The sequence below is a fragment of the Bradyrhizobium macuxiense genome, assembly GCF_001542415.1.
GTDB classification, from domain to species: domain Bacteria; phylum Pseudomonadota; class Alphaproteobacteria; order Rhizobiales; family Xanthobacteraceae; genus Bradyrhizobium; species Bradyrhizobium macuxiense.
In genome coordinates this window covers 220,712-276,840 of record NZ_LNCU01000040.1, presented here as the reverse complement: position 1 = coordinate 276,840, position 56,129 = coordinate 220,712, and the positions used below count along the sequence as shown (strand labels likewise).

Below are 56,129 nucleotides of genomic sequence, written 5' to 3'. Positions count from 1 at the left end.
CCGCCGCGCCTGGCAGCCTGCCGCGCTCGCGGTTTTCGCGTTCGGCCTGCTGCTGCCGCTCAGCGAAATGATCCGCCTGCACCCGTATCAATACGCGCACTTCAACCACATCGCCGGTACGGTGCGGACCGCCGACAACTACTTCATGCTGGACTATTGGGGCCTGGCACTGAAGCAGGCCTCCGACGGACTGCGCGAGCAGCTGGTCGAGCGGCAGGAAGTCCCGCCGCAAGACCGCAAGTGGAAGGTCGCGGTCTGCGGACCGCAGCGGCCGGCGCAGGTCGCGCTCGGTCCCGACTTCACGATCGGCTGGGACAGCAACGCCGCTGACTTCGCGATGACGCTCGGCGAGTTCTACTGCAAGGGCTTGGCTGCCCCGGTGATGCTCGAGATCAAGCGCGACGACGTCGTGTTCGCCCGCGTCTACGACATCCGTGGCCGCAGCATCTCGAGCCTGCTCTCGATCCCCGCGCCATAGGGCGCGACGCCTCCGCAGCAGATTCATCGCGCCCTGGCGCGGTGTCGGAGCATGATCGTTTCCGATCATGCCTAGCCTTCACATGGCAGCATGACTGTCACGCCGGAGCGCGGCCTTGCTGCGGTCGGGCGGCAACGCTAGGCTCCCAACAACAGCGCAATGGAGCAATGGACTATGTCGCCAGCGGAAGCGCGCCTGAAGGAAGTGCCGTCGGATATGAGCGCGGCGGAATGGGAGCAGCGGATCAACCTCGCCGCCTGCTATCGCCTGGTTGCCCTCTATGGCTGGGACGACCTGGTCGACACGCACATCTCCGCGCGGGTGCCGGGCCCGGACCATCACTTCCTGATCAACCCCTACGGCCTGATGTTCGACGAGATCACCGCGTCGAGCCTGGTCAAGGTCGACCTCGATGGCAATCAGCTCTCCAAGAGCGACTACAGCATCAACCCGGCCGGCTTCACCATCCATTCGGCGATCCACGAGGTACGCGAGGACGCCGGCTGCGTGCTCCATCTGCACACGATCGACGGGACCGCGGTGTCGAGCAACCCGGACGGACTGCTGCCGCTGAACCAGACCGCGCAGCTCGTCACCCACGATCTCGCCTATCACGACTATGAAGGCATCGCGCTCGATCACGATGAACGCCCACGCCTGCAGCGCGACCTCGGCACCAAGAACCACATGCTGCTGCGCAATCACGGCACGCTGACGGTCGGCCGTTCGGTCGCCTCGGCCTTCGAGCGCATGTACCATCTGGAGCGTGCCTGCTCGATGCAGGTGGCGACCCGCGCGCTCGGCCCGATCACCTATCCGGTCGAGCAGGAGGCGATCGACAAGAACACACAGTTGCTGTCCAACCCGGATCGCGCCGAGCTCCGCTCGACGCAGCTCGTCTGGCCACCGCTGTTGCGCAAGCTCGACCGGGTCAATCCCGGCTACCGTAGTTGAATTTTCACAAACTGCGCGTAGATTAGGGTCAACACCCTCTGCACGACCTGAATCAAAACGCCGCCCAATTCCGGGCGGCGTTTTCACGTTCGGCAAGGGTCGCGGGCTTCGCGCCTCACTTGGCGTCGGCGAAGGCCGCGAGGATGCGGGCCCAGGAGCGGATGCCCTTATGGAAGCTCTTGAGGTCGTACTTCTCGTTCGGCGAATGGATGTTGTCGTCGTCGAGCCCGAAGCCGACCAGCACGCTGTCGAGGCCGAGCGTGCGCTTGAAGTCCGCCACGATCGGGATCGAGGCGCCGGAGCCGATCAGGAGCGCTTCCTTGCCCCATTCGTCGGTGAGCGCGCGCCTGGCGGCTGCCAGCGGCTTCATGTTCCAGTCGAGCGCGATAGCGGGTGCGCTGGAGTGGTCCGTGAACTCCGCCTTGCAGTCCGCCGGCACTCGCGCCTTGACGTAGTCGCGGAACGCCTGCCGGATCTTCTCCGGGTCCTGTCCCTCGACCAGGCGGAACGAGATTTTCGCCGACGCCTCCGCCGCGATCACCGTCTTCGAACCTTCGCCGGTGTACCCGCCGATGATGCCGTTGATGTCGCAGGTCGGCCGCGAGGACACCTGCTCGATCAGCAGCCTGTCCTTTTCACCGGCCGGCAGCGACAACCCGATCGGCTTGAGGAAGCTTTCCGGCGTCAGATTGAGCTTCGTCCACTGTGCCAGGATATCCGGCGGCAGATCCTTCACGCCGTCGTAGAATCCGGGAATGGTGATGTGGCCGTTCTCGTCGTGCAGGCCGCCGAGGATGCGGGTCAGCACGCGGATCGGATTCTGCGCACCGCCGCCGAACACGCCGGAATGCAGGTCGCGATTGGCAGCCTTGATCTTGACCTCGTCATAGACCAGGCCGCGCAGCGAGGTCGTGATCGCCGGCGTGTTCGGATCCCACATGCCGGTGTCGCAGACCAGCGCGAAGTCTGCCTTCAGCTCGGCCTTGTTCGCCTCCAGGAACGGCACGAAATTCTTCGAGCCGACCTCCTCCTCGCCCTCGATGATGACGGTGATGTCGACCGGCAGCGATCCCGTCACCGTCTTCCAGGCGCGGCACGCCTCGACGAAGGTCATCAGCTGGCCCTTGTCGTCCTCGGCGCCGCGCGCAACGATGATCTTGCGACCGTCGGCGTGGTCGGTGACCACGGGCTCGAACGGCGGACGATGCCAGAGATTCAGGGGATCGACCGGCTGCACGTCGTAATGGCCGTAGAACAGCACATGCGGGCGTCCGTCGGTGCTGCCGTTGAGCTTGCCGACCACGGCCGGATGGCCCGCGGTTGGCCGCACCTCGGTTTTGAAACCGAGGGTTGCAAGGTCCGCGGCGAGATGATCGGCGGCCGCCTTGCAGTCCTTGGCAAAGGCCGGGTCGGCCGAGATCGATTTGATTCTCAGAAGCATGAACAGCCGCTCGAGACTGTTGTCGAAATCGGCATCGATGCGGTCGAGGACCGGCTGCAGCTTGGCGTTGGACATCGCGGACATCCTGTTGGTGAAGATAGCATCGGGTTGTAGCCCGCCGGCCGGCCAAGGCAAAGCGCCGGCTCTCTTCGACCGCGCGAGCGCGAGGTGTTACCTCCGCAGCAATCCGCCGAGCGCACCGCGCACGATCGCGCGGCCGATCGACCCGCCGACGGAGCCGCCAACCGACTTGCCGAGATCGGCGACCACGCCACCGACCACCTTGTCGGTCACCGAGCGCGTGACATTGCGCGCAATCACCTGCCCGGTCGACAGCCGGCCGCGCTTGACGTTGGTGCCGAAGATCGCGCCTGCAATCGCACCGATCTGACCGAGGATGCCGCCGCCGTCACCGCCTTCCGCCGGCGCCGCCGTCCCGGCGAGACGCTTCTGGATGATCTCGTAAGCGGATTCTTCGTCGATCGCGGTGTCGTATTTTCCCTTCACCGGGCTCGCATCCATGATCGCCTTGCGCTCCTCGGGCGTGATCGGTCCGATCCGCGCCGATGGCGGCCGGACCAGGATGCGCTCGACCATCGACGGCGTGCCGCCGCCTTCGAGGAACGACACCAGCGCCTCGCCCTTGCCGAGCTCCATGATCACGCGTGCTGTGTCGAGCTTCGGATTGGGCCGGAAGGTCTGCGCTGCCGCGGCAACGGCCTTCTGGTCGCGCGGCGTGAAGGCGCGCAACGCATGCTGCACGCGGTTGCCGAGCTGCGCCAGCACCTTGTCGGGCACATCGATCGGATTCTGCGTGACGAAATAGACGCCGACGCCCTTGGAGCGGATCAGACGCACCACCTGCTCGATCTTGTCCATCAGCGCCTTCGGCGCATCGTTGAACAACAGGTGCGCCTCGTCGAAGAAGAACACCAGCTTCGGCTTTGGCAGGTCGCCGGCCTCCGGCAATTCCTCGAACAATTCCGAAAGCATCCAGAGCAGGAACGTGGCGTAAAGTCGCGGGCTCTGCATCAGCTTGTCGGCGACGAGGATATTGACCATGCCGCGACCGTCGCGGTCGGTCCTCATGAAATCCTTCAGCGTGAGTGCCGGCTCACCGAAGAACTTCGTGCCGCCCTGGTTCTCGAGCACCAGGAGCTGGCGTTGAATGGTCCCGACCGTCGCCTTGGAGACGTTGCCGTAGCTTTGCGCGGCCTTGCGGAGCGGCGCCAGCGGATCTTCCTCATCGTCGCCCGCCTTCCTGCTCCCGTCGGGAGCGATCGCATCGAGCAAGGCGCGCAGATCCTTCATGTCGATCAGCGCAAGGCCGTTCTCGTCGGCGACGCGGAAGGCGACGTTGAGCACGCCTTCCTGCACGTCGTTGAGGTCGAGCATTCGCGACAGCAGCAGCGGGCCCATTTCGGTGACGGTGGCGCGCACCGGATGACCCTGCTCGCCAAACACGTCCCAGAAGATGGTCGAGAACTGATCCGGCTGGAAGGTCAGCCCCATCTCCTTGGCGCGCTTGACAATGAAGTCCTTGGCCTCGCCGACTTCGGAGATGCCGGAAAGATCACCCTTGATATCGGCGGCAAAGACCGGAACACCGGCGCGCGCAAAACCTTCAGCCATGACCTGTAGCGAGACGGTCTTGCCGGTTCCCGTCGCACCGGTCACAAGACCGTGTCGGTTGGCCAGCGCGAGCGTCAGCCACGCTGTCTCCTCACCCTTGCCGATGAAAATCTTCTCGTCGGTATCGGCCAGCTTGTTGTCGGACGTCGCCATCGCTTCATCTCTTCGCGCAGATTAGATCGGCTCGATTGTCGAGCCCGCAGCAATCATATTGCATCTTAGCGGTCGAATAAAACCATCTGCACGCGCAGACGTATAAAGTCACCCCGAGGTTCCTCATACTTTCTTCCGTGCCGGGTGAAGAAAGGGATTGCGCATTGCGACAAGATAGCGTGAATCCGGCGCTCACTCTTGCAGCGGTGCAACACTCACGACGCGATCGAAAAAGAAAACGAACTGAAATGCGCGGATCGCTTGTATTTCGTGGCACGGACGCTCAAGATAAATTCTTAAGAGCTATCCGGCAAAAGCCGGATGAGGCGGGGCAAGATGGACGAACTGGTTGGACAGCTGGCCACAAAGGCCGGCATCGATGGCGCTGTCGCTGAAAAAACCATCGGCATCGTTCTGGGTTTCCTCCGTAACGAGGGACCTTCCGACAAAGTCCAGGCTCTCATCGACCAAATCCCCGGCGCCGAAGCGGCAATCGCCGCCTCCAGCAACAGCGGTGGTCTATCGCGGTTGATGGGCGGCGGAATGATGGCCGCCGGCACCCGACTGATGGCGCTTGGTTTGACCGTGAACGAGATTCAGAAGATCGCGCGCGAACTTTTTGTGTTCGGCCGCGACAAAATCGGAGCGGATCAAATGGGCGAGATCATCTCGGGGACGCCGGGCCTTAGCCAGTTTGCCTGAAGCACACCTTGACGCCCTATCTCTGACGCCCTTGCGCATACGCTCTCTTCTACCTGCATACGAGTATCATGACATACCCCCTCTCCGAGATCGAAGGCCTGTCGGCCTATTGCGCAACCAAACTGAAATCACAAGGTATCCGCACGACCGAAGCGCTGCTTGAAGCCGCCCGCACCGTCAAGGGACGCAAGGCGCTCTCCGCCAAAACCGGGATCAGCGAGCAGCAATTGCTCGAATGGGCCAACATCTCCGACTACATGCGGATTCCCGGCATGGGCAAGGCGAAGGTCGGCCTGATGCGCGCCGCCGGCGTCACCACTGTGCGTGAGCTTGCGCACCGCAATCCGTCGCGGCTGTCGCAGAGCATGAAGGACGCCAATATCAAGCGGAAGCTCGTCCGCGTCATGCCTTCAGAGAAATCGGTCGAACTGCTCATCGAGCAAGCACGCAAGCTGCCTCCCAAGATCACCTATTAGCCTGCCTAAAGGCTCTGCGCCGCTATCGGCTGCGGCCTCGCGTCGGCATGCCTTGACTTGCCGGCGCCGGCAGCGCAAAGCCACCGCATGATGGCAACCAGGCCCATATCATCAGCCGCAGCCGGCGCCGCCGGCCGCGCGCTGCTGCCGGCATTGCTGTCCAAGCCTTATCCGGCGGTGATGGGCATATTGAACGTGACGCCGGATTCATTCTCCGACGGCGGGCAGTTCATCGCGCCCGAACAGGCGCTGGCGCAGGCCCGCAAGCTGGTCGCGGACGGCGCCGACATCATCGACATCGGCGCCGAGTCGACCCGCCCCTATGGCTCCCAGCAACCCGTCTCGGCGGACGCCGAGATGAACCGGCTGGAGCCGGTGCTGGCCGACGTGGTCGCGCTCGGCGTCCCGGTCTCGATCGACAGCATGAAATCGGAGGTTGTGGCCTGGGCGCTAGACCGGGGTGCCGCGATCGCCAATGACGTCTGGGGCCTGCAGCGCGATAGCGGCATGGCGCCGCTCGTCGCCGCGCGCGGCGTACCCGTGATCGTCATGCATAATCGCGAGCGTGCCGATCCGGCGATCGACATCATGCAGGACATCGCGGCCTTTTTTGCCCGTTCGCTCGACATTGCGACAAAGGCCGGCATTTCGTCCGACAAGGTCGTGCTCGACCCCGGCATCGGCTTCGGCAAGACGCAGGAGCAGAGCATGAGGGTGCTGGCGCGGCTCTCCGAGCTCGACGCGTTCGGCCTGCCCGTGCTGATCGGCGCGTCGCGCAAGCGCTTCATCAGCACGGTCGTGCCGTCGGAGCCGCGTGAGCGCATCGGCGGCTCGATCGCGGCGCATCTGATCGCCGCGCAGAACGGCGCGCGCATCATCCGTGCGCACGACGTTGTGGAAACCGTTCAGGCGCTGCGGGTGGCTGCAGCAATCAGGAAACAGCAATGACCGATACGATCTTCATCACCGGGATCGTCATCCATGCCCGTCATGGCGTGATGGAACATGAGACCGAAGTTGGACAGCGCTTCGTCATCGACCTCGAACTCTATACCGATCTTTCGGAGTCCTCGCGCACCGACCGCCTCTCCGACACCGTCTCCTATTCCAACGTGGTGGCGACCGCGACGTCGGCGTTCAAGAACACCAATTACAAGCTGCTGGAGCGCGCCGCCGGCGCAGTGGCCGACGACATCCTCAGCACGTTCCCGCGCATCAGGGCCGTGAAGGTCACGGTCCACAAGCCGCACGCCCCGATCGCCGCGATCTTCGAGGATGTCGGCGTGGTACTGACACGCTCGAGGCATCCACCGTCCCATGCCTAGCGTCCTGATCGCACTCGGCGGCAATGTCGGCGACGTCCGCACGACGTTCCGCAAGGCCATCGCCAACATCTGCGGGATGGCGCAAGCCGCCTTGCTGGCGCGCTCGGCGGACTATTCGACGCCCCCTTGGGGTGAGGAGCAGCAGCAAAGCTTCACCAATGCCTGCATCGAGATCGAGACCAGCCTCGACCCGCATGCGCTATTGTTCACGCTGCACAAGATCGAGACGAGGTTCGGCCGCGACCGCGCCAATGAGCGGCGCTGGGGCCCGCGCACCCTCGACCTCGACATGGTCGCCTATGACGATATCAAGCTCGACAAGCCGGAACTGACGCTGCCTCACCCGCGCCTGTTCGAGCGCGCCTTCGTGCTGGTGCCGCTGGCCGAGATCGTTCCAGACCGCGTCATTGCCGGGCGCCGGGTCGCTGACGCGCTGGCCGGGGTTTCGACCGACGGTATTTTCCGCCTGCCGGACCTCGATTGAGGCCCAAAAAACCTCAAACAACTGTTTGGCTTGGCCGCCCGCCCGTGGCAATTTCCGGCCAAATCAGGTGGCCCCGTCGCGGGGCCGGCGAAGGACATTTTGGGCGGATGACGACCACGACTGACGATTTGCGGCTGGCAGCGGATTTTCCACCGGCGACCTACGAGGACTGGCGCAAGCTGGTCGACGGCGTGCTGAAGGGCGCCCCGTTCGAGAAGCTGGTCGGCAAGACCTATGACGGGTTGAAGATCGATCCGATCTACCGGCGCGCGACCAACACCGGCCCGATCGCCGCCCGCGCCGCCGCGGCCCCCTGGCAGGTCCTGCAGCGGGTCGACCATCCCGACGCCGCGCAGGCCAATGCGCAGGCCCTGCACGATCTCGAGAACGGGGCGACCGGGCTCGAATTCGAATTCGCCGGCGGACCCGGCACGCGCGGCTTCGGCCTTGCCGATGCCAGCAAGGAGACACTGGCCAGGGTGTGCGACGGCATCCATCTTGATGCCGGCATCATGATCGCGCTCAACCCGGTGATCGGGCGTGAGAACGCCGGCGAAACATTCGCCGACATGATCGAGGCCCGCAAGATCGATCCCGCCAAGCTCGACCTGCACTTCAACTATCAGGCGCTCAGCACGGTCGCGGTGCGCGGCGCCGCGGCTGCCGCCTGGGCCGACTACGAGAAGCCATTCGGCAAAGTGGTGAACGGGCTGATCAAGCGCGGCTTCAAGGGACCGTTCGTGCTCGCCGATGGCCGGCCGGTGCACGATACCGGCGGGTCGGACGTGCAGGAGCTCGCCTTCACGCTTGCGGTGGCGCTCGCCTATATGCGCATGCTGGAAGCCGCGGGCATCGAGCTCGACGCCGCGCGCGCGGCCATCTCGTTCCGGCTCAGCGCCGACGCCGACCAGTTCCTGACGCTGGCGAAATTCCGCGCGCTCAGGCTCCTGTGGGCGCGGGTCGAACAGGCCTGCGGCCTCGCACCGAAGCCGATCTTCGTCAATGCGCAGACCGCATGGCGCATGCTGACCCAGCGCGACGCCAATGTGAACATGCTGCGCGCGACGATGGCGACATTCGCCGCCGGCCTCGGCGGCGCCAATGCGATCACCGTGCTGCCGCACACCCTGGCGCTCGGTTTGCCCGACGATTTCGCCCGGCGCGTGGCGCGCAACACCCAACTCGTGCTGCTGGAAGAATCCAACCTCGCAAAGGTCTCCGATCCTGCGGCAGGCTCCGGCGGCATCGAGACGCTGACCTCGCAGCTGTGCGACGCGGCATGGGCGCTGTTCCAGGAGATCGAAAAGGCCGGCGGCATCTTCGCAGCACTTGAGCAAGGCCTGATCCAGCACAAAGTCGCGGCAACGCGGAGCCTGCGCGAAACCAATGTGGCAAAACGCCGCGACGTGCTGACCGGCGCCAGCGAGTTCCCGAACCTGCATGAACCGGACATCGCGGTGCTGGACGTGAAGCCTGCGGCGCCAGTCATCCCGGCCGATGCGACGATCAGGTTCGACGCATTGGCGCCGATGCGCCTCGCCGAACCGTTCGAGGCCCTGCGCGACAGGTCGGATGCGGCGCTGAAGGCGAAGGGTACGCGGCCAAAAATCTTCCTCGCCAATCTCGGCACGCCTGCGGATTTCACCGCGCGTGCCACCTTTGCCAAGAGCTTCTTCGAGACCGGCGGCATCGAAGCGATCGACAGCGAGGGCTTTGCCGATGCAGCGGCACTGGCCACCGCCTTCAAGGCCTCCGGTGCGGCGATGGCCTGCATCTGCTCCTCGGACAAGGTCTATGCCATCAGTGCGGCTGATGCCGGCAGGGCCCTTCACGGCGCCGGAGCGAAGCATATCTATCTGGCAGGGCGCCCCGGCGGCCAGGAAGCGGCGTTGCGGGCGGCCGGCATCGGTGAGTTCGTCTTCGCCGGCGGCGATGCGCTGGCGACATTGCGCGACGCCTATCGGCGGATGGAGCAGACATGACGGCCGAGACATCGACGAAACCTGTTCTGACCGGTGGCTGCCAGTGCGGCGCCGTTCGCTTCGCCGTGTCGTCGGCGCCAACCCGGATCAGCATCTGCCACTGCCGGATGTGTCAAAAAGCCTCCGGCGCGCCGTTCGCCTCCTTCGCGGACATCGATCGCAACGATTTCACTTGGACCCGCGGCAAGCCCGCCGCGTTCAAGTCGTCCTCGATCGCCGAGCGCGACTTCTGCGCCGCCTGCGGCACGCCGTTGAGCTTCCGTCGCATCGACGGGCCACGGATCGAGATCATGACCGGCGCCTTCGACCGGCCGGACCGGGTGGTGCCGACACAGCAATTTGGAACCGAGTCCCGGCTCGGCTGGGTGGTCGGCATTGCCAATCTGCCGAGCCAGACCACGATGCAGAATTACGGCCCGGAGAAGATGGCAACGATCACCAGCCATCAGCATCCGGACCATGACTAGCCAGTTTGAGGAATCCAAGGAATGACCCGCATTCCCAATTTCGCTGATGTCGCCTTCCAGTCCGTCGCTACAGCGGAGCAAGCTGCGAGCGCGGAGCCGTGGCTGACGCCGGAAGGCATTCCGGTCAAATCGATCTACAGCGAAGCTGATCTCGAAGGCATCGACTTCCTCGAGACATGGCCCGGGATCGCGCCCTATCTGCGCGGCCCCTACCCGACCATGTATGTCAATCAGCCTTGGACCATCCGGCAATATGCCGGCTTCTCCACGGCGGAGGATTCCAACGCCTTCTACCGTCGCAACCTCGCGGCGGGACAGAAGGGCCTGTCGGTCGCGTTCGATCTCGCCACCCACCGCGGCTATGACTCGGATCATCCGCGCGTCTCCGGCGACGTCGGCATGGCCGGTGTCGCGATCGATTCCATCTACGACATGCGCACGTTGTTCGCCGGCATCCCGCTCGACCAGATGAGCGTGTCGATGACCATGAACGGCGCGGTGCTGCCGATCCTCGCGCTGTTCGTCGCGGCCGCCGAGGAGCAGGGCGTGCCGCCGGAAAAACTGTCGGGCACCATTCAGAACGACATTCTGAAAGAGTTCATGGTGCGCAACACCTACATCTATCCGCCGGTGCCCTCGATGCGGATCATCTCCGACATCTTCGCCTACACCTCGCAGAAGATGCCGAAATACAATTCGATCTCGATCTCCGGCTACCACATGCAGGAGGCCGGCGCGACGCAGGACCTCGAGCTCGCCTATACGTTGGCCGACGGCGTCGAATATCTGCGCGCCGGTCTTGCCGCAGGCCTCGACGTCGACCGCTTCGCACCGCGGCTGTCGTTCTTCTGGGCGATCGGCATGAACTTCTTCATGGAAGTCGCCAAGATGCGCGCTGCGCGGCTGTTGTGGGCCAAGCTGCTCAAGCCGTTCAACCCGAAGGATCCGCGCTCGCTGTCGCTGCGCACGCATTGCCAGACCTCGGGCTGGTCGCTGACGGCGCAGGATGTCTTCAACAACGTGATGCGCACCACGATCGAGGCGATGGCGGCGACGCAGGGCCACACCCAGTCGCTGCACACCAACGCGCTCGACGAGGCGCTGGCGCTGCCGACCGATTTCTCGGCGCGCATCGCCCGCAACACGCAACTGTTCCTGCAGCAGGAGAGCGGCACCAACCGCATCATCGATCCCTGGGGCGGCTCCTATTACGTTGAGCGGCTGACCCGCGATCTCGCAGCGAAGGCCTGGGATCATATCCAGGAGGTCGAGGCGCTCGGCGGCATGGCCAAGGCGATCGAGGCCGGCGTGCCGAAGCTGCGCATCGAGGAGGCCTCGGCCAAGACCCAGGCGCGCATCGATGCCGGCCGCCAGGCCGTGATCGGCGTCAACAAGTTCAAGCCGGAGAACGAGAAGCCGATCGACGTGCTGAAGGTCGAGAACTCCACGGTGCGACGGCTGCAGATCGACAAGCTCGGCCGCTTGAAGAAGGAGCGCAACCAGAAGGACGTCGACGCGACGCTGGCTGCGCTGACCCGTTCGGCGGGCGAAGGCAACGGCAATTTGCTGGCGCTCGCGATCGACGCGGCGCGCGCGAAGGCCACCGTCGGCGAGATTTCAGACGCGATGGAAAAGGTGTTCGGCCGGCACCGCGCCGAGATCAAGTCGATCACCGGCGTCTACAAGCGAGAGGCAGCGGCCATGTCCAACAAGGTCGAAAAGGTGCAGGCCCTGATCGATGCGTTCGAGGAGGCCGAAGGCCGCCGTCCCCGGATCCTGGTGGCAAAGATCGGCCAGGACGGTCACGACCGCGGCCAGAAGGTGATCGCATCGGCCTTCGCCGATGTCGGCTTCGACGTCGATATCGGGCCGCTGTTCGCAACCGCTGAGGAAGCCGCCCGCCAGGCGGTCGAGAACGACGTGCACATTCTCGGCGTTTCCTCGCTCGCTGCCGCCCACCTCACCGCGGTGCCGGAGCTGAAAGCCGCGCTGAAGAAGCACGGCCGCGAGGACATCATGATCATCATCGGCGGCGTGGTGCCGCCGCAGGATTACGATGCGCTGTACAAGGCCGGCGCCGAGGCGATCTACCCACCGGGCACGGTGATCTCGGATGCCGCGGAGGAGTTGATCCACAAGCTCAACGCAAGGCTCGGCCACAGCGAGGCGGCCGAGTAGCTCTGCCGCTTTCTTCCTCTTCCCGTTCGAAGGGAGCTCTCCATGCGCGCCGTTCGCTTCACGACGCCTGCTCGCATCATATGTCTTGCCGGGCTGCTGGCCTGCCTCGGCCTCCCCGCGCTGGCCGACGATCCCAAGCCCGACGCCTCGATCAAGAACAAGAGCGTCGAGGCCAATATCTATCTCGACGACAAGATCAAGGCGGATGCGGCGCTCGCCGCCGATTGCCTCGCCGAAGGCAAGAAGTGGATCGACAAGAATGCCGCTGAGGCGGCCTCCGACCGCAAGCAGGAGCCCGAGCTCTTCAAAGACCGCGGCGGCTATTCATTCGGGCGCAATTATTCGGTGCGCTCGATCGTCGACGGCCGCTATGTCAGTGTACTGCGGGATGATTACATGGACACCCATGGCGCGCATCCGAACTCCGACGTCAACACCGTCCTGTGGGATGCGACTGAGACGAAGCGCATCAGCATCCGCCCCTTCTTCGGCGAGACCGCAGAGAACGGTCCGACCATGAAGACGATGCTGAAGGCCATCATCACCTCGCTCAATGCCGAAAAGAAAAAGCGCGGCGCCGGCGAGACCGCGACCGCCGAGTGGTACAAGGACCTGAAGCCGACGCTGCTCAAGATCGGGGCTGTGACGCTCGCGCCCTCGACAGAGGCCGGCAAGAGCTCCGGCCTCACCTTCCACTACCCGCCCTACGCCGTCGGCCCCTATGCCGAGGGACAGTATGTCGCCTTCGTGCCGTGGGAGACGCTGAAGCCGTACCTCAGCCCGGAAGGCGCAAAGATTTTTGCCGGGGCGCGGCCGAAGGGCGACCAAGACGATCAGAACTAGGTATCTGACGAGCTTGGCCGGCCCCCTCGCCCATCACGAGCTATCGTTGTAAACCAAGCCTATGACTGCGCCGAAGACCGCCTCCCCCGACATCCGTTCCCTCGCCCAGCAACTCCGCGCCGGCCAACGCGCGGCGCTGGCGCGGGCGATCACGCTGGTCGAGAGCCGACGGAACGACCATCAGGCCGCGGCGCGCGATCTGGTGCAGGCGCTCTTGCCCGACACCGGTAGCGCCGTGCGGGTCGGCATCACTGGCTCGCCCGGCGTCGGCAAGTCGACCACCATCGATGCACTCGGCATGTTCCTGATCGAGCAGGGCCACAAGGTCGCGGTGCTGGCGGTCGATCCCTCCTCGGCGCGCACCGGCGGCTCGATCCTCGGTGACAAGACGCGGATGGCGCGGCTCGCCATCTCCGATCAGGCCTTTATCCGGCCATCGCCCTCCTCGGGCACGCTCGGCGGCGTCGCGGCAAAGACGCGCGAGGCAATGCTGCTGTGCGAGGCGGCGGGCTTCGACGTGGTGCTGGTCGAAACCGTCGGCATCGGCCAGTCCGAAACCGCGGTCTGCGACATGACCGATTTCTTCCTGGCGCTGATGCTGCCGGGCGCCGGCGACGAGCTGCAGGGCATCAAGAAGGGCCTCGTCGAACTCGCTGACATGGTCGCGATCAACAAGGCCGACGGCGACAACATCAAGCGCGCCAATCTCGCGGCGGCAGATTATCGCAGCGCGCTGCATATCCTCTCGCCGCGCTCGGAACATTGGCATCCGCCGGTCGAAACCTATTCGGCGCTGACTGGCGCGGGCCTCGACAAGATCTGGCAAAGAATCCTCGAGCACCGCACCGCGATGACCGCCTCCGGCGAGTTCGCAGGCCGTCGCCGCGAGCAGCAGGTGAAGTGGATGTGGTCGATGCTGGAGAGCCGCATGATGGCGCGGCTGCGCGCCGATGCGTCGATCCGGGCGAAGGTGAAGCGGATGGAAACCGACGTCGCCGACGGCCGCATCTCTCCAGCCGTCGCCGCCGAACAGATCGCAGAGATGCTGCGGTGAGTGCGCGGCTGCGCATCCTCGTCACCGGCTTCGGATCGTTCCCGGGCGCAGCTTTCAACCCGACCATGGCGCTGGTGAAGCGGCTGACCGGGCTGCGCCGCCCGGCCTTCGACGATGTCGCGCTGACCGGCCATATCTTCGACGTCACCTACGCGACTGTCGATCGCGAATTGCCGGAGCTCCTCGCAACGCACCGCCCGCTGGCGCTCTTGATGTTCGGGCTTGCCGGCCGCACCGGCCATTTGCGGATCGAAACCCGTGCCCGCAACGCGGTGACCACGCGCTTTCCCGATGCAGGCCGCCAGCACGCGCGCAAGGGATCGATCGTCGATGGCTTTGATGCGAGAGCGTTCGGGCCGCAGTCCGAAAGGCTGCTGCGCGCCGCGCTCGCCACCGGCATCGACGCACGGCTGTCGCGCGATGCCGGTAGCTACCTCTGCAACTATCTGAGCTGGCGCGCGATCGAGGCCGCAGGCAAGGACGATGGCCTGCATCTGACGCAATTCGTCCACGTTCCGCCGCTCGCGCATGACGGCAGCGCCGCGCGCGGCGTCTCGACCATCACGCTGGAGCAACTGGTCGACGCCGGCGAGGCCATGCTGATGGAGCTGGTCAAATTGACGCGGCAAGCCGCGCTCTCGCGCACCATGGACGCTGATCGCTGCACCGGGGGTTAACCCTACCGCCAACTATTGCCCTGTTCCCTTGGCTCGTTCACCATGCGGCGCCGCATTTCGCGCTACGTAACATGGGCGAACGACACCGCTCGCGTCTCAAGCGAGAGCCACGCGTCATGGACGTCAACCGCCGTCATGTGATCGGAGCATCCGCCGTCGGCGTTGCCGGCGCGCTCGCGATGTCGCCGGAGGCGGCGCGCGCGGCGCCAGCAGTCGGCTCGCTTGGTCGCGACGTCACGCAATATGGCGTTCGCCCCGGCAGTCCCGACGATCAAACCCGAAACCTGCAGCGCGCGATCGACGAGGCCGCCCGCGCCCATGTGCCGCTGGTGTTCCCGCCCGGCGTCTACCGCACCGGCCTGCTGCGGCTTGCGCCCGGCAGCCAGCTGATCGGCGTGCGCGGCGCGAGCCGGCTCGCATTCACCGGAGGCGCATCGATACTCTCGGGCGACGGTGCCGACGGCGCTGGTCTCACCGGACTCGCCTTCGACGGCGGCAACATCCCGCTGCCGGAGCGGCGCGGACTAGTGCATTGCATCGCCGGCCGCGACATCCGAATCGCCGATTGCGAATTCACCGGCAGCGGTCGCAACGGTATCTGGCTCGAGCAGGTGTCGGGCGACGTCAGCAACAACATCTTCACCGATATGGCGGCCACCGCGCTGATCTCGTTCGATGCGCTCGGCCTGATCGTCTCGCGCAACACCATCAAGGGCACCAGCGACAACGGCATCGAGATCCTGCGCACGGCGATCGGTGACGACGGCAGCATCGTCGCCGACAACCGCATCGAAGACATCAAGGCCGGTCCCGGCGGCTCGGGCCAGTACGGCAACGCCATCAATGCCTTCCGCGCCGGCAACGTGATCGTGCGCGGCAACCGCATCAGGAACTGCGACTATTCGGCGGTGCGCGGCAATTCGGCCGCCAACATCCACATCACGGACAACAGTGTCAGCAATGTCCGTGAGGTGGCGCTCTACTCGGAATTCTCCTTCGAGGCTGCCGTCATCGCCAACAACACCGTCGACGGCGCCGCGGTCGGCGTCTCCGTGTGCAATTTCAATGACGGCGGCCGCCTCGCGGTGGTCCAGGGCAACATCATCCGCAACCTGATCCCGAAACGCCCGATCGGCACTGCACCCGACGATGACGCCGGCATCGGCATTTATGTCGAGGCTGACACGACGGTCACCGGCAATGTGGTCGAGAACGCCCCGTCATTCGGGATCATCGCCGGCTGGGGCAAATATCTGCGCGATGTCGCGATCACCGGGAACGTCATCCGCAACGCCTTTATCGGCGTCGGCGTCTCCGTGGTGCCGGGCGCGGGCACGGCGCTGATCAACAACAACATGATCTCGGAAACGCCGCGCGGCGCGGTGGTCGGGCTCGATCACGCCCGCGCAGTGACCACCGACCTGTCGGCCGGCGGGGCCCAGCAATATGCGCAGCTGATGGTCGGCTCCAACGCCGTGCGGCGCTAGGCCGTGACTCGCTACAGCGAGTTGCGCAGCAACGGATAGCGTGCCTGGATCGCGTTGAGATCGAGCACGAGCGGAGGGGGCATCTCCAGCGGCGGTGCATCGCTCACGGTGGGCGCCTCTTCCAGCACCTCGGCCGCGGTCTCGAGCGCGGCGGTCATGGCCGTCATCGTGGCTTCGGCGAAGGTCAACGCTTCCGGCTCGGGATCCGGCATCGACAGGGGTACGCGCGGCGGCAGGTTCGGGCGTCCACGACCGAGCCACGACAGATCGATCGGCGAGTTGTCCAGCGAGGCCTCGCGCGACAGCAGTTCGCGCCAGGTGTCGACTGCCGTCCTGGCTTCCCTGATGTTTTCGAGAAAGGCGTCCTCGGTGTGGTAGCGGCGCCAGCGCCCGGTCTCGAACAATTCGGTGAGGTGTTCCAGCCGTTGCTCGGCAAGGCTGCACCAGCGTGCAACGATCTCGTGACCTTTGGCCACGTCAGTCCGATGTGTCATTCAACTTGCCCGCAGGGAGAGAAAACGGACGCAGACGCAACCGAACCGAATCAACTGGACGTGACCTGGATATTCTGTGGAAAAGGTAAATAAAGTCTAACTAAATTCTTAATTGGAGAACGCCGACGAGGGAAGTCCGCTCCACTACGGAGTTTCTGGCGCGATCCATAGTCGACGCGATCCATAGTGGACTCATGGGCTTGCAGGATGACGATGCCTCGCGCTTCCGACGACAGCCCGCCGGACGATCCACAACAATCCGCCGCGGCGCTGCGGCTGCTCGCCATTGACGCCGACGGGAGCGAAATCGGCCGGCCGCGTCCGATCAGCCATCACACAAGGCATGCCCAAAATGAAAGACCCGTCCGGGGGGACAACCGGACGGGTCAAAGCCATATGGGCGCTTGGGGTGGATGGGCGCTCGCGCCTGATATAGCCGGGGAGGGATAAACCGCTCCCACACACATAAGTCGTGACAGCTACGCCGACGTTCAAACCCTCGACGATTTTTTTAACCTTCTCCCCGCGACGCGTCGCTGCGTCATACCGGGCGCTCAACGCCGAAAATCACTGCACAGCAAGGCATTTGCGGCGGATCTGTCAAATACGTTCGCAGAACGCCGACGAGGCTCACGGAAGTGTTATTGCCGACCGCGCCTTGGCCGCCTGCGACGGTTTGTCCGAGATCGCAGCAACACGAGCGGCAGACGCATCAAATAGTCGCAGCAAGCGCCGCGATGACGACGATGTTACCGCCTGCCCTTCAGGCAACGCTCGGATTGATCCGTGGCTCGATGCGAACCGTCAACCGACGGCCTACTGCGCTTCGGCCGCGAAGCTGACGATTCTTTCCTTCTGCAGCCTGGCAACCAGCGCCGCGAGGTCGGTCTTGGACATCGCGCGGTTACCGACCTGCAGGCGGAACAGCCCGCCCTTGGCTCCGTCGACGATCGAGGCCTGATAGGCGTCGAGCAGCGCGCTGATGTCGGCGACCCTGGCATCCGGCGCGAACCGCACCAGCACACGCGACGGCGCAGCAGCCGGGGCCGCGAGGTCGCGGGTCAGCGGGGCGCTGCGTTCGGTCATCTGCGGTGGCGTTGGCGCCGGGCTCGCGAGTTCACGGGTGACCGGCGCACTGCGATCGGCCTCATCGAGCGAGGCGGTTTGAAACGAGGTCGGCTGGCTCCGCATCAGCACCGTACCGATCACCCCCGCCTGCAACAGCACCACCACCGCGCCGAGGGCGGACGACCAGGCCAGCGTGCGTGGCGACAGCTTCGCGAAGAACTCCGAGATGCTGGCGGAGATGCGCGCCCACATCGACGGCTTGCGCTCCGGCTCGGCATCGATCGCGGCGAACAGCTTCTGCATGGCGCGCGCCGAGGGCGCACCGAGGCTCTCGTTCAGGCGGATGGTCTCGGCATATTCCTCGCGGATGACGGCATATTGCGTCGCCAACTCCGGATCGCGGGCAAGCGCGTCCTCGACGCGGCGCGTGTCGCGCGCGTTCAGCGTGCCCGCCGCGTACCAAGGCAACAGCATCTCGATATCGCCGGGCTCTTGATCCAGCACCTTCTTGCCCGCTGCCATCATGGCCAACCTCGCTCGACGCCGGCTGCCTTGAGCAGCTCGGCAAGTTTCTTGCGTGCGTAAAACAGTCGCGTCTTCACGGTGTTCTCCGGAATGCCGACGATCTCGGCGACATCTTCCACGGATTTCTCGTGATAGTAGACAAGATCGACGATCTCCCGATGGTCCGCCGACAGCGCCGTCAGGCACCTGCGCAGCGCTTCACCGGTATCCTTCTTCTGCACCACCGTTTCCGGATCGTCGGACGCATCCTCGATCGCGTTCGCGGCCTCATCGTCCAATTCGGCGTCTTTCCTGCGCCGTAGCGCAGACAACGCCTTGAACCGGGTTATCGCCAGAAGCCAGGTTGAAACGGCGGATCGACCCTCGAACTTGCCCGCCTGACGCCACACGTCCAGGAAGACCTCATTAATCAGGTCCTCCGCCACCTGTTCGTCCCGCACGAGCCGAAGCCCGAAACGATACACCCTGACATGGTGCCGTCCGTACAGCACCTGCATGGCAAGCCGGTCGCCCTGAGCGATCCGGGCGATCAGAACCTCGTCTGAAGCCGCCTGTGTCGCGCTCAATGGCCGTCTCGCAAAGTTGGTCTGAGGGGGGTGGGGCGTGGTTCGACGCGAGAGCCAAGATTCTTCACATTACGGCAATGCTCGGACTGCATGTGTGATTTACACCACAGACGATCTTTCGGCTCCGGAAAATTCGCCTCACGTGGCCGGCACCCGGAAAACGGTATCATAATAACGTATACTCTCTCTGACACCGCAGCGTCAGGTGCGACCTTACCAAGGCTTCCCGCCCGCAGCCATTACTGCGCGCGCGACGCCGGCGCGCCGCCTCCCCGCTCCGCCGGCAAACGGATTTCCCTTGCGAAACAAGGGTGATGACCGGGTTCCAACGGGGTGGATTCGGCTCCAAAAGATACCAAACCTAAAGGCTTTCCACGTAGATTTTTGCCGAATTCCACCAATGGCGAGACCATGGGCAGCGCTGCGTCGTCATTTCTCGGCCCGATCGCGGGCGTATTGGGAGGCGACCGTCCCAAGCTGACGGCCGAACGCCTGGCGCTGCGGGCCAGGCAACGGCGCCAGATCCAGTCGATGATCGCCGCCTGCTACGTGCTCGATGCCGTCGTCCTATTGATCTACGCACGTGCCGGCACCACCACGGTCGGCGTCGCGGCCGGCTACGCCCTCACCGGCCTCGCTTTGGTGGCGATCTATGTGCTGCTCTCGGAGCGCGGTTTCCACGAGCGCTTCCGCGACCACTATCTGGTCACGCCGCAATCGGCCATCAACATGGTGAACCTGCTGGTGTTCACCTACATCGCGCCGGACGTCGGCGTGCTCTTCCTCTGCAACTTGTTCGTGGTGTTCGGCTTCGGCGCGCTGCGCATCTCGGCACGGCAGACCGCCATCGTCTGGACTATCATGGTCGCGGGCTTGGCCGCGCTGTTCCTCGGAACCGACAAGCCGATCGGAATGCCGACCGGCACCACGATGGACCGGCTTGCCACCACGCTGGTGTTCGCGCTGACCATCGGGCGCTGCATGTGCCTCGGCATCTTCTCGAGCTCGATGCAGCAATCGCTGTATCAGAGCGGGCTGAAGCTCAAGGAGGCCTACCGGCGCATCGAGGAGCTCGCCGAACTCGACGAGCTGACCGGCGCCTTCAATCGCCGCTGCATCATGCGCATGCTCGACGAGGAGATCGCGCGCTGCGCGCGCAACGGCAGCTCCTGCGCGGTGGCTCTGATCGATCTCGACCACTTCAAGCGGATCAACGACGTCTACGGCCATCCGACCGGCGACGAGACGCTGCGCACCTTCGCCATCACCATGTTCGCCAATCTCCGTAGCATCGACCGTTTCGGCCGCTACGGCGGCGAGGAATTCCTGCTGCTATTGCCCGACCTGTCCCAGGATCAGGCGATGCGCGCGCTGGGGCGGCTGCGCATGATCGTCGCCGATCTCGACTGGAGCGCGTTCTCGCCGGGCATGCAGGTGACGATCTCCGCGGGTGTCACGACGCTGCGACCGCGCGAAAGTTCCGACACATTGCTCGCGCGCGCCGACAGCGCGCTTTACGCAGCCAAGGCCCGGGGCCGCAACCGCATCGTCAGCGCCTGATCGTTTGAGTTTTGAATCCGGCGCCGGAGAATCCGTCGCCACCGCTCCAGGATAGAGTCATGAGTTCGAAGTCCGCGACCGCCCCCGAAAGCCTGCTCGACGAGCTGCAGACGACGCTTGCCCACGGCACCGTCGCGCGCCGTGTCGAGACGCTGCGTCGCGTGACCGACCTCTTCATCAACGGCTCGATCGACTATTCGAACGAGCAGGTCGGACTGTTCGACGACGTCTTCCAGTGCCTGCTCGAGCACATCGAAAGCTCGGCAAAGGCGCTGCTCGCCAACCGGCTTGCCCCGATCGACACCGCGCCGCCGCAGACGATCCGCACGCTCGCCTTCGACGACCTGATCGAGGTCGCCGGCCCCGTGCTCGCGCAATCGACGCGGCTCGACGACGACACCCTGATCGAGACGGCGCGCAGCAAGAGCCAGGCGCATCTGCTGGCCATCTCGACCCGAAAGGCGCTGAGCGGCGCCGTGACCGACGTGCTGGTGTTGCGCGGCAATGACGAGGTGATCCAGAGCACGGTCACCAATCCCGGCGCGGAATTCACCGAGCGCGGATTCACCCGCCTGGTCAGCCGCGCCGAGGGCGACGACGATCTGTCGACTTGCGTCGGCCTGCGCCCGAGCATTCCGCGGCACCTCTATCTCAAGCTGGTTGCGAAGGCATCCGACACCGTGCGGCAGCGGCTCGAGGCCGCGATTCCGCAGCAGGCCAAAGAAATCCCGATCGCAGTGAAGGAAGCGACTCGACGCGCGCGCTCGGCATCCGGCGCCGTCACCCGCGACACCACCATCGCACATGCCCTGGTCAAGTCGCTCTACGCGGACGGCCGGCTCGATGAATTCCAGCTGGCGGCGTTTGCCGAGGCCGGCAAGTTCGACGAGACCAACGCCTCGCTCGCTGCGCTTGCCAATGTCACGGTCGGCGTTGCCGAGAACATGATGATCGAAACCCGCGCCGAGGGCGTGATGATCCTCGCCAAGGTCTCAGGCCTGTCATGGACGACGGTGCGGGCCATCATCAACCTGCGGGACGACATCTCGGGCGGCGAACCGACCGACCTGCAGGCCTGCAAGGACACCTATGAGCGGCTGCGGCCCTCGACCGCGCAGCAGGTGCTCCGCTTCCATCGCATGCAGCAGTCCGCGCCGGCGGCCTAGTACCTCAGTATCGCAGCACGCGCCGTCCCGCGAAGGCGCCGACGGTCGCGACGATCGCCGTTGCGAGCGTGTACCAGGTCGCGACGAACAGCGGCGAGTCATCGGTGCAATGCGACGCATAGATCGTCGCCGCCAATCCTGCCGACAGCATGCCGGCGATCGCGCCGGCCGCTGCAGGCCGCGACGGAGCGCCCTGCCGCAGGCCGTACAGCGCGCCCGCGAGCAGCGGCAGCGACATCGCGGGGATTGCAGACATGCAGGTCATCGAGTTCTTGCCGATCAGCCGCGTCATCATCGGCGTGCGCTGCGGCATCATCATCTCGCCGCTGATAGCGGCCACGAGGATGCCGGCGGGAATCAACAGCCACCAGCCGAAACCGCGCAGCGAGGCTTCGGGGCGCGACAGATGCAGGCTGACCGCGATCGCGGACGCAGCGAGCGCCACCGTCACCGCGAATTTCAGGTCGAAGAACGGATTATGCATCGCGGTCATCACGTCGGGGCGGACGCCGAGCTCGGCAAAGAAGATCAGCAACGAGACGGGAGCCGCGGCGAGCAGCGCCAGCATCAGCGCCAGACCGACCGGGCGCGAGTGGTAGGCATTGTCCGCTGCCAGGGTTCGAATGAGTTGATCGGTATCCATGCTCATCGGTCCCGTAGTTTCGCCGTGAGGCTCGCCAGCCCGCGATGCAGCGCGACCCGCACCGCGCCCTCGCTCATAGAGAATTTCGCCGCGGTGTCCTTGATCGAGGCGCTGTCGACCGCAATCGACTGCAGCACATCGCGCTGCCGTGGCGGCAACGTCTGCAATTGAGCCGTCACCTCGCTCGCCGAGGCCGTCGGCTCGGGCGCCTCTCCCGGCAGCGTCTCTGCGAAGTCGTCGATATTGACGAAGATGCGCCTGCCGCGGCGGCGCAGCGCGTCGATCAGCTTGTTGCGCGCGATCGCGAACAGCCAGGGCGCAAATGGGGCGTTGGCGTCCCAGGTCTGCCGCTTCAGATGCACCGCCAGCAAGATGTCCTGCACAATGTCCTCGGACTGATCGACCGGTTGGCCCGCGCGCGCCAAACCCCGGCGCGCTGCGGCGCGGAGCACCGGCGTGATGGCCTCGAGCAGGCGATGATATGCCGCGTCATCGCCTGAAATGGCCGACCGCATCAGGCCGGTCCATTCATCCTCACGTTCCCGCACGCCTGCTCCTGAGTGCAATTCGGTCGATCTTTCAATTCGTTACACAGAAGCCGATCACATCACGAACTCGTGATGTTAGGCTCCCGCGGGGATGGCACCGACGACCGGCTGGCAGAATCGCTCTGGTGGATATCCACACGCCTTGGCTCATAACACTGATCTGGCCGACAAGCATCGGCGCGGCTTCCGGCTATCAGGTCTGTGATGGGCGGAAATTGCCCAGCTTTCGCCCCCTGTAGCCCGAAGATTCCCTTTTTCTGCCCCGGTGTGGACACGCAGCGGGGTCTCATTTCGACCTCGGGCGGGCGAATGGGGAGATGATCAAATGACAATCAAAGCCAGCGGACGCTTGGCCTTGATGGTTGCGACAGGGTTCCTTGTCTGCGCCGTTGGCCAGTTGCCGGCGCGTGCGGCCGGTTCTGACACCACCGCATTGAAATCCGACAGCGCAAGCGCCGATACATCGGTCCGGCATAGCAAGCACGCTGCTCACCGCAAGTCCTCCAAAACCGCCGACAAGTCCGAAAGCCAGAAGACCGCCGGCAGCAAGGTCGGCGACGCCGGCAGCGTGACATCGGCAGGTATCCCCGCCTCGGTCGCCAACGCCAATGCAGAGCTGACCTCTGGCGACACGGCGAACGCCGCGCCCGCCGCTGCGACCAATTCCACTCTGGCCGCAGCCGACAAGCCGGTCGACGCGCAGCAGCCGGCCGACTCCAGCGTGGTTGCGTCCGACCAGCTCAACGACGTCGATCGCACCCTGCAGCAGGCGCAGCCGGTGGAACCGCAGCAGCCGGCCCAACAGCAGCAGGCAGCTCAGCCGGAGACCCCGCCGGCGCAGCCGCAGACCCCGGCGACGGCCTCGTCCCGGGCGGCACCGGTCCTGGCCAGCGGCGAAAGCTCGACCTGGGACCAGACCTCGCTGATCGGAAAGATCTTCATCGGGTTCGGCGCCCTGCTCACCGTGGCCTCCGCCGCACGCATGTTCATGGCTTAGCCGGGCCATTGTCGCGGGTGCGGCGCGGGTAGCGTCGCACCCGCGGCCCGGCTACCTTTCGGCCACTTGAAGCGTATCCCGGCAGCAGGCACATTGCCCGACAAATCAGGCACGGGGTTTGCGTCCATGGCTACGTTTGAATTCATCATCGTCGAGAGCAAGGGACCGGTCGGCGTCATCACGCTGAACCGGCCGAAAATGCTGAATGCCCTGTCGTTCGGCGTGTTCCGCGAGATCGCCGCGGCGGTCGACGATCTCGAGGCCGACGACAAGATCGGCTGCATTCTGATCACCGGCAGCGAGAAGGCCTTTGCGGCCGGCGCCGACATCAAGGAGATGCAGCCGAAGGGCTTCATCGACATGTTCAACAGCGACTTCGCCTCGATCGGCGGCGATCGTGTCGCGCGATGTCGCAAGCCGACCATCGCGGCGGTCGCCGGCTATGCGCTGGGCGGCGGCTGCGAGCTTGCGATGATGTGTGACATCATCATCGCCGCCGAGACCGCCAAGTTCGGCCAGCCGGAAATCACGCTCGGCACCATCCCCGGCATCGGCGGCACCCAGCGGCTGACGCGCGCGATCGGCAAGTCGAAGGCGATGGATCTCTGCCTCACCGGGCGGATGATGGATGCGGCCGAGGCCGAACGTTCGGGCCTCGTGTCGCGGATCGTTCCCGCCGACAAGCTGCTGGAAGAGGCGCTTGCCGCAGCCGAGAAGATCGCCTCGATGTCGCGCCCGGCAGCGGCGATGGCCAAGGAAGCGATCAACCGCGCCTTCGAGACGCCGCTGTCGGAAGGCATGAATGTCGAACGCAACCTGTTCCACTCGACCTTCGCGCTGGAAGACCGCTCCGAGGGCATGGCTGCGTTCATCGAGAAGCGCAAGCCGGTGAACAAGAACCGCTAAGCTGCGACAAGGTTCTCGTCTAGCTCCCTGGTTGGAGCATGATCTCCGCGCAAACGCGTTCCGCGTTTGTCGCGAGGGAAAACCGCTGCACACTTCTCCGGATCATGCTCTAACGCCCCCTGCTCCGCGCCAGTGCCGCGCTGACCAGGGCGCGGTAGGCGCGCTCGGCAACATGCGTGGGCTTGTCGAGGCCGAGCCGCGCCAGGCATTCGCGGTCCGCAGCATTGGGTGGATGCCTCATGCCCTGCCACAGCATCCTGGCCAATTGGAGCGATGTGCGCTGCGCCTGCTGCAGTATCTGCAAGGCAGGGATCAGCCGCTGCTCGACCTCGGTGAAGTCGCTGCCGAACGGGAATGACGGCAACAGCCCCGCGTCACGCGTGGGCTTCAGCGCAGCGCTGATGCGCTCCGGATAGTTCTCGTGGTGCGCGGCAGGGATCTCGTAATTGCGCGGCAGCTTGCCGGCCTCCTTGGCCTGCCGCATCAACTCGCTCTGGAAGCGGGAATCCGTGACCTGCAGCATCGCCGCGACGACATCGGCATCGGATTTCCCACGCGTGTCGGCGACGCCATATTCGGTGACGAAGATATCGCGCAGGTGCCGCGGAATGGTCTCGTGGCCGTAACTCCAGCGGATGTTCGACTGCGTTCGCTTAGCCGACGGACGCGTTGCCTCCAGCGTGAGCACCGAACGCGCCCCCTCGAGCGCAAACGCCTGCGCCACGAAATTGTACTGGCCGCCGACGCCGCTCACGACCTGGCCATTCTCCAGTCCGTCTGAGATCGCGGCACCCAGCAGTGTCGCCATCATCGCGTTGTTGACGAAGCGCGCATCGACGCGGGCGCGGCGTTTGGCATCTTCCTCGCCGAAGATCTCGTTGGTGAAGGACACCGGCATCATCTGGATCCGCGCCAGTTGCTCCGGCGTCATCTCGCGCAACGCCCGGTAGAACGATTGCGGCCCCAGGAAGAACGCCCCGTGCAGGATCACGCCGTCGACTTCGCGCTTGAGGATGCCGGCATCGATCAGTCCGAGGAACGCCTCAAACAGCATTTCGCTGACGCCATAGAGCCCCTTCTCGAACGGCCCGGTCTCAATTGAGCCGAGCTGCTCGCTGCCGGGCGCGAGCCGCTTCATGATGCCGTGGTACTGCGCGTTGTCGCGATGCCGAATCACGAGGCCTTGCGCCAGCGCATCGCCGATCTGGCCGATGCCGATCTGCAGCGAACCGCCGTCACGCACCAGACCCGCGGCGTGCAGCCCGATCGCATATTTGGTATCGCTGATCGGCTCCGACGGCGGCGCGAACAGCGGGAAGTCGGTCGCAGAGCTGTCGAGCACCGCTGCAAACTCGCCGGCCGGCAGGTCGCCGGCGCCAGGCATGAACGGCAGCTCGGAATTCACCTGGGCGATCAGCTTGAACGACGCGCGCCCGTCGCTGCGCGCACGCAGGACGTCGAGGGTCGTATCGGTGTTGCAGCTCAGGCTGTACCGCGTCTCGCCGTCGACCACGCGTTTGGCGACCAGCTGAGTGACGACATTCAGCCCGCGCGACAGCAGGTAAGACGCCGCGTGGGTGTAGTTCGCGGAGATGTAATGCTGTTGCGCGAACGGCTGGTACAGCCACTGCCCCGCGAGGAAGAAGAACTCGATCACCTTGATGTTGGGCGGCAGGGCACCGGCGTGCAGCGCATCCGCATAGGCGAGATCCGGATAGCCGCCGAACAGGCGATCGATCACAGGACCGATGAAGCGCTGCTCGAGCAGGTTGTTCGGCCTCGGCTTTTCCAGGGTCAGCGCCGAGAGCAGCGTGAGATTGATGGAGCGGTCGGCGGCGGCCCGCGCATATAGCGCATTGACGACGTGGTTGGCCTTGCCGAGCCCGAGCGGCAAGCCGACCACCAGATCGGTTCCGACGTCACGAATGATGTATTCCGCGATCGCCTCGGGGTCGGAGAAGATGTTCGGCATCACGAATGAACCCGGCGAGGCTGTGGACAACCGGCCTCGTGAATCGGCAGCCGGTGGGTGAAATTTATACTGCATATGACACCGGCGTTCGCCTGTGACGAAGCGGCAACAGACAAGAATTGAATGTGCAGATCTCTCGCGACGGTTTGCCTGTGGCTGCGTCGCCCCCTAAACAGGTAGACGTGTCGAATGCGCCGGCGGGGGCGGACTGCCGGGGTTTGGGGTGCGGGATCACATGGTTGAGCGTGCCGCCAGCTTGGGCGACGTAAAGAGGCGTGTGTTGTTGTCGGGCAGTTGCGTTGGCGCGCTGGCGTGTACGCTGCTGCTGGCGATGCCGGCCGCCCGCGCCGAGGGCCTGCCGGAAGCGCTGGTCAAAGCCTATCAGACCAACCCGCAGCTTAATGCCGAACGCGCGCGCCAGCGTGCGACCGACGAAAACGTGCCGCAGGCCCTCGCCGGTTACAGACCCCAGATCGCGGCCAGCCTTTCGGTCGGCCTGCAGGCGGTGCGCGACCTGTTGCCCGGCAACGTCATCCAGACCGCGACGCTGAAACCCTGGCAGATCGGCCTGACGGTCACCCAGACCCTGTTCAACGGCTTCAAGACCGCCAACAGCGTGCGTGTCGCTGAATTGCAAGTGCAGTCCGGCCGCGAGGCGCTCCGCAATGTCGGCCAGGGCGTGCTGCTCGACGCCGTTACCGCCTACACCAACGTGCTGGCCAACCAGACGCTGGTCGATGCCCAGCGTTCCAACGTCGCCTTCCTGAAGGAGACCCAGGCGATCACGCAGCGGCGCCTCAATGCCGGCGACGTCACGCCGACGGATACCGCACAGGCCGAGGCGCGGCTCAATCGCGGCCTTGCCGATCTCAATGCCGCCGAAGTCAATCTCGCGATCAGCCAGGCCACCTATGCGCAGGTGATCGGCAACGCGCCGTCCCAGTTGCGCCCCGCCGAGACCGTTGACCGGCTGCTGCCGCGCAGCCGCGAGGATGCGCTCGCGATTGCGTTGCGCGAGCATCCGGCCGTGATGGCCGCCGGCTACGATGTCGACGTCGCCTCGACCTCGATCCGGGTCGCCGAAAGCAGCCTGATGCCGAACGTCACGCTGCAGGGCAGCGTCAGCAAGAACCGCGACTCCGACACCTCGCTCTCCACGTTCGGAACCGATCAGGCCTCGGTGATCGGCCAGGTCACGCAACCGATCTATGACGGCGGCACGGCCGCATCGCAGACCCGGCAGGCCAAGGAAGTCGCCGCGCAGAGCCGGCTCGTGCTCGACCAGGTCCGCAATCAGGCCAAGACCGCGGTGGTCAGCGCCTGGGTCGCCAGCGAGGGCGCCAAGATCGCGGTGTCGGCCTCCCTGTCCGAGATGAAGGCTGCCGAGGTTGCGCTGGCGGGCGTGCAGAAGGAAGCCGCCGGCGGCCAGCGCACCACCGTCGACGTGCTCAACGCGCAGCAGGATCTGATCACGGCACGGGCGCGACTGATCGGCGCGCAGCGCGATCGCGTGGTCGCCTCGTACACGCTGCTTAGCGCGATCGGGCATCTCGACGTCAAGACGCTCAATCTCAAGACGCCCGACTATCTGCCCGAGGTCCATTACCATCAGGTCCGCGACGCCTGGCACGGGCTGCGCACGCCGTCGGGTCAATAGGCGTCGATGCGGAACCGCTCGCACAGCGAGCGCCGAGCCCTTCCCGCCCGAGCGATCCACCGATAACCTCCCTCCCCGCCGGCGACACATAACGCCGACGCGCGGACAACGCGCATAACAGTCGAGCACGCAGGGAGACGTCCAATGCTGACGCGACGCAGTATGATGCTGGCTTCCATCGCGGCGGGAGTGACCATGAACAGCAGCAACGCATTTTCCAAGGCTTCGCAACCATCGACCGCCGTCAACTTCGACGTGCCGGTCGGGGCATGCGACTGCCACACCCACATCCATGGCGACCCGGCAAAATTCCCGTTCTTCGCGGGCCGCGTCTACACGCCGGAACAGGCATCGCCGGAGGAGATGAGCGCGCTCCACAAGGCCCTGCACATCGAGCGCGTGGTAATCGTGACCCCGAGCGTTTACGGCCCCGACAATTCCGCGACGCTGTTCGGCATCATGGCCCGTGGCCCGACGGCGCGCGGAGTGGCCGTGATCGACGACAAGACCAGCGAGAGCGATCTCGACGCCATGCAGAAGGCCGGCTTTCGCGGCATCCGTCTCAACCTCGCGACCGGCGGCGTCAACGATCCAAATGTCGGCCGGCAGCGCTTCTCGGCCGCGGTGGAGCGGATGAAGGCGCGCGGCTGGCACGTGCAGCTCTTCACCAGCCTCGCCATGATCTCGGCGATCAAGGACCTGGTCGCCGCCTCCCCGGTCCCGGTCGTGTTCGACCATTTCGGCGGCGCCGAGGCCGCGCTGGGCATCACGCAGCCGGGATTTGCCGACCTGCTCGAGCTCGTCAAATCCGGCAAGGCCTATGTCAAGATCTCCGGCGCCTACCGCGCCTCCAAGCTCGCACCCGACTATCCGGACGCCGCGCCGCTGGCGAAGGCGCTGATCGCGGCCAATGCCGAGCGCATCGTCTGGGGCACCGACTGGCCGCACCCGGATTCGGTGACGCCGCCCGGCAAGAAGGTCACCGACGTGACGCCGCTGTACCAGATCGACGACGGCCGCCTCCTCAACCAGCTTCCGGTCTGGGCGCCGGATGCCGCGGTCCGCAAGACCATCCTGGTCGACAATCCGGCACGGCTTTACGGCTTCGCCTGACCATCACGCTTCACTAACGCTCCCGCGGCCGGCGCGAGAAATAGGAGATCAGCACCGGCAGCGTGACCAGGATCACCAGCGGCGCCAGCAGCATGCCGGTGACGACGACGATCGCGAGCGGCTTCTGCACCTGCGAGCCGATGCCCTCCGACACCGCCGCCGGCAACAGCCCGATGCCGGCGACGACGCAGGTCATCAGCACCGGACGAAGCTGCAACTCGCCGGTCCGGATCACCGCGCGCATGCGGTCGTAGCCCTCGTCGATCAGCTGATTGAACTGCGACAGAATGATGATGCCGTCCATCACCGCAATGCCGAACAGCGCGATGAAGCCGATCGCCGCCGACACGCTGAACGGAATCCCCGAGATCAGGAGCCCGAGCACGCCGCCGAAGATCGCCATCGGGATCACGCTCATGGCAAGCAGCGTGTCGACCATCGAGCCGAAGTTGAAGAACAGCAGCGCCGCGATCAGCGCAAGGCTGATCGGCACCACGATCGACAGCCGCTTGATCGCGTCCTGCAGATTGCCGAACTCGCCGACCCATTCGAGATGCGAGCCGGGCGGCAGCTGCACCTGCTCGTTGACCTTCTGCTGCGCCTCCAGGATCGCGCTGCCGAGGTCGCGGTCGCGCACCGAGAACTTGATCGGCAGATAGCGCTCCTGCTGCTCGCGATAGATGTAGGCGGCACCCGAGACCAGCTTGATCGACGCAACCTCGCTCAGCGGAATCTGCGTGATGCCGCCATTGCCGTTCGCCACGCCGATGCGCAAATTGTGGATCGCCTCTGCGCTCTTGCGGTACTCCGGCGCCAGCCGCACGATGATCGGGAAATGCCGATCGCTGCCGGGCTCATAGAGGTCGCCGGCGCTGTCGCCGCCGACCGCGACCTTGATCGTGGCGTTGATGTCGCCCGGTGACAGGCCATAGCGCGCCGCCCGCGCCCGGTCGACGTCGATCTGGATCGTCGGCTGCCCCAGCGAGGTGAACACCGCGAGGTCGGTGATGCCCTGCACGGTCGAGAGCACGGATTTGATCTTGTTGGCGGTGTCGGTCAACGCCTGCAGGTCGCTGCCGTAGAGCTTGATCGAGTTCTCGCCCTTCACGCCCGATACCGCTTCCGAGACGTTGTCCTGCAGATACTGCGAGAAGTTGAATTCGACGCCTGGGAACTTGTCCTGCAACTGCGCCAGCAGCTGCGCGGTGAGCTCGTCCTTGTCATGCGTCCCGGGCCATTCGCTCGCGGGTTTCAGGGGCGCGAAGAACTCGGCATTGAAGAAACCGGCAGCGTCGGTGCCGTCGTCCGGCCGGCCGTGCTGCGACACCACGGCCTCCACCTCGGGACGCGCGCGGATCAGGCGCCGCATCTCGTTGACGTAGGTGTTGCCCTCCTGCAGCGAGATCGTCGGCGGCAGCGTGGCGCGGATCCACAGATTGCCCTCTTCCAGCTTGGGCAGGAATTCGAGGCCCAGGAATCGCGCGAAGATGATGGTCATGACCACGAGGCCGGCGGCGCCGGCCATCACGACCTTGCGGTTGGCAACCGCCCAGTTCAGGACCGGCAGATAGATCTGGTGGAGCTTCCCGACGATCCAGGTCTCGGTCTCGTGGATATGCGCCGGCAGGATGATTGCGCTCAAGGCCGGCGTGACCGTGAACGTCGCCAGCAGGCCGCCGGCCAACGCATAGGCATAGGTCCGCGCCATCGGCCCGAAGATGTTGCCCTCGACGCCTCCAAGCGTGAACAGCGGCAGGAAGGCCGCGACTATGATGGTGGCGGCAAAGAAGATCGAGCGCGAGACGTCGGCCGCGGCCGACAGGATCGCGTGGCTCTTCATCCCCATCACCGTATCTTCGGAGATATGGCTCTGCTCGGCCTCCGACAGCGCCGTGGTCTGCGACAGCCGCCTGAAGATCGCCTCCACCATGATGACGGTGCCATCGACGATCAGGCCGAAGTCGATCGCGCCGACCGACAGCAAATTGGCGGATTCGCCGCGCAGCACCAGGATGATCACGGCAAAGAACAGCGCGAACGGTATCGTCGCGCCGACGATCATCGCGCTGCGGAGATCGCCGAGGAATATCCACTGCAGCAGCACGATCAAGAGGATGCCAACCACCATGTTGTGCAGCACGGTGTGGGTGGTGAGCTCGATCAGGTCCTTGCGGTCGTAGATGCGTTCGATCTTCACGCCAGGCGGCAGGATCGAAGAGCTGTTGATTTGTTTGACGAGCTGCTCCACGCGGGCGATCGTCGGCGAGCTCTGCTCACCGCGTCGCATCAGCACGATGCCCTGCACGATATCGTCGTCATCGTCGATGCCGGCGATGCCGAGCCGTGGCTTCTCGCCGACGGTGACGGTGCCGATATCCTTGACAAGCACCGGATTGCCGCCGGACTGCGAGATCATGGTGTTGGACAGGTCGTCGATCGATCGGATCAGGCCGACGCCGCGCACCACGGCCGACTGCGAACCGATGTTCACGGTGTTGCCGCCGACATTGATGTTGGCGTTGGAAACGGCCTGCAGCACCTGCGGCAGGGTCAGGCCGTTGGCGACCAGCTTGTTGAAGTCGACCTGGATTTCATAGGTCTTGGTCTTGCCGCCCCAGCCGGTGACGTCGATCACACCGGGCACCGCGCGGAAGCGGCGCTGCAGCACCCAGTCCTGCAGCGTCTTGAGATCGAGCACGCTGTAGTTCGGCGGACCCTTAAGCCGGTAACGGAAGATTTCACCGATCGGGCTTGTCGGCGAAATGCCGGGCTGCACATTGCCCGGCAGCGGCGCGAGCTGTGACAGACGGTTCAAGACCTGCTGCAGCGCCTCGTCATAGGTGTAGTCGAAGGAGAACTGCAGCTTGACGTCGGAGAGGCCGTACAGCGAGATGGTGCGGATGGTCTTGAGGTTCTTGATGCCGGCGACCTGGGTCTCGATCGGGATCGTGATGTAGCGCTCGATCTCTTCCGCCGAGAGGCCCGGGCTCTGCGTCACGATGTCGACCATCGGCGGGGTCGGATCGGGATAGGCCTCGATGTTGAGCTGCTTGAACGCGAGGAGGCCGCCGATCATCACGGCGACGAACATGGCCACCATCAAGTAGCGGCGGCTGACGGCAAGGGCGACAAGACGATCCATTCAGATCGGAGCTTTCAGGCTGGAAGGGCGTTTTGGATTGAGCATGACCGCTTCGGATCATGTGCCTCAGGGTGATTGGTCTATCCTCGTCATTGCGAGCGAAGCGAAGCAATCCATAGCTCCGCAGGCGGAGACATGGATTGCTTCGTCGCTTCAGCGCAAAATTGCCCCTGCAATTTTATCGCGAGCTCCTCGCAATGACGAGATTGCATGGGTTCATAGCCTCTCAGGTGCCGGACGCGGCGCGATCGATGAAGAGACTTCCCTTCGTCACGATCTGCTCGCCCGACTTCAGGTTGCCGGCGACCTCGACGAGATCGCCGTTGGTGAGGCCGGGCTTGATCTGGCGCAGCTCGATCGTCTTGTCGTCGCGGACGACCCAGACCCGGACCTGGTCGCCCTCGTAGATCAGCGCCTGCTTCGGCACGCCGACCGCCGGGTGATCGCCGGTCGAGTACAGCGTCACGTTGGCGAACATCTCCGGCTTCAGCCGGTTGTCCTTGTTGTCGATGGTGGCGCGGACCAGGAGGCGGCGCGAGGTCGGATCGATCGCGGCAGCCACGTAGTTGATCCGGGCGTTCAGCACCTTGCCCGGCAGCGCCATCACGCTGAAGCTGACGTCCTGCCCGACCGCGACATTGTCGGCGTCGGATTCCCGGACATAGGCGATCAGCCAGACCGTGGAGAGGTCGCCGATCACGTAGACTGGATCGCTGGCGCCGGTCGAGACGTACTGACCCGGGCCGGCCTTGCGCTGAACGATGGTGCCGCCGAGCGGCGCGAACACCGTCGTCTCCGGATTGAGACGGCCCTTCTGCTGCAGCGTCGTGATGGCGTCGTCGCCGAAGCCGAGGATGTGCAGCTTGTTCTGCGCGGCCTCGAGCTGCGTCTGCGCCGAACGCGCGTCGTTCTGGGCCTGCACCAGCGTCGCCTGCGTCTGCTGGTAATCCTTCAGCGGGATCGCCTTGCCCTCGAACAGGTCCTTGGCGCGGGTGTCCTGGATCTGCGCGAGATCGAGCGCCGACTGCGCCTTGTTGAGACCGGTCATCGCCGAGACATAGTCGTTCTGCGCCTGCACGGTGTCGGCGGCTTCGATCACGAACAGCGGCTGTCCCTTGACCACGCTCTCGCCCGGCCGCACCAGCAGCCGGGTCACGCGGCCCGTATAGGGCGAATAGACCGGGGTGGAGCGGTCTTCGTCGATTCCGATCTTGCCCTCGGTCACCAGTTCGGAGCGGAAGGTGTGTTCGGTCACCGTCTGGAAGGTCAGGCTGGCCCATTCGGCCGCGGTCGGCGTATAGCGCGAGGACCCCTTGCGGGACTGGCTGGAGACTTCCGAAGACGCCGGCTTGGCGGCGTTGAGACGCGTATAACCATAGGCACCGGCACCGGCCAGTGCGAGCACCGCCACGACCGTCACCAGCCCCTGGCGGCTAAGGCTCTGCATCCGTTTGGTAAACTGTTTAAGCATGTGGTCCGGGGGTCGATCGTTTCAGCTTCCGGCGGGACGGCCCCAGCGGTGCGCTAATAGTGCCGAATTGGTGTTGCAAACAACCTAAAAATCTCAGTTCGGCCAAGGCTAACGTTAAAGTTTCGGGGGCCTGAACGGCAGCTGAATGCCTCATCCGGGAAACTCCGGAGCATGGCTGCCGAGCGGCATGGCGGGGCGCGCCCAGCGGGCGGGCGTTTTCGACAGCGCGGCCGCGTGCCTGACCGAGCTCAGCGTGCCGAAACCGGACGGAAGCTGCTCGATGAACGGCGTCACAGCATCGGCCTTCAGGTCCTCGGTGGCGAGACCGCCCGCGACGCGGCCGAGATCCCACAGCCAACGCCCGGTCTGCGCCAGCGACACCCGGACATGCCAGCTACCGCCCTCGCGCGCCTGGCGGGCCTTCGCCATCATGGCGCCGAACGCCATGAAATATCCGGTGGCATGGTCGAGCATCTGCGCCGGCAGTTCCTTCGGTCCGTCGATCCCGGCTGCCTGCCCTTCGGCGTGATTGAAGCCGGTTGTGGTCTGCACCAGGGAATCGAAGCCGCGCCGGTCCGCCCACGGACCGGCGTGGCCATAGGCCGACAGTGTCACATAGACGATGCCGGGGTTGATGCGCGCCGCCTGCTCCGGCGAGAAGCCGAGACCCGTGATCGCCTGCGGCCGATACCCCTGCGAGAGGATATCGGCCTGCGCGAGGAGATCGCGCATCACGCTGCGGCCCGCTTCGCTCTTCAGTTCGACGAAACTCGTGAGCTTGCCGCGGCCTGTGTCGATGGTCAGCCACGGGATCGCGGGCAGATCGGGACCGGAGATCAAGAGCACGTCGGCGCCATGCGCGGCGAGCGTGCGGCCGGCCACCGGACCCGCGATGACGCGCGACAGATCGAGGACGCGGATGCCGGCCAACGGCCTGTCGCCGCCAGGCCAGGGTTTTGGCGCGGCCTCCCCGATCTTCTCGATCAGAATCAGCGGCAGCGTCGCCAGCGCCTTCGCATGCGGCGTCGCCGACCATTCGTCGTACGAGCGCATCATCGCAACGACGCCGCCGGCGGCATAGGCCGCGGTCTCGAATGCCTCGCCATCCCACTGCATCAGTGCGGCCTGCACGTCTTCGCGCTCGGCCTTGCAATTCAGCACCCTGCAGACGGCGTCGCGATGGTGCGGGAAATTGGTGTGGAGACGAACGAAGCGGTTGTCCCTGACACGATAGACGCCGGCGATCTTGTCCCAGGTCGGTGGCGGCGGTTTGTCATCGACGCGCAGGTAACGTTCGCTTCGGCATTCGACCACGGCGTGACGCATGTCGACCGCGACGTCCTGCGTCTCGCCGCTGCGCGCGCGCCAGATCTCCGCAGCCGCCAGGCCCGCCGCGGCGATCGAGGTCTGCGCGGCCGCGCCGACGCGGAACGACGACGGTAGTTGCGGCTCCGCACCTGTCAGGTTCATGTAAGCTAGCGCGGACGGCGCGCCGCCGGCTGAAGTCCAGATATCGGCAAGGATTTCACGGACATCCTGCATGCGCATCCCTCTTTCCGACCGTTGTATGCCCGAGCATGATGACAGAAAGGCGGTGCCCGGTTTGGCCCGTCACGCCCAGCTTTTCAAGGGCCCCGCCCGACCGGAACAGGAGTTGCAATGGCTGCCATCGATCCCCTCACCGCCGGCGGCGTGTTCGTCGCGACCGCGGCCACCGACGCGGTCTATGTCATGTTCACCTCGGCGGTCGTGGCGCGCAAGCGCGTGCCGGCGGCGACCTGGAGCAGCATCTGGTACCTGCTCTCGTCCTATGCCGTGATCAGCTACACCGAGAACTGGATCTACGTCGCCTTCGCCGCGGCCGGCTCCTGGGTGGGCGCCTATGCGTCGATCACCTTCCTGCATCGGCCGCCCGGCGGCCCACCTGTCGGGGCGGCGGTGGAGTAGTTTTTGACGCACAAACGCATTTAATTGTCGTCCCTGCGAAAGCAGGGACCCATACTCCGCGGCGGATGTTGTGGGTGGGACTCGTCGTTCGAGCTTCGCGCAACAATAGACATTCGTGGTTATGGATCCCTGCTTTCGCAGGGACGACACTGAGTGTGCTGAACCGCTGGTGAGTCATACATTCGCATTCTCGCGACATGACCTGTCCGAGTCTTGTCTTTCGTTTCACCCTCTCTTCGCAGAGGGCGCAGGGAAAGCCGGGTGCCGATCGCACCCATGGGCCCTGTGCAACAAAAAAAAGCACAGGGGTAGGACCACAGGTGTAACCGGAGCAATCCGGCTTTCCCTGCGCGATGGTTTACGGCTTATACGTGCTCCCCCCGGTGAGACTGGGCTTTTTTGTCACCGTCTTCACAACGCGCACCGCGCAATGCGAAAAGACACCTGCCACTAGGGCGTCAGGCCTGCACGACTTCGCCGTCCGCTTCGCGTGCTCTCGTCAGTCGCACGCTCGGCGTCCACCGCATCCCACACCGCGTTCGTGACGTTCGCGAAACGCCCCTCATCGGGTGAGACCGGTGGATTGAACACCTGAGTTGGGTACGGCGTCAAGTTAAATTACGAAAATCCGAAAATAATCTGCGCCCGTAGGATAGAGCGAAGCGAAATCCATCCTACGATCTTCACTTCATGGCCTGTACAGTGAACCGACGCATTCGCCGCCGCCAGATCACCCACAACACAAGCCTGAGGACCCAGTTCGGTACACTGAGATGGCGTAGCGTTTCGACCGCGCCCTGCTCTTCGCGGTCTTGAAAGATAGTGTCCGAGAACTGATTATGGTTGTTGTCGTACCATTCGATCGTCCGACCGATCTCGGCCTGCAGCGAATCACTCGCCGACACCCTGGCGAGGAAATTCAACTCGCGACGCATGCAGATCCTCTCGATGCGTGAGCGATCCTGCTCGACATAGACGATGCCCCATGCCTCGAGCCGGGCATGGGTCGCCTCATGAACGATGGTGGACGCGATTCTTTCGACCGTCGTCGCCTGATCGAGGACAAATCGTTCGTCGATCACGCAGGCGTTGAGCGATGAGCGGTAATGCGCAAGGGACCCCGGAATCAGGTCTACCCATACTCGGTCGAGATTGCTGGTCACGCGGTCATAGTTGAGGGGATCGTGATACTTGATGAACTGCAACGCCTCTTCGACCCTGCGCAAGCCGGGATATGCCTTGGATTCCCGGGTGCCAACCCAAAGACCATCGATCGTCGAGCCCTTTGACAACCAGAGATTCAGCCTGTCGATCCGGGAAGGCTTTCGATCGGGCTGGCTGACGACAACGAGGCCCCGCGGCTTCCGCGGCGATTCCGAATGCTGCAACCAATCACCCGTGTTCAAGGCCGGCTTGGCCGATAGAAACGGTACATCGCTTCGCTTTCAGGTTGCTTAAGGGTTTAGCTCAGATTGTGTCGATCGAAGCGGAACTGCCGCGGGCCGGATCGGTCCGTCCCGCGGCAGTTCATTGCATGCGGCGCGAGCCTATTTCAGCGCCGCCACGCCGGCGAGCGAGATCACGTTGTCCTGCGAGCCGGAGCCGCCGCTGACGCCGATGGCGCCGATGACCTTGCCGTTGACAACAAGCGGGTTGCCGCCGCGCGACGCGATCACGCCATCGAGCGTCGCGAGATAGGCGAAGTACTGCCCCTTGCCCATCAGCGTTTCGAACACCAGAGTCGGCCGGCGATAGCGGGTCGCGGTGCGCGCCTTGTGCTGCGAGACTTCGACCGAGGCGTATTGGCAATTGTCCTGCCGCTCGAAATAGACGAGATCGCCGCTCGGATTGACGATCGCGATGCAGAACGCATTCCAGTTCCGCTTCTGCGTCTCGGCGACAGCGGCGGCGGCGACCTTCTTGGCGGTCTCCAGATTGATCGGCTCGCCATAGGGCGGCGGCGTCAGGGCATCGGGAATGGCGTCGTTCGGGTTGTCGGAATTGGGGGGTGTCTGGGCAAGAGCGCCGGTGGCCGTGACGAACGCGACGCAGGCCGCGCCAAGGAGCGCAGTGAAACAACGCATGTAGTCCTCCCAAATGATTGTTCTTGTCGACACCCGGGTCGATCGCCCGGACGGGGGACGATAGCAATTGGTCGACGCAAGACGACATCGGCGGGCGCGGCACGGGTATGCGGGCCGCTTGGACCTATCTCGCATCGTCGGATGCATGCCTGTCGGCGGCAATTCGCTTCCGGAGACAAACGCCCGACGATCGCCTCAATGAAAATCCCGTGACGGCGGCAGGATGCGGACATTGCGCGGGTGGCGGATTTTTTGCGCCGGCGTATCGACGTGATCGCGGCGATCGTCATTGAGCGGCTCGATCAGCGCCGGGCCCACGGGCAACGGATGCTTGCGGCTGAGGGAATCGTTGGCGAGACCGATCAGATCGTGAGAGCGGTCGATCATGCGCTGCGCCACCAGATGGGTCACCCCTTCCGGGCTGCTCTGTATATAGCCCTCGACCAGGATCAGGCGCGCGCCCATCACCTCTTTCCGGTACTGCTCCATCACCTTCGGCCACACCACGATGTTGGCGATGCCGGTCTCGTCCTCCAGCGTCATGAAGACGACGCCCTTGGCGCTGCCCGGCCGCTGCCGCACCAGCACCACGCCGGCGCAGCGCACGCGACGGCGGTCGTGGTCGCGATTGATCTCGTGGCAGGCGACGACGCGCTCCCTGGTGAACATCTCGCGCAGGAATTCCATCGGATGACCCTTCAGCGACAGGCGGATGGTCTGATAATCGGCGACCACCTGCTCGGGGCGCGGCATTTCCGGCAACGGCTTTGCGTTCTCATCCGGCTGCTCGCGCGCCGTCGCCGCCTCGAACAACGGCAGCGCCACGTCGTCAGGCAGCCGCCGCACCGCCCACAGCGCCGCACGGCGATCAAGCCCGAGCGAGCGGAACGCATCGGCGTCCGCGAGCAGGATCAGCGCGCGCTTGGGCAGGCCGGTGTCGCGGGCGAATTCTTCCAGCGAGGTGAACGGCCGCCGGCTGCGCGCAGCGACGATGCGGTCGGCCCAGTCTTTCTCGTCATTCCGGGGCGATGCGACAGCATCGAACCCGGAATCCATCGGGCCGCATTCATGTTGAGAGATGGATTCCGGGCTCGTGCCAAGGGGCGCGCCCCGGAATGACGTCTGGAGGCGTTTCAGCCTCTCCTCGTCCTCATCCAGCCAGTGAAACCCGTCGATCTGGCGGAAGCCGAGCCGCACGGCGCAGTGCTCCCCGTCCTTCTCCTCCAGCGTGTTCTGCGCAAAGCTATGGGACACATCGACCTCGCGCACCTTGACGCCGTTCTTGCGGGCGTCGCCGACGATCTGTGCGGGAGCATAAAAACCCATCGGCTGCGAGTTGAGCAGGCCGCAGCAGAAGGCGTCAGGATGATAGTGCTTCAGCCATGAGGAGATGTAGACGAGTTGCGCAAAGCTCGCGGCGTGGCTTTCCGGGAAGCCGTAACTGCCAAAGCCCTTGATCTGGTCGAAGCAGCTTCGGGCGAAGTCCGGCGAGTAGCCGCGCGCGACCATGTTGCCGACCAGCTTCTCCTCGTAGGTGCCGATGGTGCCGAGATTGCGGAAGGTCGCCATCGAGCGGCGCAGGCCGTTGGCCTCCTCGGAGGTGAATTTTGCCGCCTCGATCGCGATCCGCATCGCCTGTTCCTGGAACAGCGGCACGCCGAGCGTCTTGTGCAGGACATTAAAGAGTTCGTCTGGCGGGCCGTGCTCGGGCGACGGCGCTGGATAACTCTCCTTCTCAATCTTGTTCCGCCGCCTCAGATAAGGATGCACCATGTCGCCCTGGATCGGTCCGGGGCGCACGATCGCAACCTCGATGACGAGATCGTAAAACTCTCGCGGTTTCAGCCGCGGCAGCATGTTCATCTGGGCACGGCTCTCGACCTGGAACACGCCGAGCGATTCACCGCGGCACAGCATGTCGTAGACTTCTTCGTCGTCCTGCTCGACGGTCGCCAATTCCAGATGCTTGCCCTTGTGCCGCTCGATCAGGTCGAAGCATTTGCGGATGCAGGTCAGCATGCCCAGCGCCAGCACATCGACCTTCATCATGTTGAGCGCGTCGACATCGTCCTTGTCCCATTCGATGAAGGTGCGGTCGTCCATCGCGGCGTTGCCGATCGGCACATAGGTGTCGAGCCTATCCTGGGTCAGCACATAGCCGCCGACATGCTGCGAGAGATGGCGGGGAAACTCGATCAGCTCGGTGGCGAGCTCGACCGCGAGGTTGATCATCGCATTCTTTGGGTCGAGCCCGGCCTGCCGCACCTGCATGTCGTTGAGGCCCTTGCCCCAGCTGCCCCACACCGTGTCGGCAAGCGCGGCGGTGACGTCCTCGGTTAGCCCGAGCGCCTTGCCGACGTCACGGATCGCGCTGCGCGGGCGATAATGGATGATGGTGGCGATGATCGCCGCGCGATGACGGCCGTAGCGGCGGTAGACATATTGCATCACCTCCTCGCGCCGCGAATGTTCGAAATCGACGTCGATGTCGGGCGGCTCCAGCCGTTCCTTAGAGATGAAGCGCTCGAACAGCAGATCGACCTTGGTCGGATCGACCGAGGTGATGCCGAGCACGTAGCAGACCGCCGAATTCGCCGCCGAGCCCCGCCCCTGGCACAAGATCTTCTGGCTGCGCGCATAGTGCACGATGTCGTGCACGGTGAGAAAGTAATGCGCGTATTTCAGCTCGGCGATCAGCGCGAGTTCTTTCTTGAGAGTGGCGTGAAGCTTGGCATCGATCTTGGCCACACCGCCGAAATATTTGTCGACGCCGGCCCAGGTCAGATCCTCCAGATGCTGCTGCGCGGTCTTGCCCGGCGGCACCGGCTCATCGGGGTATTGATACTTGAGCTGGTCCAGCGAGAAGCTGATGCGCTCCGCAAAGCGCATGGTTTCGGCGATTGCGGCAGGCCAGTCGCGGAATAGCCGCATCATCTCATGGGCGGGCTTGAGATGGCGCTCGGCATTGGCCTCGAGCTTGCGGCCAACCGCCTCGATCGTAGTCTTCTCGCGGATGCAGGTCAGCACATCCTGCAAAGGGCGGCGCGCGGGATGATGATAGAGCACCTCGTTGGTCGCAAGCAGCGGCACATCGGCATCAGTGGCGAGCCCATGCAACTGCGCGAGGCGGCGCCTGTCGTCGCCGCGATAGAGCAGGCTTGCGGCGAGCCAGACGCCTTCGGCGGAGCTCTGCTTCAGTCTTGCCAGCAGATCGAGCTCCTGCGCCGGATCGAAGCGATGCGGCAGCGCCAGCACCAGAAGCTGGCCTTCGGCGTAATCGAGAAGGTCGGACAGTTTCAGATGACACTCGCCCTTCTCTATCCGCAAGATGTCATCGCCGCGCTTGCCGCGGGTCAGCAACTGGCACAGCCGGCCGTAGGCGGCGCGGTCGCGCGGATAGACCAGGATGTCGGGCGTGCCGTCGATGAAGACGATACGGGCGCCGATCAGGAGCTTTGGCGGATGCCTGACCTCGGAATTGTCGAGCTCCTTCCAGGCACGCACCACGCCGGCCAGCGTGTTGTGATCGGCGATCCCGATCACGGGAATCCCGAGCTCGCTCGCCTGATGCACATAGGCGCGCGGATCGGAGCCGCCACGCAGGAAGGAGAAATTGGTGGTGATGCCGATCTCGGCATAGTCGGGCGGGGCTTTCATGCGAACAGCCCGTGCACATACCAGTTGGCCGGAACGGGGTTGCCGTCTTCGTCCCTTAGCTCGCTCTCATAGAGGCCGTCGCGGAAGATCCAGAAGCGCTGGCCCTCGGTGTCCTCGACGCGGAAGTAATCGCGGGTCAGCCGCTTGCCGTCCTGCTGCCACCATTCCATCGCGATGCGTTCGGGGCCCTCGACCCGCACCACCTCATGCCGCGCGCGTCGCCAGGTGAACTGATGCGGCGGACCGTCAGGCACGGTCGCGAACGGCACCTTGATCGGCTCGGGCCGCTCGAACAGCCTGAACGGTCGCAGCGGCGGCTCGCCTGCGACGCGTTCCGGCCAGGCTGCGGCGATCGCGGCGGCGAGATGATGCTGCGCCGGAACGGCGAGCGCCGATCGTTCGGGGATGTGGCTCTGCAGCGGCAGATGCACGACCACGCGCTTGCCCCCGATACGGGCGGCGATGCGGTCGATCAGCGCGGAGAGCTCGTCATTGTCATGCACTGACGCGTCGAGGTCGCGCTGCTGCTGCACCACGATCTCGGTGCGGCCGGCGGCGAGACGGATGAGATCGAAGCCGAAGCCGGGATCGAGGGGATCGGCGAGCGCCTCGAGCCGCTCGCGGAACAGGCGGTCGATCATCTCGGGCCGCGTCACCGGACGCCCGATCTCGACCATGATCGAGCGCACCGCGCCGTCGGTGCGGAAGAAGCTCGCCTCCAATTGCCGCGCGCCCTTGCCCTGCTTGTCCATCGCCACGACAAGCATTTTGGCGAGGCTTTGCAGCGTCAGCGCGATCACGGTGTCGGTCACGATGGGTTCCGGGAAACGCTTCTCCACGATGTAATCCGGCAGCGGCTTGCGCGGGCTGATCGGGGCATCACCCTGCCCGAGCGCACAGGTGAGCAGCGTGGTGAACGCGGAGCCGAACCGCGCCGAGATTTCGTGCGGCGCGCGCGCGGCGACATCGCCGATGGTCTTCAGCCCGGCGCGGCGCAGGCCGGTCGTGATCGCAGGATCGGCGCCGAGCGCGGACACCGGCAGCGGGCCGACGGCCTGGGCCTCCTCGCCATCGGCTGTGATCTTCCCCGAAGCGTGCCGCGTCAGCGTGCGGGCTGCGATCGAGGTGCCTGATATGGCGGCGCCGACGGCAAAGCCGCGGCGGCTCAGCGCGTTGGTCACGATCTGCAGCAGCGCGCGCTCGCCGCCGAACAGATGCGCGCAGCCGGTGATGTCGAGGAACAAGCCATAGGGCGGGTCCAGCGCCACCAGCGGCGTGAAGCGGTCGCACCAGTCGGCGATGTCGTTCAGCGTCTTCAGATCGGCCGCGGGATCGGCATCGTAGACGGTGAGCTCCGGGCAGATCGCCCGGGCATTGGCGAGCGGCAGCCCGATCGACAGCCCCGCATGCACCGCGGCCTCGTCGATGGCGTGGAGCAGGATCGCGTTGTGGTCCTTTGCGACCACGACGCTGGGGATGTCGTTGCCATTCGTAAGGGACGCATCAGCGGCCGGGTTCCCTCCCCCCTTGCGGGGGAGGGTTAGGGAGAGGGGTAAGCCGCATACGCCGGCGTCCGTGGTACCCCTCTCTCCAACTCTCCCCCACAAGGGGGGAGAGAGCCCCGCCAGAGTGCTCACCTCGCTTGAAGGTTCACCCACCTCCCGTGCATCAGCTTGCGAGGCGATGCTTTGCGCGAGCTTGCGCTTGATGCGGTCGATGGGAAGGCGTGGCAGCCACAGGCTGAGGATACGCCGACGGTTCGCTGAAAAGGCACTCATCACATTTCCATTCCATGATCCATCGCCCGACCGGGCCATGACGATTGCGCACGAGTTCGGCGTCGAAGCGCGGCGCACCCCAGGCGCTGGCGGCGGTGCCGGGCGGCGAATGCGCCGCGCGCACGATCCAGCGCGTTTCCGCAGTCGAGGGGATCGGGGTCGCCGCGATCCGCAGCACCAGCGCGGCGACCCCGGAGGCTTGCGCGGCCAGGGTCAGTTTGCGGCTGGCGACGAGATCGAGCTGGCGCACATCGCCCCAGACCTCGAGCACGACCGCGCCCAGCGCATCGCAGGCGAGCGCGTCGGCCGCGGTGCGCAACGCGGTATCGACATCGGCCGCGCGCACCGTGACGAGCAGACGCGGATCGAGGCCGAACTCGGCGAGCCCGCTCATCGACAGCGCGCCGCTTTCGCGATCGGAAAAATCCTGCCGCACCCAGACCAGCGGCTTGCGCGGCGACATCCGTCCGGCGAGGCCTGCGATGAAGCCGGTCGCCGCCCCGCCCTGATGGCCGCTCGCGAACACTTCGTGCAGCGATGCGGGTGCAAGCCCGCCGCGCAGCATCGCATCCGCGCCTGCGTGGCCGAGCGCGATGCGGTTCGGCATGTTCGCATCAGATGGCGCCTCGATGCGCGCGATGCTGCCGCGCAGGGACGCAAGCGTACTCATGCGTGCGGTGGCGCATGATCCGCCAAAGTGTGAGCGGTTTGGCGACATGATCATGCGCCCTTATTTAAAAGGAGGAGCGCGATCGAACGCAAAACCGGCGACCACTTTTGCTGATCGCGCTCCGGCATTGCGCCGCTCCTTCCAACAGAGATTTGAAGCCGTCACTGGTCAGAACAGAGAGCCAGGCACTGGCTCATTTGTTCATGATATGTTCTAATATAAAAGCTAACAGGGCCGACGGAGTCAATCGGATTGGTGGGCTCCCGGATTCATCAGCGGAATCAAGGGGATTAAAGCACGCCCGGAAACGGAGCGCGGCCTCCGCATCCTCTCCCCGGCCTCACCGGGCGCGCGAGCCCAAGAGACGGCGACAAGAGACGGCGACGAGACGGAAACGGAGCAATCGCATGCACATCATCATGCTCGACAGCGACATCGATTTCGAGGGCTGGCGCAAAGCCGCGCGACGATTGGCGGTGAATGACGTGAAGCCATCTGACGTCACATGGAAAGTACGCGATGCTGCGGAATTGTATGCGGCATCCGGCGCGAGCGACCTGCCCGATGCGCCGCATGCGTTCAACGTCCCCGCCACCTTCGTCGAGCTGGCAAGGGCCGCGATCCTGCATCGAAGCGGCGAACGCTTCGCCCTGCTCTATCGCTTGCTATGGCGTCTGCGCGGCCACCACGATCTGGCGAACGACCCCGACATCGCCGAGGCCAACGCGATGGCGCGTTTGGTCTATCGCGAGATGGACAGGATGATCGCGCAGCTCCGCTTCCGCGAAATCGGCCGCGAGCACAAGGCGCATTACGTCGCCTGGTTCGAGCCCGAGCATCATGTCGTCGAGCTTGCCGCGCCGTTTTTCGCGAGCCGTTTCGCCGACATGCCATGGTCGATCCTGACGCCCGATGTCTGCGCGCATTGGGATGGCCACGCGGTCTCGATCACGCCGGGCATCGACAAATCCGAAGTGCCGAGCGAGGACCGGCTTGAGGAAACCTGGCGGCGTCATTACAGCGGCCTCTTCAATCCAGCGCAGCTGAAAGTGATGGAGATGCCGCAGGCCTATTGGAGGAACCTGCCCGAGGACTCGATCATTAAGCCCCTGCTCGAAGACGCGATGCGGATGACGGGCGGCGCCTTCATCGCAACCAAGGCGACGAAACCGCACACGCCGCAGAAACCGCAGGATATGCCGATGGCTCGCAAAGACACCCACGACACGATCGCGGCGCTACGCGCCGAGGCCGCCGGTTGCCGCGCCTGTCCGCTCTGGAAGGATGCGACCCAGACCGTGTTCGGCGAAGGCCCGCAAGATGCATCGATCATGCTGGTCGGCGAGCAGCCCGGCGACAAGGAAGACCTCGCCGGCAAGCCGTTCGTCGGCCCCGCCGGACAAATGCTCGATCGCGCGCTTGAGGATGCCGGCATCGACCGCGGCAAGGTCTACGTCACCAACGCCGTGAAGCATTTCAAATTCGTGCCGCGCGGCAAGATCCGGCTGCATCAGAAACCGAGCACGCCGGAAATCCGCGCCTGCCGGCAATGGTACGAGCGTGAGCTGGCCGCCATCAAACCGGAGCTGGTGGTGGCGCTTGGGGCGACCGCGGCACAGGGCGTGCTCGGCAAAATCACCGCTATCAATAGGAGCCGCGGCTGCCTGATCGAGCATGATGGAACAAAAGTGCTGGTCACCGTGCACCCCTCCTATCTGCTGCGGTTGCCCGATGAGGACGCCAAGGCGCTGGAATATCAGCGCTTTGTCGACGACCTGAAAATCGCGGCCGGCTGGCTGCGCCGCTCGGATCGCGCGGCCTGATGTCCCGGCGCCACAACCTCCCCAAAATCACACTTCGATATGAAAAACGAGAAACATTTTGAGAACCCCCCTACAACCTTTAATTGATCCGTGATAGCGTCACAGGCTCTACAGGTATTGGGCGTCATGTTCACGCCATGACGTACCCTGAGGTCAGCGCGCTGCGCGGTTCGACTAGCCCCAATCGCGCAGCGCGCGACCTCCACCTGCAGGCCTCACCGGATTTTCCGGAAGCAATGCTGCCTGATCCTTCCGCCGCCTCCGGCAATTTCCAGATCCGTAACGCGCCCTCCGCAGGGTTCGTGCGCGATCAGTGACGTTTGTCACTGAAGATTGCGCGCCTGAACCGCGATCTCCAGCGACGCCATCAACCGCATTGCGCAAGAGCGGCTCAATCCACGCCGTTTACCGACCGGCCGCGCCGAATTTCAATTGCTTGTCATATGCATCGATCAAGATCGGCCGCATTGGAATAGGAGATTACCAATGAGCGATATGGCGCTACCCGGCTCGATCGAACCCGCCCTGAAGAAAGGGCCGGACCTCGACAAGGGTTTTCATCCATTAACCGGCGTCATCTACATGGGCGTGGTTGCGGCCGCCCTGCTGTTTGTCGGCTACAGCATCTATGCCGATGTCGACGCCACCGGCGCACGCATCACCTCGTTCGTGCCCTATCTCCTGCTGTTCGTCGCCCTGCTGATCGCGCTCGGCTTCGAATTCGTCAACGGCTTCCATGACACCGCCAACGCGGTCGCCACCGTGATCTACACCCGCTCGCTGCCGGCGCATGTCGCCGTGGTGTGGTCGGGCCTGTTCAACCTGTTCGGCGTGCTGCTCTCCAGCGGCGCCGTCGCATTCGGCATCGTGTCGCTGCTGCCGGTCGAGTTGATCCTGCAGGTCGGCTCGAGCGCGGGCTTCGCCATGGTGTTCGCGCTGTTGATCGCCGCCATCATCTGGAATCTCGGCACCTGGTGGCTCGGCCTGCCGGCCTCGAGTTCGCACACGCTGATCGGATCGATCATGGGCGTCGGCATCACCAACGCGCTGCTGCGCGGCCGCGACGGCACCTCCGGCGTGGACTGGTCGCAGGCGACCAACATCGCCAAGGCGCTGCTGCTGTCACCGCTGTTCGGCTTCGTGCTCGCCGCGGTTCTGCTGTATGTCCTCAAGGCCGTGCTGCTTCGCGCGACGCCCAAGCTGTTCGGCGAGCCGGTCGGCGATCAGCCGCCGCCGTGGTGGATCCGCGGCATCCTGATCCTGACCTGCACGCTGGTCAGCTTCTTCCATGGCTCGAATGACGGCCAGAAGGGCATGGGCCTGATCATGCTGATCCTGATCGGCACCGTGCCGACCGCCTATGCGCTGAACCGCGCGCTGCCCAACAGCGCGATCGAGCAGTTCACCGCACACTCGATCGCCGCCAGCAAGGTCATCGAGGGCAAGGCCGCCGGCTACAACGTGATCGGCAACCCGCGCCCCGCCGTGACCAACTACGTCTCGCAGCACCAGATCAACGAGGGCACCTTCCCGTCACTCGCGGTGCTGGTGCGCGACATCGGCCAGCAGGTCGCCCAGTACGGCTCATTGGCGAAGTTCCCTGCTGAGGCCGTCGGCAACACCCGCAACGACATGTACCTCGCCTCGGAAGCGATCCGCTTGCTGATGAAGGACAAGGAAGCCGAACTCTCCGCCACCGACATCGCCACGCTGACCGAGTACAAGGCCTCGCTCGATGCCGCGACCAAGTTCATCCCGAGCTGGGTGAAGTTCGCCGTCGCCATCGCGCTCGGCCTCGGCACCATGGTCGGCTGGAAGCGCATCGTCGTCACCGTCGGCGAGAAGATCGGCAAGACCCACCTGACCTACGCGCAGGGCGCCTGCGCCGAGATCACGGCGGCCGCGACGATCGCGGCGGCCGACGGCTACGGCCTGCCGGTCTCGACCACGCACGTGCTGTCGTCAGGCATCGCCGGCGCCATGGCGGCCAACGGATCCGGCCTGCAATGGGCGACGATCCGCAACATCGCCATGGCCTGGGTGCTGACGCTGCCGGCCGCGATGATCCTTTCGGGCGTTCTGTACTACGTGTTCTACCACGTGTTCTGACACCGACGCTTTCGGCGCGATGCCCCCCGGCGCCGAACGACAAGGCCCGCACCATCGGTGCGGGCCTTTTGCGTTTGGGGCATGCGCGGTGTCATGACATCCGCGTAAGACCAAAGCGCTCAGGCGGCGTACTCCTTGGCCACCTCGGCGAGCAGGCCGCGTGCCCATTTGTGCAGGCCTGACTTGGCGGTCCGGGCGCTCCAGTACATGTCGATCGAGATCGGCACGCGGAACGGCAGGGACGCAACGTGCAGCCCGCCGCGCATGGCGCGTGCCAGATGATGCGGGATCGTGGCGACGAGCCGGGTGCCCGCGATGATGCGCTCCAGGCTGTCGTGGTTGGGAAGGCTCACCGCCGGCTCGATCTCGATATCCCTGGCCTTGAGCACATCGAGATAAAGCGGCTGCCACTCGCCGCTGTGGGTCACGAAGACATGCTCCGCCCTGGCGTAGGCCGACAGCGTGATCCGGCCCCGCGCCAGCGGATTGGCCGGATCCATGATGCAGACATAGTGGTCGGTGAGGATGTGGCGCCGATAGAAGCTCTCGCCGACGACCCCGACCGGGCCGAGAACGATGTCGCACTGGTTCTGCTTGAGGTGGATGTTGCCGTGTCCCGCGGCATCGAGCAGCACGAGCTTCGCCCGCGGCGCGCCCGCGCGCAGCCTCGCGCAAAACTGCGGGATCAGCGTCTGGCGTTCGTGATAGTTGCAGGAGATCGTCACGGTGCCTTGCGCGATCGCCGGATCGAATTCCGCCGGCGCGGCAAGTCCCTCCATCTCGCCGATCATGTCCCGCGCCCACGCGACCAGTGCCGTACAGCGTTCAGTGGCGCTGACGCCATTGCCCTGGCGCACGAACAAGGGATCGCGCAGCACGCCGCGCAACCGCTCGATCGTGTAGCTGATCGTGGACTGGTTGACGTCGAGCCGCTTGGCTGCGGCGGAGAACGACTGCAAATCGTACACCAGCACGAGCGTCCGCAAGCTCCCGATGTCGACCGGATCGACCGAAGAATTGACCGCCACCCCTCGCCTCCCGCACTGCCTGTTGGCCGATAGCCTATCACATGTCATGCAAGATTTCGATTGTCTTCATTGACTCCATCGAATTGAGCGATTGCCCGCCCGCGGCTAGGCTCTGCAAAAAACCGCTCGGGAGAACCAATGACCAGCACCGTGCCCGTCGTCACAGACATCGCGTACCGGGATCTGCTCGACGACCCCTATCCGATCTTCCGCCGCCTGCGCGAGATGGCACCCGCCGTCTTCGTCGAGACGGCGAAGCTGACGCTGGTGACGCGCTTCGACGACATCACCAAAATCGAGCGCGATCCTGCGACCTATTCGGCCGACAATCCCGTCTCGCTGGTCAACAAGGTGATGGGGCCGACCTTCATGCGCAAGGACGGCGCCGAGCATGCGATCGGCCGCAAGGCGATCGAGCCCTCCTTCCGGGCCACCACGATCAAGGAACACTGGGCGCCGAAATTCACTGCGATCGCGGAGAGCCTGATCGACGCCCTCGCGCCGGCGGGNGAAGCCGATCTGTTCGCGGCGCTCGCCGCGCCGATGGCGTCCCTCACCCTGATGGAGATGATCGGCTTCGAACCGATGCCGTGGCAACGGCTCGCCGAATGGTCGCAATCGCTGATCGAAGGCGCGGGCAATTATGCAGCCGACGCCGAGATCGAGCGCAAGGCGATGCAGGCCGGCGCCGACGTCGATGCCGCGATCGAGGCCGTGCTCGATCGTCACCGCAGCAATCCCAATCCCTCGATCCTGTCGTCAATGATCAACGCCGATCCGTCGATGCCGATCGAGGCCATCAGGGCCAACATCAAGGTGATCATCGGCGGCGGGCTGAACGAGCCGCGCGACGCGATCCTCACGCTCGTGCTCGGCCTGCTGGACCATCCGGCGCAGAAGCAGAGCGTACTGGTGAAGCCCGAGCTATGGCCGGCTGCGCTCGAGGAGGCGGTGCGCTGGATCTCGCCGATCGGCATGTATCCACGTCGCGTGACCCGCAGCGTCGAACTCTCCGGCATGACGTTGCCGCAAGACCTCCAGATCGGGCTCTGCGTCGGTGCCGCGAACCGCGACGACAAGCGCTTTGCCGATCCCGACAGCTTCGACATCTCGCGGCCCAAGCAGTCGCACCTGGCATTCGGCGCCGGACCGCATTTCTGCGCCGGCACCTGGGTCTCTCGGCTCACGGTCGGCAAGATCGTGGGCCCGATGCTGTTCGAGCGCCTGCGCAATCTGCGGCTCCGCGACGACGCCCCGCCGGTGGTGCGTGGCTGGGTGTTCCGCGGTCCGGTGTCACTACCGGTGCGATGGGATGTGTGAGGAACCCATCAGCCGTCATTGCGAGCGAAGCGAAGCAATCCATAGCTCACCTTGCTGAACCATGGATTGCTTCGTCGCTTCGCTCCTCGCAATGACGGTTGAGAGCGCGAGTTTGCCGCTGAAGAAAAGATCACGCCGCCAGCGCGTTCTCCACGATCTTCACGAAATACGACGTACCGTAGACGATCGCCTCGTCGTTGAAATTATAGGCGGGGTGATGCAGGCCGGCGCTGTCGCCGTTGCCACAGAAGATGAAGGCGCCGGGCCGCGATTCCAGCATGTAGGAGAAATCTTCCGCGCCCATCAGCGGCGGCATTTCGTGCACGTTGGCGGCGCCGGCGACATCCTTCGCGATGCGGGTCGCGAATTCGGTCTGTGAGCCGTGATTGACGGTGACGGGATAGCCGCGCTCATAGGTGAGATCGATCCTCGCGCCGGTCATCTTGGCGACACCCTCGACCACCTCGCGCACGCGCTTCTCGACGAGGTCGCGGACCTCGTTGGTCAGCGTGCGCACGGTGCCTCGCAGTTCAGCGGTCTGCGGGATCACGTTGCGGGCGTTGCCGGCGTGGAATTCGCACATCGAGATCACCGCGGAATCGAGCGGATCGACGGTGCGCGAGACAATCTGCTGCAGCGCGGTGATCAGTTGCGCGCCGACCAGCACGGAATCGATGCATTTGTGCGGCCGCGCGGCGTGGCCGCCATGGCCCTCGATCTTGATGTCGATCGCATCGGTCGCAGCCATGATCGGGCCGCTGCGGATCGCGAACGAGCCGATCGGAATGCCCGGGCCGTTGTGCATGCCGTAGACCTGCTCTATGCCGAAGCGGTCCATCAGGCCGTCCTTGATCATGGCGGCAGCGCCTGCTCCACCCTCCTCGGCTGGCTGGAAGATCACGACGGCGTCGCCGGCGAAATTGCGGGTCTCGGCGAGATAGCGCGCTGCACCCAGCAACATCGCGGTGTGGCCGTCATGGCCGCAGGCGTGCATCTTGCCCGGCGTCTTGGACGCGTAAGGCAGGTTGGTCTGCTCCTCGATCGGCAGCGCATCCATGTCGGCGCGGAGCCCGATCACCTTGATATCGCCCTTGGCGGGACCCTTCTTGCCCTTGATGACCCCGACCACGCCGGTCTTGCCGAGGCCGGTCACGACCTCGTCGCAGCCGAACTCCTTCAGCCTGTCAGCCACGAATGATGCCGTGCGGTGCACGTCATAGAGCAATTCGGGGTTTTCGTGGATGTTGCGGCGCCAGGCCTGGATATCGGGTTGCAGGTCGGCGACGCGGTTGACGATGGGCATGAGAGTTCTGACCTCGAAGGTTGGACTGTAATTGTCTTCTCTAGCATGCAAGGACCGGTCCACCCAACAGCCGTGGCATGCTCCAGATTGGGTCCCGCAGCGCGACAAATGCAGAGCCTACCGACCGGAATTCATCGAAAGCGCCGGGCCGTGTGCTTGGACATTCCCCGCATGAAGCTTCCCGCTTGCCGCAGCGCGACCGGGCATTCATGATCCCGCGATGGAACAGGACGGCTCATACTTCCTTCCGATTGAAATAGCGCTCACCCAGCTCGATGCCTAGTCGGACATACTTCCTGCGGGAAGCCGCGTCTTGGGTGCCAACCTGTTCGCGGACGTATTTTTGGCGGATGCGGCAGGAGCGGTTTACATGCTCGAAGCATCGGCGGGCTCGATCGCAAAGATTGCCGCTTCCGAGGGAGCGTTCCGCGAACGTTGCGTTGATGATGCAGATGGTTTGGCTGCTGCGGCCACTGGTCGATCAGTGCCGCTCCGCAGGACATATCCTTGCTCCCTCCCAGTGCTACGCCTTCACGACGCTCCCCCTGTTCGGGGGCGAATACACCGTCGCCAATGTGTGGATGTGCTCTTGTCGAGACTGGCTCGCCTTTGCAGCGACGATTTACTCAGAAACAAAGGGCTTGCCGGACGGGTCTACCGTCAGGATCGTTGTCAAAGACTGACGTATCCGCCTAGCTAGACGTCAGCATCTGGCTGCGGATCTCCTGCGCGGTGCGGCGCAACGGCAACAGAAACTTCTTGCGCGCGCCGGCCTCGCTGACCGTGCCCGAGATCGTGTTGACGCTGAGCGCTGCGACCACTGCGCCGGCCGGATCGCGCAAGGGCACCGCGATGCCGCAGATTGCGGGATCGAGCTCGCCGTCGACCCAGGCATAGCCCTCGCTCTCGACGCGCGCGAACTGCTCGCTGAGGCGAACGGGATCCGTAATCGTGCGTGGCGTGACCTGCTTGAACGTGCCGGAGCCAAGATAGGTCTCGCGGTCCACGGGCGGCAGCGCTGCGAGCAGCACACGGCCGAGCGAAACGAGATGCGCCGGCAGCCGGCTGCCGACGCCGAGATTGGCCGAGAGGATGCGGCGCGCCGGCAGGCGCAGCGCGTAGACGATCTCGTCCTCGTCGAGCACCGCCATCGCGCAGGACTCGCCAACCTCGTTGCGCAGATTCTCCAGTGCGCGCTGCGCATGCGCCCAGTACGGCAGCGCGTTGAGATAGGACAGGCCGAGCCCGAGCGCGCGTGGCCTCAGGCTGAAATAGCGTCCGTCGGAGGTGCAATATTTCAACGCCACCAGCGTCGCCAGGATGCGGCGCGCGGTGGCGCGGTTGAGGCCGGCGGTATCGGCGGCCTCCGCCAGCGTGTGCCGTCCCGGCGGCTTGCCGAGCGCCTCGATGATCGAGAAGCCGCGCGCGATCGCACGCACGAAGCCGTCGCTCTCTTTGCTCATGGCACCGTTCTGCTCACGGGTTGGCTTCGCTCACGACATCGCCGCCGGCATGGCTACCTGCGCGTAACGCGGCTCTCTGCGCTTGTCAGGTGGCCCCGACCGCGCTAGCGTCAGTTCACATAGCGAATGAAACGTTCGCCTGGCGAACTCTTAGCAGGAGGATCAACGATGGCGCAAGCAGAAAGTTCTGCGGCCAGCAACTTCGAAACCGATTTCTGGAAGGACGCGAAACTGCGCAAGGTGTGGGACGAGATCGTCCCCGGCGAGGCGCGCAAGACGCTGCCCTACAAGCTGACGCAGGAAGCAATCGCGCTGTATTGCCGCTCGGTCGGCGAGACCAATCCGCTCTATCTGGACGAAGCTGCGGCGAAGGCCGGTCCCTATGGCGGGCTGATCGCGCCGCCCTCGATCCACATCCTGTTGATGTTCGCCTGCACGCCGGCCGACGACTGGATGCGCTCACCGGGCACGGTCAATGCCGGGCAATCCTGGAGCTACAACATTCCGGCCCGGCCCGGCGACACCATCACCTTGCAGGCCCGTGCGCTCGACAAGTTCATCAAGCGCGAGCGGCTGTTCGTGGTGCACGACAACGTCTTCTTCAACCAGCATGGCGACGTGATCTGCTCAGGTCGCGGCCAGACCATCCGTCCGATGTGAGGATCACGATGACCACAGTGAATTTCGATCAGCTCAAGGCCGGCGACACCATCGACGGAGCCGCGTTCGCGGTCTCGCGCGAATCCATCCGCCTGTTCTGCGATGCATCGCTCGACTACAACCCGCTGCATCTGGACGACGACTACATGAAGAACAGTTTCGGCAAGACCAATTTCGGCGGCATCATCATGCATGGCATGAACAATTTCGGCCTGATCTCGCGCATGCTGACCGACTGGGCGATGCCCGCGGGCGCGATACATCGCCGGCTCGAGACACGCTGGCTGAAGCCGGTGAAGCCCGGCGACACCATCCGCCCGGCCGGCACCATCAAGGCCAAGCAGGTCACCAGCAAGTCCCGCTGGGTGCTGGTCGACGTCGCCGTGCAGAACCAGCGCGACGAAACGGTCGCGGCCGGTGAAGCGATGCTGGAATTTCCGGCGAAAGCGAGCTAGCGCGAACTGCGTTTCTCAAACCGAGCAGCGAACTCCACTTCACCTCGCCCCGCCTGCGGGGAGAGGTCGGAACGCATCGCAAGATGCGTTCCGGGTGAGGGGGCGTCTCCGCGAGGGCAAACTATCACCATATGTGAGGAAATAGCCCCTCACCCCACCCTCTAAGAGCCAGTTTCGCTCGTCTCGACCCGTAAGAACGGGGCGAGGGAGCGCAGCTCGTTCGCGGCGCAATTTGCTCAGCAATCAAAAGAAGTATTTGGAGGTTTCGATGCAGGATGCGGCCAATTCCGCGCTCTATCGGCGGATCGCCTGGCGCCTGATCCCGTTTCTGCTGGCGTGCTACACGGTCGCGATCATTGATCGCTTCAACATCGGCTTTGCCAAGCTGCAATTCCTGCACGACCTGAAGATCGACGATGCGGTGTTCGGGTTTGCCGCCGGCATCTTCTCGGTCGGCTACGTCGCGCTCGAAGTTCCCAGTAATCTGCTGCTTGTGAAGATCGGCGTTCGCAAGACGCTGTTGCGGATCATGGTGCTGTGGGGCGCCGTCACGATCCTGCTCGCGCTGGTGCAGAACCAGTATCATCTCTACATCCTGCGCTTCCTGCTCGGCGCCGCCGAGGGCGGGTTCTTTCCCGGCATCCTGTATTACCTGACGCTGTGGTTCCCGGACCGCATGCGCGGCCGCATGACGAGCCTGTTCGTGATGGCGGTGCCGCTCGGCGGCATCATCGCAGGTCCCGTGTCGGGCCTGATCATGGATCACATGCACGGCGCCCGTGGCCTGCATGGATGGCAATGGCTGTTCATCCTCGAAGGCGTTCCTGCGGTTCTGCTCGGCATCGTCGCCTATCTCTGCCTCGCCGACTGCCCGCAGACCGCGACGTGGCTGAGTGCCGACGAGCGGCGGCAGGTGACGAGCGATCTTGCGCGCGATCGCGCGGCCGCCTCCGGCGCTACGCGCAGCTTCGGTGCCGCGTTGCGCGAGCCGCGCGTCTATCTGCTGTCGTTCATCTATTTCGCGTTCTTCTGCTCGCTCAACACCATTCTGCTGTGGACGCCGACGCTGCTGAAACGGGTCGGCGTGGCAACAGCCACCGACATCGGCTGGCTGAGCGGCGCCATCTCGGTTGCATCAGCGATCGGTATGGTCGCGATCGGCTACAGTTCCGACCGCACGCGGGAGCGCCGATGGCACGTGGTCTCCTGCGGCCTCGCCGCCGCCGCCTGCTTCATCGCCCTGCAGGCCGCGCAGAACAGCGTCGCGCTGACGGTGATGCTGCTCGCGATCGCATCGATCGGCATCTTCGCGATCCTGTCTTTGTTCTGGACCATCCCGAACGCGACGCTGGAAGGTAGCGCAGCGGCCGGCGGCATCGCGCTGATCAGCGCGATCGGCTCGTTCGGCGGCGCGGTCTGCCCTGCCCTGATCGGCTGGATGAACGTCGCCACCGGGAGCATCTACACGCCGCTCGCCATCGTCGGCGCGGTGCTCGCGGTCGGCATGCTGACGCTGATCGTGGGCGTTCCCAAGCCGAGGCAGGAGGTCGCGCTGGCGCAGCCCGGCCGGCCCTGAACGGGCTCCCAGCGCCGCGCAACCCTCGAGCGTCCCGCTTGTCCCGGCGGGCCGCATTTGGAAGGAGCGCAAACATCGTTCAGATCGGCAAGCGT

The 56,129-nt window shown here is 64.7% G+C and carries 47 protein-coding genes and 1 pseudogene; 29 read left to right on the top strand and 19 right to left on the bottom strand.

Features of this window, described 5'->3' with window-relative positions:
* Together AS156_RS44345 and AS156_RS13875 are read left to right on the top strand one after the other, a co-directional pair.
* Positions 1-478, top strand: a pseudogene (locus AS156_RS44345) (hypothetical protein); the annotation flags it as partial.
* A gap of 174 nt (positions 479-652) precedes the next feature.
* Positions 653-1,432, top strand: a complete 780-nt coding sequence (locus AS156_RS13875) for a class II aldolase/adducin family protein (protein ID WP_066504699.1) — start codon at positions 653-655, stop codon at positions 1,430-1,432.
* Between the two features lie 115 nt (positions 1,433-1,547).
* On the opposite strand, the gene AS156_RS13870 is transcribed toward AS156_RS13875, so the two are convergent.
* The gene (locus tag AS156_RS13870) at positions 1,548-2,948 is read right to left on the bottom strand and encodes a M20/M25/M40 family metallo-hydrolase (protein ID WP_066504810.1); all 1,401 of its coding nucleotides are present in this window, start codon (positions 2,946-2,948) and stop codon (positions 1,548-1,550) included.
* A 96-nt stretch (positions 2,949-3,044) separates the two neighbouring features.
* The gene (locus AS156_RS13865) at positions 3,045-4,658 is read right to left on the bottom strand and encodes a helicase HerA-like domain-containing protein (RefSeq protein ID WP_066504696.1); all 1,614 of its coding nucleotides are present in this window, start codon (positions 4,656-4,658) and stop codon (positions 3,045-3,047) included.
* A 336-nt stretch (positions 4,659-4,994) separates the two neighbouring features.
* Between AS156_RS13865 and AS156_RS13860 the strand changes: the two genes are divergently transcribed.
* The 12 genes from AS156_RS13860 (at position 4,995) to AS156_RS13805 (ending at position 16,333) form a co-directional block, all read left to right on the top strand.
* The gene (locus tag AS156_RS13860) at positions 4,995-5,360 is read left to right on the top strand and encodes a hypothetical protein (protein ID WP_066504808.1); all 366 of its coding nucleotides are present in this window, start codon (positions 4,995-4,997) and stop codon (positions 5,358-5,360) included.
* A 68-nt stretch (positions 5,361-5,428) separates the two neighbouring features.
* The gene (locus AS156_RS13855) at positions 5,429-5,836 is read left to right on the top strand and encodes a DUF4332 domain-containing protein (protein ID WP_066504694.1); all 408 of its coding nucleotides are present in this window, start codon (positions 5,429-5,431) and stop codon (positions 5,834-5,836) included.
* An 87-nt stretch (positions 5,837-5,923) separates the two neighbouring features.
* Positions 5,924-6,784 carry a dihydropteroate synthase gene (gene folP / locus AS156_RS13850; RefSeq protein WP_066504691.1) on the top strand — a complete coding sequence of 287 codons (861 nt, stop codon included), beginning with the start codon at positions 5,924-5,926 and terminating at the stop codon, positions 6,782-6,784.
* Entirely contained in the window at positions 6,781-7,161 is a 381-nt protein-coding gene (gene folB / locus AS156_RS13845) for a dihydroneopterin aldolase (RefSeq protein ID WP_066504689.1), read from the top strand. Before folP ends, folB begins: the two co-directional genes overlap by 4 nt.
* Positions 7,154-7,645, top strand: a complete 492-nt coding sequence (gene folK, locus AS156_RS13840) for a 2-amino-4-hydroxy-6-hydroxymethyldihydropteridine diphosphokinase (protein WP_066504685.1) — start codon at positions 7,154-7,156, stop codon at positions 7,643-7,645. Before folB ends, folK begins: the two co-directional genes overlap by 8 nt.
* Positions 7,646-7,752: 107 nt before the next feature.
* Positions 7,753-9,627: a methylmalonyl-CoA mutase family protein gene (locus AS156_RS13835; RefSeq protein ID WP_066504684.1), complete on the top strand. Its 1,875-nt coding sequence runs from the start codon at positions 7,753-7,755 to the stop codon at positions 9,625-9,627.
* Positions 9,624-10,094: a GFA family protein gene (locus AS156_RS13830; protein ID WP_066504682.1), complete on the top strand. Its 471-nt coding sequence runs from the start codon at positions 9,624-9,626 to the stop codon at positions 10,092-10,094. Before AS156_RS13835 ends, AS156_RS13830 begins: the two co-directional genes overlap by 4 nt.
* A 21-nt stretch (positions 10,095-10,115) precedes the next feature.
* Complete coding sequence (gene scpA / locus AS156_RS13825) at positions 10,116-12,272, top strand: methylmalonyl-CoA mutase (RefSeq protein ID WP_066504681.1); 2,157 nt, start codon at positions 10,116-10,118, stop codon at positions 12,270-12,272.
* Between the two features lie 42 nt (positions 12,273-12,314).
* The gene (locus tag AS156_RS13820) at positions 12,315-13,115 is read left to right on the top strand and encodes an RsiV family protein (RefSeq protein ID WP_066504678.1); all 801 of its coding nucleotides are present in this window, start codon (positions 12,315-12,317) and stop codon (positions 13,113-13,115) included.
* Positions 13,116-13,176: 61 nt separating this feature from the next.
* A complete protein-coding gene (meaB, locus tag AS156_RS13815) occupies positions 13,177-14,169 on the top strand; it encodes a methylmalonyl Co-A mutase-associated GTPase MeaB (RefSeq protein WP_066504675.1) in 993 nt (330 codons plus the stop codon).
* Positions 14,166-14,846 carry a pyroglutamyl-peptidase I gene (locus AS156_RS13810; protein WP_066504673.1) on the top strand — a complete coding sequence of 227 codons (681 nt, stop codon included), beginning with the start codon at positions 14,166-14,168 and terminating at the stop codon, positions 14,844-14,846. Before meaB ends, AS156_RS13810 begins: the two co-directional genes overlap by 4 nt.
* Before the next feature lie 116 nt (positions 14,847-14,962).
* Positions 14,963-16,333 (top strand): TIGR03808 family TAT-translocated repetitive protein, encoded by a 1,371-nt coding sequence (locus tag AS156_RS13805; RefSeq protein ID WP_066504670.1) that lies wholly within the window; start codon positions 14,963-14,965, stop codon positions 16,331-16,333.
* 11 nt (positions 16,334-16,344) lie between these two features.
* On the opposite strand, the gene AS156_RS13800 is transcribed toward AS156_RS13805, so the two are convergent.
* From AS156_RS13800 to AS156_RS13790, 3 genes are all read right to left on the bottom strand, one after another.
* Positions 16,345-16,827, bottom strand: a complete 483-nt coding sequence (locus tag AS156_RS13800) for a TIGR03809 family protein (protein WP_066504668.1) — start codon at positions 16,825-16,827, stop codon at positions 16,345-16,347.
* Between the two features lie 816 nt (positions 16,828-17,643).
* A complete protein-coding gene (locus AS156_RS13795) occupies positions 17,644-18,420 on the bottom strand; it encodes a hypothetical protein (protein WP_066504661.1) in 777 nt (258 codons plus the stop codon).
* Entirely contained in the window at positions 18,417-18,986 is a 570-nt protein-coding gene (locus tag AS156_RS13790) for a sigma-70 family RNA polymerase sigma factor (RefSeq protein WP_066504659.1), read from the bottom strand. Before AS156_RS13790 ends, AS156_RS13795 begins: the two co-directional genes overlap by 4 nt.
* 411 nt (positions 18,987-19,397) lie before the next feature.
* On the opposite strand from AS156_RS13790, the gene AS156_RS13785 reads away from it, so the two are divergent.
* Both AS156_RS13785 and AS156_RS13780 read left to right on the top strand, forming a co-directional pair.
* Complete coding sequence (locus tag AS156_RS13785) at positions 19,398-20,546, top strand: GGDEF domain-containing protein (protein ID WP_066504655.1); 1,149 nt, start codon at positions 19,398-19,400, stop codon at positions 20,544-20,546.
* Between the two features lie 59 nt (positions 20,547-20,605).
* Positions 20,606-21,712: a DUF2336 domain-containing protein gene (locus AS156_RS13780; protein ID WP_066504653.1), complete on the top strand. Its 1,107-nt coding sequence runs from the start codon at positions 20,606-20,608 to the stop codon at positions 21,710-21,712.
* A 4-nt stretch (positions 21,713-21,716) separates the two neighbouring features.
* On the opposite strand, the gene AS156_RS13775 is transcribed toward AS156_RS13780, so the two are convergent.
* A complete protein-coding gene (locus tag AS156_RS13775; protein ID WP_066504649.1) occupies positions 21,717-22,355 on the bottom strand; it encodes an NrsF family protein in 639 nt (212 codons plus the stop codon).
* A 2-nt stretch (positions 22,356-22,357) separates the two neighbouring features.
* Entirely contained in the window at positions 22,358-22,903 is a 546-nt protein-coding gene (locus tag AS156_RS13770; protein WP_066504647.1) for a sigma-70 family RNA polymerase sigma factor, read from the bottom strand.
* Between the two features lie 325 nt (positions 22,904-23,228).
* On the opposite strand from AS156_RS13770, the gene AS156_RS13765 reads away from it, so the two are divergent.
* Both AS156_RS13765 and AS156_RS13760 read left to right on the top strand, forming a co-directional pair.
* On the top strand, positions 23,229-23,900 hold the full coding sequence (locus AS156_RS13765; RefSeq protein WP_066504645.1) for a hypothetical protein: 672 nt from the start codon (positions 23,229-23,231) through the stop codon (positions 23,898-23,900).
* 126 nt (positions 23,901-24,026) lie between these two features.
* Positions 24,027-24,806 carry an enoyl-CoA hydratase gene (locus AS156_RS13760; protein ID WP_066504640.1) on the top strand — a complete coding sequence of 260 codons (780 nt, stop codon included), beginning with the start codon at positions 24,027-24,029 and terminating at the stop codon, positions 24,804-24,806.
* A gap of 109 nt (positions 24,807-24,915) precedes the next feature.
* Here AS156_RS13760 and AS156_RS13755 read toward each other — a convergent pair whose 3' ends face one another.
* Positions 24,916-26,778, bottom strand: a complete 1,863-nt coding sequence (locus AS156_RS13755) for an acetyl-CoA hydrolase/transferase C-terminal domain-containing protein (RefSeq protein WP_066504637.1) — start codon at positions 26,776-26,778, stop codon at positions 24,916-24,918.
* Between the two features lie 235 nt (positions 26,779-27,013).
* On the opposite strand from AS156_RS13755, the gene AS156_RS13750 reads away from it, so the two are divergent.
* Both AS156_RS13750 and AS156_RS13745 read left to right on the top strand, forming a co-directional pair.
* A complete protein-coding gene (locus tag AS156_RS13750; RefSeq protein WP_066504634.1) occupies positions 27,014-28,435 on the top strand; it encodes a TolC family outer membrane protein in 1,422 nt (473 codons plus the stop codon).
* 144 nt (positions 28,436-28,579) lie between these two features.
* Entirely contained in the window at positions 28,580-29,548 is a 969-nt protein-coding gene (locus AS156_RS13745) for an amidohydrolase family protein (RefSeq protein ID WP_066504631.1), read from the top strand.
* Between the two features lie 13 nt (positions 29,549-29,561).
* On the opposite strand, the gene AS156_RS13740 is transcribed toward AS156_RS13745, so the two are convergent.
* The 3 genes from AS156_RS13740 to AS156_RS13730 form a co-directional block, all read right to left on the bottom strand.
* On the bottom strand, positions 29,562-32,690 hold the full coding sequence (locus tag AS156_RS13740; RefSeq protein WP_066504629.1) for an efflux RND transporter permease subunit: 3,129 nt from the start codon (positions 32,688-32,690) through the stop codon (positions 29,562-29,564).
* A gap of 226 nt (positions 32,691-32,916) precedes the next feature.
* Entirely contained in the window at positions 32,917-34,161 is a 1,245-nt protein-coding gene (locus AS156_RS13735; protein WP_066504627.1) for an efflux RND transporter periplasmic adaptor subunit, read from the bottom strand.
* Positions 34,162-34,311: 150 nt separating this feature from the next.
* Positions 34,312-35,703: a CoA transferase gene (locus AS156_RS13730; RefSeq protein WP_066504807.1), complete on the bottom strand. Its 1,392-nt coding sequence runs from the start codon at positions 35,701-35,703 to the stop codon at positions 34,312-34,314.
* A gap of 117 nt (positions 35,704-35,820) precedes the next feature.
* On the opposite strand from AS156_RS13730, the gene AS156_RS13725 reads away from it, so the two are divergent.
* Positions 35,821-36,108, top strand: coding sequence for a hypothetical protein (locus AS156_RS13725; protein WP_066504625.1), 288 nt, complete (start codon positions 35,821-35,823; stop codon positions 36,106-36,108).
* Between the two features lie 683 nt (positions 36,109-36,791).
* Here AS156_RS13725 and AS156_RS13720 read toward each other — a convergent pair.
* The 5 genes from AS156_RS13720 to AS156_RS13700 all read right to left on the bottom strand — a co-directional run bounded on the left by AS156_RS13720 (position 36,792) and on the right by AS156_RS13700 (position 44,297).
* Positions 36,792-37,271, bottom strand: coding sequence for a hypothetical protein (locus tag AS156_RS13720; RefSeq protein ID WP_136626203.1), 480 nt, complete (start codon positions 37,269-37,271; stop codon positions 36,792-36,794).
* A 384-nt stretch (positions 37,272-37,655) separates the two neighbouring features.
* Entirely contained in the window at positions 37,656-38,192 is a 537-nt protein-coding gene (locus AS156_RS13715; RefSeq protein WP_066504621.1) for a GlcG/HbpS family heme-binding protein, read from the bottom strand.
* A gap of 195 nt (positions 38,193-38,387) precedes the next feature.
* Positions 38,388-41,849 (bottom strand): error-prone DNA polymerase, encoded by a 3,462-nt coding sequence (locus tag AS156_RS13710; RefSeq protein WP_066504619.1) that lies wholly within the window; start codon positions 41,847-41,849, stop codon positions 38,388-38,390.
* Positions 41,846-43,627 (bottom strand): Y-family DNA polymerase, encoded by a 1,782-nt coding sequence (locus tag AS156_RS13705; protein WP_430641794.1) that lies wholly within the window; start codon positions 43,625-43,627, stop codon positions 41,846-41,848. The genes AS156_RS13710 and AS156_RS13705 overlap by 4 nt, the downstream gene beginning before the upstream one ends.
* Positions 43,518-44,297: an ImuA family protein gene (locus AS156_RS13700; RefSeq protein WP_245312789.1), complete on the bottom strand. Its 780-nt coding sequence runs from the start codon at positions 44,295-44,297 to the stop codon at positions 43,518-43,520. The genes AS156_RS13705 and AS156_RS13700 overlap by 110 nt, the downstream gene beginning before the upstream one ends.
* Before the next feature lie 407 nt (positions 44,298-44,704).
* Here AS156_RS13700 and AS156_RS13695 point away from each other — a divergent pair, with 407 nt between their 5' ends.
* The 3 genes from AS156_RS13695 to AS156_RS13690 all read left to right on the top strand — a co-directional run bounded on the left by AS156_RS13695 (position 44,705) and on the right by AS156_RS13690 (position 48,229).
* Positions 44,705-46,120, top strand: coding sequence for a UdgX family uracil-DNA binding protein (locus AS156_RS13695; protein ID WP_066504616.1), 1,416 nt, complete (start codon positions 44,705-44,707; stop codon positions 46,118-46,120).
* Positions 46,121-46,257: 137 nt separating this feature from the next.
* Positions 46,258-46,437, top strand: a complete 180-nt coding sequence (locus AS156_RS42040) for a hypothetical protein (RefSeq protein WP_136626201.1) — start codon at positions 46,258-46,260, stop codon at positions 46,435-46,437.
* Between the two features lie 169 nt (positions 46,438-46,606).
* Positions 46,607-48,229, top strand: coding sequence for an inorganic phosphate transporter (locus AS156_RS13690; RefSeq protein ID WP_066504614.1), 1,623 nt, complete (start codon positions 46,607-46,609; stop codon positions 48,227-48,229).
* 119 nt (positions 48,230-48,348) lie between these two features.
* Here AS156_RS13690 and AS156_RS13685 read toward each other — a convergent pair whose 3' ends face one another.
* Entirely contained in the window at positions 48,349-49,257 is a 909-nt protein-coding gene (locus AS156_RS13685; RefSeq protein WP_066504612.1) for a LysR family transcriptional regulator, read from the bottom strand.
* A 510-nt stretch (positions 49,258-49,767) separates the two neighbouring features.
* Between AS156_RS13685 and AS156_RS13680 the strand changes: the two genes are divergently transcribed.
* The coding region (locus tag AS156_RS13680) for a cytochrome P450 (RefSeq protein ID WP_245312787.1) at positions 49,768-50,577 on the top strand (810 nt) is incomplete at its 5' end.
* Positions 50,578-50,707: 130 nt separating this feature from the next.
* On the opposite strand, the gene AS156_RS13675 is transcribed toward AS156_RS13680, so the two are convergent.
* On the bottom strand, positions 50,708-51,880 hold the full coding sequence (locus AS156_RS13675; RefSeq protein ID WP_066504608.1) for a M20 aminoacylase family protein: 1,173 nt from the start codon (positions 51,878-51,880) through the stop codon (positions 50,708-50,710).
* A 275-nt stretch (positions 51,881-52,155) separates the two neighbouring features.
* Between AS156_RS13675 and AS156_RS45990 the strand changes: the two genes are divergently transcribed.
* Positions 52,156-52,563 carry a T6SS immunity protein Tdi1 domain-containing protein gene (locus AS156_RS45990; protein WP_082747497.1) on the top strand — a complete coding sequence of 136 codons (408 nt, stop codon included), beginning with the start codon at positions 52,156-52,158 and terminating at the stop codon, positions 52,561-52,563.
* A 9-nt stretch (positions 52,564-52,572) separates the two neighbouring features.
* Here the strand turns inward: AS156_RS45990 and AS156_RS13665 are convergent, their stop codons facing one another.
* Positions 52,573-53,343, bottom strand: a complete 771-nt coding sequence (locus AS156_RS13665; RefSeq protein ID WP_066504602.1) for an IclR family transcriptional regulator domain-containing protein — start codon at positions 53,341-53,343, stop codon at positions 52,573-52,575.
* Between the two features lie 168 nt (positions 53,344-53,511).
* Between AS156_RS13665 and AS156_RS13660 the strand changes: the two genes are divergently transcribed.
* The 3 genes from AS156_RS13660 to AS156_RS13650 all read left to right on the top strand — a co-directional run bounded on the left by AS156_RS13660 (position 53,512) and on the right by AS156_RS13650 (position 56,034).
* Positions 53,512-54,003, top strand: a complete 492-nt coding sequence (locus AS156_RS13660; protein WP_066504600.1) for a MaoC family dehydratase — start codon at positions 53,512-53,514, stop codon at positions 54,001-54,003.
* Positions 54,004-54,011: 8 nt separating this feature from the next.
* A complete protein-coding gene (locus AS156_RS13655) occupies positions 54,012-54,458 on the top strand; it encodes a MaoC family dehydratase (RefSeq protein WP_066504800.1) in 447 nt (148 codons plus the stop codon).
* 268 nt (positions 54,459-54,726) lie between these two features.
* Positions 54,727-56,034 carry an MFS transporter gene (locus AS156_RS13650; protein WP_066504797.1) on the top strand — a complete coding sequence of 436 codons (1,308 nt, stop codon included), beginning with the start codon at positions 54,727-54,729 and terminating at the stop codon, positions 56,032-56,034.
* The last annotated feature ends 95 nt before the right edge of the window (positions 56,035-56,129 follow it).

Coding starts and splice junctions, on each gene's coding strand:
- AS156_RS13855 (WP_066504694.1), top strand. CDS start 5,429: ATGACATACCCCCTCTCCGAGATCGAAGGCCTGTCGGCCTATTGCGCA.
- AS156_RS13870 (WP_066504810.1), bottom strand. CDS start 2,948: ATGTCCAACGCCAAGCTGCAGCCGGTCCTCGACCGCATCGATGCCGAT.
- AS156_RS13750 (WP_066504634.1), top strand. CDS start 27,014: ATGGTTGAGCGTGCCGCCAGCTTGGGCGACGTAAAGAGGCGTGTGTTG.
- AS156_RS13830 (WP_066504682.1), top strand. CDS start 9,624: ATGACGGCCGAGACATCGACGAAACCTGTTCTGACCGGTGGCTGCCAG.
- AS156_RS13755 (WP_066504637.1), bottom strand. CDS start 26,778: ATGCCGAACATCTTCTCCGACCCCGAGGCGATCGCGGAATACATCATT.
- AS156_RS13795 (WP_066504661.1), bottom strand. CDS start 18,420: ATGATGGCAGCGGGCAAGAAGGTGCTGGATCAAGAGCCCGGCGATATC.
- AS156_RS13695 (WP_066504616.1), top strand. CDS start 44,705: ATGCACATCATCATGCTCGACAGCGACATCGATTTCGAGGGCTGGCGC.
- AS156_RS13760 (WP_066504640.1), top strand. CDS start 24,027: ATGGCTACGTTTGAATTCATCATCGTCGAGAGCAAGGGACCGGTCGGC.
- AS156_RS45990 (WP_082747497.1), top strand. CDS start 52,156: ATGCCTAGTCGGACATACTTCCTGCGGGAAGCCGCGTCTTGGGTGCCA.
- meaB (WP_066504675.1), top strand. CDS start 13,177: ATGACTGCGCCGAAGACCGCCTCCCCCGACATCCGTTCCCTCGCCCAG.
- AS156_RS13710 (WP_066504619.1), bottom strand. CDS start 41,849: ATGAAAGCCCCGCCCGACTATGCCGAGATCGGCATCACCACCAATTTC.
- AS156_RS13780 (WP_066504653.1), top strand. CDS start 20,606: ATGAGTTCGAAGTCCGCGACCGCCCCCGAAAGCCTGCTCGACGAGCTG.
- AS156_RS13875 (WP_066504699.1), top strand. CDS start 653: ATGTCGCCAGCGGAAGCGCGCCTGAAGGAAGTGCCGTCGGATATGAGC.
- AS156_RS13655 (WP_066504800.1), top strand. CDS start 54,012: ATGACCACAGTGAATTTCGATCAGCTCAAGGCCGGCGACACCATCGAC.
- AS156_RS13665 (WP_066504602.1), bottom strand. CDS start 53,343: ATGAGCAAAGAGAGCGACGGCTTCGTGCGTGCGATCGCGCGCGGCTTC.
- AS156_RS13820 (WP_066504678.1), top strand. CDS start 12,315: ATGCGCGCCGTTCGCTTCACGACGCCTGCTCGCATCATATGTCTTGCC.
- AS156_RS42040 (WP_136626201.1), top strand. CDS start 46,258: ATGACGTACCCTGAGGTCAGCGCGCTGCGCGGTTCGACTAGCCCCAAT.
- AS156_RS13730 (WP_066504807.1), bottom strand. CDS start 35,703: ATGCAGGATGTCCGTGAAATCCTTGCCGATATCTGGACTTCAGCCGGC.
- AS156_RS13745 (WP_066504631.1), top strand. CDS start 28,580: ATGCTGACGCGACGCAGTATGATGCTGGCTTCCATCGCGGCGGGAGTG.
- AS156_RS13675 (WP_066504608.1), bottom strand. CDS start 51,880: ATGCCCATCGTCAACCGCGTCGCCGACCTGCAACCCGATATCCAGGCC.
- AS156_RS13800 (WP_066504668.1), bottom strand. CDS start 16,827: ATGACACATCGGACTGACGTGGCCAAAGGTCACGAGATCGTTGCACGC.
- AS156_RS13740 (WP_066504629.1), bottom strand. CDS start 32,690: ATGGATCGTCTTGTCGCCCTTGCCGTCAGCCGCCGCTACTTGATGGTG.
- folP (WP_066504691.1), top strand. CDS start 5,924: ATGATGGCAACCAGGCCCATATCATCAGCCGCAGCCGGCGCCGCCGGC.
- folK (WP_066504685.1), top strand. CDS start 7,154: ATGCCTAGCGTCCTGATCGCACTCGGCGGCAATGTCGGCGACGTCCGC.
- AS156_RS13785 (WP_066504655.1), top strand. CDS start 19,398: ATGGGCAGCGCTGCGTCGTCATTTCTCGGCCCGATCGCGGGCGTATTG.
- AS156_RS13705 (WP_430641794.1), bottom strand. CDS start 43,627: ATGAGTGCCTTTTCAGCGAACCGTCGGCGTATCCTCAGCCTGTGGCTG.
- AS156_RS13700 (WP_245312789.1), bottom strand. CDS start 44,297: ATGAGTACGCTTGCGTCCCTGCGCGGCAGCATCGCGCGCATCGAGGCG.
- AS156_RS13765 (WP_066504645.1), top strand. CDS start 23,229: ATGACAATCAAAGCCAGCGGACGCTTGGCCTTGATGGTTGCGACAGGG.
- AS156_RS13715 (WP_066504621.1), bottom strand. CDS start 38,192: ATGCGTTGTTTCACTGCGCTCCTTGGCGCGGCCTGCGTCGCGTTCGTC.
- AS156_RS13865 (WP_066504696.1), bottom strand. CDS start 4,658: ATGGCGACGTCCGACAACAAGCTGGCCGATACCGACGAGAAGATTTTC.
- AS156_RS13735 (WP_066504627.1), bottom strand. CDS start 34,161: ATGCTTAAACAGTTTACCAAACGGATGCAGAGCCTTAGCCGCCAGGGG.
- AS156_RS13835 (WP_066504684.1), top strand. CDS start 7,753: ATGACGACCACGACTGACGATTTGCGGCTGGCAGCGGATTTTCCACCG.
- folB (WP_066504689.1), top strand. CDS start 6,781: ATGACCGATACGATCTTCATCACCGGGATCGTCATCCATGCCCGTCAT.
- AS156_RS13725 (WP_066504625.1), top strand. CDS start 35,821: ATGGCTGCCATCGATCCCCTCACCGCCGGCGGCGTGTTCGTCGCGACC.
- AS156_RS13805 (WP_066504670.1), top strand. CDS start 14,963: ATGGACGTCAACCGCCGTCATGTGATCGGAGCATCCGCCGTCGGCGTT.
- AS156_RS13660 (WP_066504600.1), top strand. CDS start 53,512: ATGGCGCAAGCAGAAAGTTCTGCGGCCAGCAACTTCGAAACCGATTTC.
- AS156_RS13650 (WP_066504797.1), top strand. CDS start 54,727: ATGCAGGATGCGGCCAATTCCGCGCTCTATCGGCGGATCGCCTGGCGC.
- scpA (WP_066504681.1), top strand. CDS start 10,116: ATGACCCGCATTCCCAATTTCGCTGATGTCGCCTTCCAGTCCGTCGCT.
- AS156_RS13860 (WP_066504808.1), top strand. CDS start 4,995: ATGGACGAACTGGTTGGACAGCTGGCCACAAAGGCCGGCATCGATGGC.
- AS156_RS13690 (WP_066504614.1), top strand. CDS start 46,607: ATGAGCGATATGGCGCTACCCGGCTCGATCGAACCCGCCCTGAAGAAA.
- AS156_RS13775 (WP_066504649.1), bottom strand. CDS start 22,355: ATGGATACCGATCAACTCATTCGAACCCTGGCAGCGGACAATGCCTAC.